The sequence below is a fragment of the Paraburkholderia podalyriae genome (genome assembly GCF_014397785.1).
GTDB classification, from domain to species: domain Bacteria; phylum Pseudomonadota; class Gammaproteobacteria; order Burkholderiales; family Burkholderiaceae; genus Paraburkholderia; species Paraburkholderia podalyriae.
On record NZ_VZQQ01000020.1, the window covers coordinates 57672 to 113113 of the forward strand.

Sequence of the window (55442 nt, forward strand, 5' to 3'; positions counted from 1 at the left end):
AAAGGCTCGGCCGAAGAGCAGCGCAAGCATGAAGACTTCGTCAATCGCATGGTGGCGAAGGGCTATACGCCGAAGCAGGTGCGCTTGCTGTGCGACTGGTATCTGCGCGTGCGCAAGTCGTCATGATGCGCGCATGATACTCATGGTGTGCCGCCCGCACGGTTCGACCGTGCGGGCAACCAGCGAGGCGCAGGCCGCAGGGACATAGCATTGCACTGCGCGGCGGGTGTCTCGCGCACCCGAAATATTAGTGCGGCCGCAGTGGATCGCGGTTGCATGGACGGGAGACCGGGCGTGCTTCATCAAATCATCGACCGCAGGTTGGCAGGCAAGAACAAGAGTATTGCGAATCGCGAGCGCTTTTTGCGCCGCGTCAAAAACTATATTCGTCGTGCCGTGTCGGAGGCGGTGCGCGATCGCAGCATCAAGGACATCCAGAACACCCAGAGCATCACGATTCCGCGCAAGGACATCGCGGAGCCGTCGTTCCGTCATGGACCGGGCGGCCGGCGCGAGATGGTGCATCCCGGCAACTCGGACTACATCCGCGGCGACAAGATCCAACGCCCGCAAGGCGGCGGTGGCGGCGGCGGCGGGAGTCAGGCCAGCAACGAGGGCGAGGGTCAGGACGACTTCGTGTTCGAGCTGAGCCGCGAGGAGTTCATGCAGTATTTCTTCGACGACCTCGAACTGCCGCGTCTCGTCAAAACCCACCTGATGGCCGTGCCGACGTGGAAAAGCGTCCGCGCGGGCTGGGCCGCGGAGGGCACGCCAAACAATATCGACGTGGTGCGCTCGTTGCGCAGCGCGCTCGGCCGGCGCATCGCGCTCGGCGCGCCGCTCGTGAACCAGCTGCACGAAATGGAGCGGCAGGTCGAAGAGTTGAGGGCCGATCCCGCCGATCGCCGCGACGAGATCAAGCTGCTCGAGGACGACATTCACCATCTGAAAGGACGCATCTGGCGGATCCCGTTCATCGATCCGTTCGATCTTCGCTACGTGAATCGCGTGAAGCAGCCCACGCCGTCGAGCCAGGCGGTGATGTTCTGTCTGATGGACGTGTCCGGCTCGATGGACGAGCAGCGCAAGGATCTCGCGAAGCGCTTCTTCATCCTGCTCTACCTGTTCCTGAAGCGTAACTACGAGCGCATCGAAGTCGTGTTCATCCGCCACCACACGCGCGCCGAGGAAGTCGACGAAGACACGTTTTTCCACTCGACCGAAAGCGGCGGCACCGTGGTGTCGAGCGCGCTCGAACTGATGCGCAAGGTGATGGACGAGCGCTACTCACCGACTGAATGGAACATTTACGGCGCCCAGGCGTCCGACGGCGACAACTGGACCGACGACTCGCCGAAATGTCGCAAGATGCTGTCGGATGACATCCTGGAGAAGGTGCGGTATTTTGCGTATATTCAGGTGACGCCCGAAGAGCAGAATCTGTGGCTCGAATACGCGCAACTTGCGCTATCGCAGCCGCATATGGCAATGAAGAAGGTCGAAACCGCGGCCGATATTTATCCGGTGTTTCGCGAGCTGTTCGAGAAGCAGGCGGCGACTTCGTGATGGAACGTGCCGCAGCGACAGTCGGGCATGCCGAGGCAGGAGCGGCCAGCACGGGAGCCGCTCGCGCCGGAGCAGTCCGCGATGCTGCAGCACGGGACACACCGGAACGCCCGACGAGGGCAAAGGGAAGTCCGTATGAACGTAGCCGATAGACGGCCTCTGCCGTGCCCGTCCGACTGGACCTTCGAATTGATCGAAGAGTACGACTCGCATATTGCCCGTGTTGCGGAGCAATACGAGCTCGACGTATATCCGATCCAGCTCGAACTCATCAGCGCCGAACAGATGATGGATGCCTATGCGTCCGTCGGCATGCCGGTGAACTACCGTCACTGGTCGTTCGGCAAACATTTCCTTTCTACCGAAAAAAGCTATCGTCGCGGCCAGATGGGGCTCGCGTACGAAATCGTCATCAATTCGAACCCCTGCATCGCCTATCTGATGGAAGAGAACACGATGACGATGCAGGCGCTCGTCATCGCGCATGCGGCCTACGGTCACAACTCGTTCTTCAAGGGCAACTATCTGTTCCGCTTGTGGACGGACGCGCACGCGATCATCGACTACCTCGTGTACGCGAAAAACTACATCGCGGAATGCGAGGAGCGCTATGGGCTCGATCGCGTCGAGGAATTGCTCGATTCCTGCCACGCGCTGATGAATTACGGCGTGGACCGCTACAAGCGGCCGCAGAAGCTGTCGTTGCAGAAAGAGTTCGCCGCGCGTCGCGAGCGTGAGGCGTATCTGCAGTCGCAGGTCAACGAGTTGTGGCGCACGTTGCCCACGCGCAATACGCCGCTGCCCGAAGAGGTCGAGGGGCGCTATCCGCCCGAGCCGCAGGAAAACCTGCTGTATTTCGCGGAGAAAAACGCGCCGCTGCTCGAAGCGTGGGAGCGCGAGGTGATCCGGATCGTGCGCAAGATCGGGCAGTACTTCTATCCGCAGCGGCAGACCCAGGTGATGAACGAAGGCTGGGCGACGTTCTGGCACTACACGCTGCTCAATACGATGTACAACCAGGGCAAGCTCGAAGACGGCTTCATGATGGAGTTTCTCCATTCACACAGCAACGTCGTCTATCAGCCGCCGGTCACGAAGCCGTATTACAGCGGCATCAACCCGTATGCGCTCGGCTTTTCGATGATGAGCGACATTCGCCGCATCTGCGAATCGCCGACCGACGAAGATCGCAGGTGGTTTCCGGATCTGGCCGGCAGTCCGTGGCTGCCCGCGATGCACTACGCGATGCGCAACTTTAAGGACGAGAGCTTCATCGCGCAGTATCTGTCGCCGCATCTGATCCGCGAAATGCGCCTGTTCTCGGTGCTCGACGACGACATGCGCGACGCGCTCGAAGTATCGGCGATTCACGACGATAGCGGCTACCAGTACGTGCGCCAGGCGCTCTCGCGGCAGTACGACATGCATCACCGCGAGCCGAATATTCAGGTGTGGGCCGTCAATACACGCGGCGACCGCAGTCTCACGTTGCGGCATTTCATGAGCGACAACCGGCACCTGTCGTCGGATAGCGAGGAGGTGCTCAAACATATGGCGCGCTTGTGGCAGTTCGACGTGTACGTCGAAAGCGTCGACGAAAACGGTACCGTCAGAAAACGCTACGAGTGCCGGTACATGCCGCCGTCCGTGCGAATATGAGCGCCGCCTGACTGCCGCCTGAGCGGTCCGTGTCGCCCGTCAAGCCCTGCCAGTCCCCAACTGGCAGGGGCTTCGTTTCTGTTGGGCGCAAATCCGGCCGACCCAGGGCTTTCATCAGGTCACGCTGACAAAAAACCTTCCTGTGCTTTCACTTATGTAAAATTCGCGCACCCGCGACGGCCGCTCGGGCTGGGCGCGCGACATCAAGGCGGCACCACGACCGTTCTCCTCGTTTAAATAAGGAAAGACACCAGCATGAATGACCAAACCGAACAATACGCGGTGGCCTCGGCGCACGATACACGGCGCCGCATTTTTGCAATCGTCGGCGCTTCATCGGGCAATCTCGTCGAGTGGTTCGACTTCTATGTGTATTCGTTCACGGCGCTCTACTTCGCGCCGTCGTTCTTCCCGAGCGGCAACACGACCACGCAGTTGCTGAACACGGCGGGCGTATTCGCCGCGGGCTTTCTGATGCGGCCGATTGGCGGCTGGTTCTTCGGGCGGCTCGCCGACAAACGCGGTCGCCGCACCGCGATGATGGTGTCGGTATTCATGATGTGCGGCGGCTCGCTGGTGATCGCGCTGCTGCCCACCTACGCGCAGATCGGCGCGCTCGCGCCGGCGTTGCTGCTGCTCGCGCGGCTGTTGCAGGGGCTGTCGGTGGGTGGCGAATACGGCACCAGCGCAACCTATATGAGCGAGGTCGCGCTGAAGGGCCGGCGTGGCTTTTTCGCGTCGTTCCAGTATGTGACGTTGATCGGCGGCCAACTGTGCGCGCTGCTCGTGCTCGTGACCCTGCAACAGACGCTGACGACCGAAGAGTTGAAGGCGTGGGGCTGGCGCGTGCCGTTCGTGATCGGCGCCATCGCCGCGTTGATCGCGCTGTATCTGCGTAAATCCCTTGATGAAACCACCACCGCGGCGATGCGCCAGCGCAAGGAAGCGGGCACGCTGCGCGGACTGTGGGAGCACAAGACCGCGTTCATGACGGTGCTCGGCTTCACGGCCGGCGGCTCGCTGATCTTCTACACGTTCACCACCTACATGCAAAAGTACCTGGTCAACACGGCCGGCATGCATGCGAAGACCGCGAGCTCGGTGATGACCGCCGCGTTGTTCGTCTACATGTTGATGCAGCCGGCGTTCGGCGCGTTGTCGGACCGCATCGGGCGGCGCCGCTCGATGCTGTGTTTCGGCCTGTTCGCGACCCTCGGCACGGTGCCGCTGCTGCATGCGCTGAAAGACGTGACGAGCCCGTATGCGGCCTTCGCGTTGGTCGTGGTGGCGCTCGCGATCGTCAGCTTCTATACGTCGATCAGCGGCCTGATCAAGGCGGAAATGTTCCCGCCACAAGTGCGCGCGCTCGGAGTGGGCTTGTCGTATGCGGTCGCGAACGCGATCTTCGGCGGCTCGGCGGAATACGTCGCGCTGTGGTTGAAGCAGGCCAACGTCGAGTCGATGTTTTTCTGGTACGTGACGGCGATGTGCGCGATCGCGGGCCTCGTGTCGTTGCGCATGCGCGATCCGTCGACGCAAGGGTATTTGCGGCACGAGCCTTGAGCGGGCAGGGGGCGCGAATCGTCGTGCGTGGCACGTTTCATCTCACGACGTTCCGGGTTCCCCAAGTATGCAACTGATCGCGCAGGCTCTCCGCCTGCTCACAGACGCTCGCGCAATTTCACCCGCTCGTGCCGTTCGCTGACCAGTTCGTTGACGAACTCCTTGACCGCCGCGGCCTGATCCGCGGCGACTACTGGCGCGGCCGCGACGACCGCGACCGCGGCGGCTGCCGCATCGGTCGCGACGCTGGCGACCGAGCGCCGTGCCCGCAGCGCCGCGCGCGCGAGCATCGCCAGATGGTAGTAGAGCCGCGCGCTCAATCCATAGCGGTAGGCGAACAGATGCGCGAGCGCGACTTGCAGGCCCGCGCGCGGCTGGCCGTTGCGCGCGTGAATCGACACGACGATCGGTGCAAGCCGCCGCAGCGCGAGCCGCCGTGACGGCTCCAGTCGCGCCGGCAGCTCGAGCGATGTCAAGAACGCATAGGCGCTCAGCGATGCGGCCATCCTGGTGCCGCGCGTGCCGTGCGAGATCGACGTCGCGGTCTTCCGATAGACCGACACATAGTCGTGCAGATAAAACACCTCGCGCGCGGCAAGGCATAGCTGAGTGCCGAACACGTAGTCGCAGCACACGCCGTACCGCTCGTCGTAACCGATCCGCTTGACCAGCCGCGCATCGGCCATCCAGCCATTGTTCGGAAACATCTGGAGCAGGCCGGTGCGGCCCGCGAGCGGCTGCAGACCCTCGCTGGCCTTGGTGCGCCGGAATGCCGCGTTCAGGCGCACGCTCGCGTCGAGGTCGATCTCCCCGTCGTCATCCGCTTCGTACTGAGCGCCGAATGCCGCATCGAGGCGCGGATAGCGCTGCCATAGCGACACGAGTTTGTCGACGGCATCGCTCGTCAATAGATCGTCGTCGTGGATCAGCAGGATCTTGTCGCCGCGCGCCCACGCGAACAGGCTCGACACATTGCGCGCCTGCCCAAGCGGCGGTTCGTGCTTCTCGTAGCGAACGCGCGGCTCGTCGCGGTAACGCTGCGCGATCAATTGCCGTGAGCGCGCGTCCGTCGAATCGTCGCCAATCAGGATTTCCAGATGCCGATAGTTTTGCGCGAGGCACGAGTCGATGCATTCGACGAGCAGCTCGGGACGATTGCACGTGGGCACGCAGATGGAGACATGGGCGACGGGCGCATGGACGAGCGGAGAACTTGATGCAATGGACATGGATGACGCCTTTTATCGATCGGAAGCGGCATAAAGCGGCAGAAAGCGGGCAGCCAGTCGCACGGCGCATAGCTTGCTGTTAGCAGCAAAATAGTCCAAGGCGCGGAAAAAATATTCGGTAAAAATGAGGAAGAAATGTTTGCTTACAGAAAGGTACTGGAAGGCGAAATGTGATGCGGCCTGGGTGCAGCGCGCAGCCAGGCCGTTTCGGGACGGGGTTTATCCGCTCAACTGACCGACGGTTCGCCCTCACCGGGCTTTTTGCCGGGACGGTCGGCGGGGGATTGCTTGCGGCCTTCGTCGCCGCGCTCGGGCATCTTGCTCTTGGGGTTGTCGCTATGCACTGCATGGTGCGGGTGTGCGAGGTCCTCGGTTTGGGTGCCGGCCTGGTTTTTTGATTCGTTTTTGGTCGCGTTTTCCGCTTCGCCCCCGGATTTTTCCGTCGTTTTGCTCATCGCTGCTCTCCTGCAGAAGAAGAAGACACACGTCAGCAGCAAGTCGCGGACCCGGACGGGTGGCAAACAAACGTTTCGCGCTCAGGCAGTCGCGTGGCGCGGCCTGCCGCCCGCGATGGAATCACCCGCGTCTCAACGCCCTGTGCCCGGCGCAGCCTGGCCGCGAATCACGCGCGTGCCCGACGCGCAGTCGAGATGGCGGAAGATCCAGGCGGACACCAGCGTGATCACGCCGACGCACACGAACGCGAGCCGGAAGCCGAGTTCCGCCGAGCCCCACTGCGCCGCGAACAGATTGACGAGCCCGCCGCCGATCGACACGCCGAGTCCGATCGCCAGCATCTGCACCATCGAAAAGAGGCTGTTGCCGCTGCCCGCGTCTTCGTGCGACAGATCCTTCAGCGTGACACTGTTCATCGCCGCGAACTGCATCGAGTTGGCCGCGCCGAATGCCGCGAGGATCGCGATTTCGATCACGAGCGGTGTGCCGCGCGAGATCAGCGATAACGCGACGATCGCCGAGCCGACGATGATCGTGTTGACGAGCAGGAACGTGTCATAGCCGAAGCGGCGCACGAGCGGCGCGATCCAGCGTTTGGCGAGCGTGCCGGCGAGCGCCGCGGGCAGCATCATCAGACCGGAGTGCAGCGGCGAGTAGCCGAGCTGCAGTTGCAGCAACAGCGGCACGAGGAACGGCACCGCGCTCGAACCGACCCGGCATACGAGGTTGCCGATCAGGCCAACGCTGAAGTTCGGCTCGCCGAACAGCGACAGCTTGAACAGCGGATCGCGGCGGTTTCTCGCGTACGGAACGTAGGCGAGCGCGCTGGCGACGGCCAAAGCGAATAGCCCGGCCGACCATGCCGTGCGATGCGACGGGACCGGCGCGTCGATGGCGAGCGAAAAAGCGATCATGCACAGCGACAGCAGCGCGCAGCCGATCACATCGAATGGGGGCGCCTGCGCTTCGTCATGCGACGGCAGAAAGCGGTGCACCGCGTACAGACCGAGTGCGCCGATCGGCACGTTGATCAGAAAGATCCAGTGCCAGCTGATCGCCTGCACGAACCAGCCGCCGAGCGTCGGCCCGGCGATCGGCCCGAGCTGGCCCGCGATCGAAATGAACGCGAGCGCCGACACGTATTGCTCGCCCGACACGCTGCGCAACACCGCGAGCCGTCCGATCGGCAGCAGCATCGAGCCGCCGAGGCCTTGCAGCACGCGCGCCATCACGAGCTGGCCGAGCGTGTGCGCGCTCGAGCAGCAGATCGAGCCGAGCACGAACACCAGAATGGCGGCGAAATAGACGCGGCGGGTGCCGAAGCGGTCGGCAAGCCAGCCGGAGGCGGGCGTCAGCATCGCCATTGTCAGTGTGTAGGCGACGACGACCGGTTGCATCGCGAGCGGCGCGACCTGCAGGCTGTTGGCGATCGACGGCAGCGCGGTGTTGACGATCGTCGTGTCGAGCGACTGCATGAAGAAGCCGGCGGCGACGATCCACAGCAGGGCGGTCTGAGAGGAATCCTTGGTCATGTTTTCGACAGCGGGCGCGGCGGCAAAGCGCCGCCAGAGCAGGGGCAAGCGCGGGGGCAAGCGGAATTCCGTTATCTTATGGACATCGTCGTCAATCGGGAACCCCACTAGGCTTGCTGACTGTCATCGACAACGCCGATAAGCAGCGCGACAATCACGCATGCTCAATCCAATCTGGCTCAAGACCTTCTCGACCGTCGCGGCCTGTCATAGCTTCACCGAAGCGGGGCGGCGACTCGACCTGACGCAGTCGAGCGTCAGCGAACATATCCGGCGCCTCGAACAGAGCGTGGGCCGGCGCCTGTTCGTGCGCGATACCCATTCGCTCGCAATGACGCCCGACGGCGAAGCGATGCTCGCGCATGCGAGCGTGATTCTGCAGGCGCTGGCGCGCGCGGAATCGCAGTTTCGCGCGCCGCGTCTGAAAGGGCGCGTGCGGCTCGGTTCATCGGACGACATCGCGCTCGGCCCGCTGCCGACCGTGCTGGCGGCGTTTCGCAACGCGCATCCCGACGTCGAGCTCGAAATCACGATCGGCATGACCGGCAGGCTCTACGAACGGCTCGACGCCGGCGCGATCGATCTGCTGGTCGGCAAGCGCCGGCTCGGCGACCGGCGCGGCGTGCCGCTCTTCACCGGGCGGCTCGAATGGCTCGCGCGGACCGGCACGCTCGTCGATCTGAGCCAGCCGCTGCCGCTGATTCTGGTCGCCGAGCCGAGCGTGACGCGCGCGGTCGTGCTCGATGCGCTCGCCGAAGCCGGCGCGAGCTGGCAGATCGTCTGCACGAGCAGCAGTCATTCCGGCTGTATCGCGGCCGCGCGCGGCGGACTCGGCATCACCGTGCGGCCGCAGTATCTGGCCGCGCGCGGGCTTGCACCGCCGTTGAATGCGGCCGGACTGCCGACGTTGCCGTCGGTGGAATTCATCGCGCTCGCGGCGAAGCGCTTGAGCCGCCCGGCGGGCACGCTGCTGCAGTTGCTGCATGACAGCGATCTGCGCGGGTCGTGGGTGGGTGAGTGAGGCGGGCAAAGCGCGCCGCTCAATGCTGCCGCTAAATGCCGCCGCTTATGCCGCCGCTTATGCCGGCATTTTCCGGAACGAGATCGCAAAGCGGTTCCATGCATTGATCGCCGCTACGAGCAGCGTCAGGTCGACCAGCTCCTCGTCGCTGAAATGAGGCCGCACCGCTTGCCATACCGCATCGGGCACGTGATCGTGCGACACCAGCGTGAGCGCTTCAGTCCACTCGAGCGCCGCGCGTTCGCGGTCCGTGAAGAACGGTGTTTCGCGCCACACGACGACGGTCGCCAGACGCCGCTCGGTTTCGCCGCCTTTGCGGGCGTCGCTCGTGTGCATGTCGACGCAATACGCGCAGCCGTTGATCTGCGACGCGCGCAGCCTAACCAGTTCGGTCAGCGGTTTTTCGAGCGCCGACTTGCCGATGCGCTCTTCGACGCCGAGCAGCGATTTGATCGCAGCGGGGTTGGCTTTGTAGAAGTCGAGACGTTGTTCCATGATGGGCTCCTGAACGGGTGAGACGATGCGGTGCATCGGGTAGTTGTCAGCTTAGTCCGCGGTTTGGATGATAAAAATGGCCGATTTCAGATTTTTTCAGGTAGCCACTTTCGGATGCCGGGCGCGCGTGCCGAGCATCCTTACCGTCGACAATGACATCGTTGCCGCGTGTGGGCCGATTCGGTATGGTGGGTCATCAATTCTTGCTTTGCGCCTCCCACCGTGATCCGGAGACCTGCGCCATGACCGTTGCCGCCAATCCTTCTGCTCCGCCCACCTCGCCGATCCGCACCGATGTGCTGATCGTCGGCGCCGGTCCCGTGGGTCTGTTCGCGGCATTCGAGGCCGGCGTGATCGGCGTCACCTGTCAGATCGTCGACATACTCGGCCGCGTCGGTGGACAGTGCATCGAGCTGTATCCCGACAAGCCGATCTACGACATCCCCGCCATTACGTCTTGCACCGCGCGCGAACTGGTCGAACGGCTGCTCGCGCAGTGCAAGCCGTTCGATGTGCCGATTCATCTGGAACAGCGCGTCGAAACAGTCGAGCAGCGCGACGACGGACGCTGGACAGTGCGCACGCAGCGCGGCCTCGTGTTCGACGTCGCGGCGATCCTGCTCGGCGCCGGCAATGGCGCGTTCGTTCCGCAAAAGCTCACGCTCCCCGAGGCCGGGCCGCTCGAAACGCGTCACGTGCACTACAGTGTGCCGCGCCTCGCGGACTTTGCCGACAAAAACGTGGTCGTCGCGGGCGGCGGCGATTCGGCGCTCGACTGGGCGCTGGCATTACGCAAGGTCGCGCGGCGCGTGACCCTCGTGCATCGGCGCGCGGGCTTCAGCGCGGCCGATTCGAGCGTCGAACTGATGCGGCGCGCGGTCGACGCGGGCGAGATGGACTTCATCGTCGGCGGAATCGCGGCGCTCGACGTGACAGACGGCGCGCTGCGTTCGCTGACGCTGCGGCAGATCGGCGGTGAGACGCAACTCGAAGCCGAGCATCTGATCGCGCTGTATGGACTCGTTGCCGATCTCGGTCCGATCGCGCAATGGGGACTGACGATTCACGGCGGCCGGGTCGACGTCGATACATCGAACTATGAAAGCTCGCGGCCGGGCATCTTTGCGGTCGGCGACATCGCGAACTATCCGAACAAGCAGAAGCTGATCCTGTCGGGCTTTCACGAGGCGTCGCTCGCACTGCGCAAGGCGTACGAGTACGCGTATCCCGACAAAAAGCGTGTGCACGTCCATTCGAGCTACGACGCGAAGCTCGCGGAAAAGATCGGCGCGGCGGGTTGACTCGCGGCGGCCGCGGCGCTCGCGGCCTTGTCTTTCTTCGTGGCCTGATGGTGCCTGATCGCCGCCCGCCATCGCACCTTCGCGAGGCGAAAGTCGTGAATATCTTTTTCAATCGACAGGCCTGTTTTTCCTGACCAACGGCAAATCGGAGAGCCGAAACCGCAACGCGGCGACGCTATCCGTCATTGGCATTTAGCCATGGCGAGGCCCGCCGTTATGAGCTTTGCGCCTTATGGGCCGGGGCGCGCGCGCCGCTGGCGACGCATCCCGGCCCAGCCGTGGACCGCGCGACCGTTTGCGCGCCGGCTGTAGCGCCGGCCAGGCGCGAGGGTTGCTTCACACGAAAATTCCAATTGCGTGCCCGCCATGACCCAGCTCCCTGTTTCTTCTTCCCGCGATTACTGCGAGCCCGCTCGAGTGCGGGCCGACGCTGTGCCGCCAGCGCCCGTCAGCGTCGATTATTTGTCGCTCGTACAGGCGATTTCGGACTATGCGATCTTTCTGCTCGATGCGAAAGGCAACATCGTCAGCTGGAATGCCGGCGCGCAGAAGCTGAAGGGCTACACGGAGAACGAGATCGTCGGCCAGCATTTCTCGCGCTTCTACGTCGAGGAGGCCGTCGCGCGCGGCTGGCCGACCTACGAGCTGGAACAGGCGGCGCTGACCGGCCGCTTCGAGGATGAAGGCTGGCGCGTGCGCAAAGACAGCACGACGTTCTGGGCGAACGTCGTGATCACCGCGATACGCAACCAGGCGGGCGAGGTCACGGGCTTCGCGAAGATCACGCGCGACCTGACCGCGCAGCGCGAATACCTCGAAGCGTTGCGGCAGAGCGAGGAGCGCTTCCGTCTGCTGGTCGATAGCGTGAAGGATTACGCGATCTTCATGCTCGATCCGCAAGGCTTCGTCGTGAGCTGGAATTCGGGCGCCGCGCGCATCAAGGGCTATACGCACGATGAAATCGTCGGCCGGCACTTCTCGTTGTTCTATGTGCCCGAGGAGGCGGCGGCCGGCAAGCCCGCGCGCGAGCTCGCGATCGCGCGGCAGATCGGCACCGTGGAAGACGAGGGCTGGCGGGTGCGCAAGGACGGCTCGACGTTCTGGGCCAACGTGATCATCACCGCCGTCTATGACGAATCGCGACACCTGCGCGGCTTCGCCAAGGTCACGCGCGATCTGACCGAGCGGCGCCGGCGCGAGGAACTCGAGCGCTCCGGTGAGCGCATGCGCGAATTTCTCGCGACGCTCGCGCACGAACTGCGCAATCCGCTCGCGCCGGTGCGCAACGCGATCGGCACGATGCAGATGGAAACCAATCTGAGCCCGATGCTCGCGCGGGCGCGCGATCTGATCGATCGCCAGGTCGCGCACCTGACGCGGCTCGTCGACGATCTGCTCGATATCGGCCGCATCATGTCCGACAAGGTCGAGCTGCGTATTTCACGCGTCGATCTCGCCGAACTCGTCGCGCGCGCGGTCGAAGCGGCGCGGCCGTTCACCGACTCGCGCGGGCAGCGCGTGGTCGCGCATGTGCCCGACGCCCCCGTGATCATTCGCGGCGACATGACGCGGCTCGTGCAGGTGCTGCAAAACCTGCTGCACAACGCGTCGAAGTTTTCGCCGAACGGCAGCGTGATCGAAATGCAGGGCCGCGTCGACTTTCGCATGGCGGTGCTCGAAGTGCGCGACCCCGGCTGCGGCATTCCGGTGCGCTCGCTCGACAGGATCTTCGAGCTGTTCGCGCAGGAGAAAGACGGGCAAAACATCGGCGAGGGCGGACTGGGGATCGGCCTGACGCTGTGCAAGTCGCTCGTCGAGATGCATGGCGGCAGCATTGTCGCGAGCAGTGAAGGACTCGGGCTCGGCAGCACCTTCACGCTGAGTCTGCCGCTCGCATCCACGCTGTCCGACACCGCGGACAGCGACACGAGCGGTACCGCGCCGGACGTGCAGCCGTTGCGGATTCTCCTCGTCGACGACAATCGCGATTCGGCCGACAGCCTCGCGATGCTGCTCGAACTGAAGGGCCACGAGGTGCGTATCGCCTACGAGGGCGAGCAGGCGCTGCAGATTGCGCCGCGCTTTTCGCCGCATCTCGCGCTGATCGACATTGCGATGCCGAAGATGGATGGCTATGCGACGCTCGCGGCGATGCGCGCGCTGCCCGAAATGATCCGCACGATGTACGCGGCGATGACGGGCTTCGGTCATGCGAGCGATCTCGATCGCACCCGCAAGGCGGGTTTTCATGCGCACCTCGTGAAGCCAGTCGAGATGGCGGTCCTCGATGCGTTGCTCACGAAGGCGGATGGGCGCCTGAGCGGAAGCGCGGGGACGTAGCCGCTTTTTGCTGCCGTGGGCTCCCCGGGGCGGGGCACGGTGCTTGCTCCGACTCAGCATACGTTGCGGTCCACCGCCACCCGGCGGGCCGAGGATCGAACCGGTGCGGGGAGGCACGATGCTCGACACGCGCGACCACGCGGCCAGCTTCAAGGCCCAGTCACGGCAAGTCTCGAATGAACAAGGTGACCGCGCGCCGCAGCCCGGCAAACCCGCTGTATCGCTCGACGATTTCTTGCGCGACGCGCGCTTCGATGCGAACGATCCCGTCGCCCTCGGTGAACTGCTCGCGCAGTTGATCGAGCGCGGCTACGATCGCGCGCCGACCGTGCCGTTGCCAGGGCATGGCCAGACGCTGGTGCGCTGGCGTGCGCTCGCCGCCGTTGCCGCGTGCGACCTCGGTCTCGTCAAACTGTTCGAAGGTCATACCGACGCGCTCGCGATTCTCGCCGAGCTGAATGGTCCAATGCCGCCCGCGGCAAGCCGCTGGGGCGTGTGGGCCGCCGAGGCGCCCGACGCGAGGGTGCGCGCAGTCAACGAAGGCATCCAGAACGTCTGCGGCGACGGCGTTCAGGTACGCCTGTGCGGCACCAAAGCCTGGTGCTCCGGCGCGCGGGCGCTCACCCATGCGCTCGTGACGGCATGGCGCGACGACGAGCCCGTGCTCGCGGCGCTCGCGCTGGACCAGAGCTCGATCTCGATCGATACATCGAAGTGGCAGGCCGTCGGTATGCAGGCGACCGCGAGCGCGGATGTCACGTTCAACGACACGGCGGCGACGCTCGTCGGCGGGCCGCATGCGTACCTCCGTCGCGCGGGCTTCTGGCATGGCGGCGCCGGTATCGCCGCGTGCTGGTACGGCGCGGCCGCGCAGATCGGCCGCACGCTGCGCGACGCGTGCGCCCGGCGCGCGGATGCGCATCGTCTGGCTCATCTCGGTGCGACCGATGTCGCGTTGCAGTCGGCCGCCGCGGTACTGCGCGAAACCGCCGCGTGGATCGACGCGCAGCCGTCGGCTGATGCGCAGATGCGGGTGTTGCGCGCGCGTCTTGTGGTTGAACAGGCTGCGAGCGCCGTGATCGATCACGCGACGCGTGCGCTCGGCGCGGGCCCGTTGTGCCGCAACGCGCGCTTCGCGCGGGCGCTCGCCGACCTGCCGGTATTTCTGCGGCAAAGCCACGCGGAACGCGATCTCGCCGCGCTCGGCGAACGGCTCGTCGCGTCCGTTGACACGACCGCCGCTCCGGCATCGCCTCATGCGTGTTCGCAAACACTCATGCCGTGGACGCTATGACCTGTTTTCCCCAGGCTTCGGAGGATCGCTGAGATGAGCTCGACGATGCTGGACTTCGATGAACTTTACCGGCACAGCGACGATCCGTGGCGCTTGCGCGAAGGCTGGTACGAACTCCGCAAGCGTGCGCTGACCCTCGCGCTACTGCCGCGGCCGCGCTATCGCAACGCGTTCGAACCGGGCTGCGCGAACGGCGAGTTGACGGCGGAACTCGCGGCGCGCTGCGACGCACTACTCGCCGTCGATCTGCACGCGCGCGCCGTCGAGCTTGCGCGAGAACGCGTGGCGCGCGCATCGAACGTGCGGCTCGAACAGCGCAAGGTGCCGCGTGAATGGCCGACGGAGCACGGACCGTTCGATCTGATCGTGATCAGCGAGTTCGCGTATTACCTCGAGGCGGCCGAGCTCGAAGCACTGGCCGCGCGCATCGCCGGGTCGCTGACGATGGACGGCACGCTGCTCGCCTGTCATTGGCGCCGGCCGTTTGCCGAAGCGCGCGTATCCGCCGACCGCGCGCACGCGCTATTCGACGCGCGCTGCGCTGTCGCGCGTGTCGCGCATCACGACGAAGCCGATCTGCTGATCGACGTGTGGTCGCGCGACGCACGCTCGGTCGCGCAACGCGAGGGGCTTCTATGATCGGCGTGATCGTTCCGGCGCATAACGAAGAGGCGTTGATCGCGCGCTGCCTCGCGGCCTTGCTCGAAGCCTCGCGGCACGAAGCGCTCGCCGGCGAGGAGGTGCGGATCGTCGTCGCGCTCGACGCTTGCAGCGATTTGAGCGGGGCGATCGCGCGCGCTTACGGCGTGCAGACGCTCGCGCTGAAGGCGCGCAACGTCGGGATCGCGCGGGCGCTCGGCGCGTCGCTGGTGCTCGCGCAGGGCGCGCGCTGGCTCGCGTTTACCGACGCCGACAGTCGCGTGTCGCCCGGCTGGCTAGCCGCACAACTGGCGCTCGATGCCGATGCAGTGTGCGGCTCGATCGCCGTCGACGACTGGGGCGCGCATCCGCACAGCGTGCGCGAATATTTTCGCAAGACCTATGTCGACGCCGACGGACATCGTCACGTGCATGGCGCGAATCTCGGCGTTTCCGCGGACGCCTATCGGCGCTCGGGCGGCTTTCCGCCGCTCAGGTGCAGCGAGGACGTCGCGCTCGTCGATCGCCTGATCGCGACTGGCGCGCGCATCGCGTGGAGCGCGGCGCCGCGCGTGAGCACGAGCGCGCGCACCGCGGTCCGCGCGCGCGGCGGCTTCGGCGATACGCTCATCTCATGGGCGACGGATAGCGCGCTGGCCTGATCGACGGCGATGCGTCGCGGGGAGGGACGAACATGATGGACGCGTTTTTCGTTCTATTCGGCCAGGGCCGGGAGCTCGACCCGTTGCAGATGGGTCTGCGCTCGATCGCCGTGTTCGTGATCGCGCTCGTGCTGATCCGCGTATCGGGGCGACGTTCGTTCGGACAGCGCTCGCCGTTCGATTCGGTCGTCGTGATTCTGCTCGGCGCGACGCTGAGCCGCGCGATCGTCGGTGCGTCGCCGTTTATCGCGACCGTGGTCGCGTCGTTCGTGATCGTGTTATGTCACAGGGTGCTGGCGTGGGCGTTCATACGCTCGCGCCGCTTCGAATTGCTGGTGGGCGGCACCGAGCGCGAGGTGTTCAGCGACGGCAAGTTTCACGCGGACGAAATGCACGCGGCGCTCGTCACGCGCACCGACATCGAGGAAAGCGTGCGACAGAAGACCGGCTCGCGCTCGATGGACAACGTGGCCGCCGCGATTCTCGAACGCAATGGCGAGGTGAGCGTGATTCGCAAGCGCGCATGAACGCCCGAACCCGTGAAGGGCGGGGCGCTGGCATACGGCTCAGCCGCGCCCGCCTCGCGAAATCTCCGCGCCCGCGCCGCGCGGCAAGCGCAGCGTGACCGGAATCGACGCGAACGAGCACAGCCCGACGACGAGAAACGCGGGCCAGAAATCCGACCACGTGATGCTCGGATGCCCATGCAGCGCGCGCGAAATCTGCAGCACGATCCCGCCGACGGTCACGCCGAGACCGAGCGACATCTGCTGCACGACGCTGCCGAGGCTCGTCGCGCGGCCGATGTCACGGCTCGCGATCTCCGCGTAGGTCAGCGAATTGAGGCTCGTGAATTGCAACGCTGGGAAGAAGCCACCGAGCAGCACGACGAACCAGATGATCCACGTCGGCGTGTGCGGGAAAAAGAGCCCGCATGCCGCGATCGAAAGGCCCGATAGCGCGGCGTTGATGACGAGCACCTGGCGAAAGCCGAAGCGGCGCAGCACGGTGGAGGCGACCGTGCGCATGAACATGCCGCCGAACGCGGACGCGCAGGTGATCAGCCCCGATTGGAACGCGCTCATGCCGTGCCCTTCCTGCAACAGCAGCGGCAGCAGGAACGGCAACGCACCGAGGCCGATGCGGAACAGCGAGCCGCCGAGCACGCTCGCCTGGAAAGTCGGCACCTTGAAAAAGCGCAGATCGAGCAGCGGCAGCGCGACACGCTGCGCGTACGCGACGTAGATCGCCAGCAGCATGGCGCCGAGCGCGCACATGCCGAATGCGTCCACACTGGAAATCAGTTCGCCGCCGACCAGCGACAAGCCGAGCAGCAGCAGCACCGCGCCCGCCGCCGACAGCAGGAAGCCGACCCAGTCGAGCGGGCCGGGGTCGGGCTCGCGCGTATTGGCGATATAACGGTTGGTCAGATAGATGCCGAGAATGCCGATCGGCACGTTGATGAAGAAGATCAGCCGCCAGTGCAGATACGTCGTGATGAAGCCACCGAGCAGCGGACCAGCGGCGGGGCCGAGCATCGCCGGCACGCTCAGGTAGTTCATCGCGCGGATGAAGTCGGCTTTCTCCACGACGCGAAAGATGATGATCCGCCCGACCGGCACCATCATCGCGCCACCGACCCCCTGAATGAAACGCGCAACCGTGAAGGTGGCAAGCGAGTTCGACGCGGCACACAACAACGAGCCCGTCACGAAGATGCCGATCGCCGTGCGAAACACCGTGCGCGCGCCGAACTTGTCGGCGAGCCAGCCGCACACGGGGATGAACACGCCGAGCCCTAGCACGTAGCTCGTCACCGCGATCTTCAGCGTGACCGGATCGCGCGCGAAATCGCGCGCCATCGCCGGCAGCGCGGTGACGATGACGTTGGCGTCGACGCTTTCCATGAACATCGCGCACGCGACGATAAGAGGCGCAATCAGAGCTTTCTGAGTCTGGGCGATGGTCATGACGGCGAGACTGCGGCGAAGCGTCGCAGGCAAAGGGGGCATTATTGCACCTGTACGGTGCAGGTTGTTAATACCTGCGTTATCGATGTCGCCCTTTTACAAACTTTTATCGCCGCCAAGCGACGGTGGCGCCGCTACGTTGCATAAGAAGTATTTTGATTTTTGTTGCGCTGCGCCATGACACGGCTATAATCGGGTTATTGCCTAGGTATAAACCCTATAAGGAGCCGCCATGAACACCGCATCGAATGTCGTCCGTTCCACCCCCGCCGCCAATACGTTCTTCGGCAAGCTGCGCGCGCTGGCGCTGCATGCGCTGAACCTGCATCTGCAGAACTGCGCCTTGATCGCCGAAGCGCACCGTCGCCCGAACTAAGCGCAACAACAAGTGTTGCTGCCGGCCGCGCAAGCGCCGGCTGTCGTGTCAATGCCCGCTCGAGTAGCGGGCATTGTGCTTTCTGGGCCGGTTAAACGGACCGTCAGGCACCCGTTAGCTGCGTATTTTCTGACGTCAAGCCCGATCTGCGATCCCCATTTCCCTCCAGCTCCGGCACCTGACACGGCCAGTGCGCCAGTGGCGCCGCTAGCCGCGCGGCGTCCCGCGCCGCGGTTCCGCTCCTGATTACGGCGCGCCCAGGCGGCTTCTTGATGCCGCGCTTGCTCTATCATCGATGCCTTGCATCGCGCGAACAAGCATTACAATCGCGCCCTTTTTGACGCGACGCGTGACGGGATCGACAGCGAAATAGCTAATGCTGTCAACCTTTTGCACGTTTTGCCGTTATCTCTTTGTAATCGCCGCCACAGGCGATACCGCGCGCGACGGCCCGTCGCGGCGACCGCTCCTCGCAAGGCCCGCATTGACCATGTTTCCCCGACTTCAACCCAGCCTCGAGCGCCTGCGCGCGCTGCTCGGCCGTGCAGCGAAAGCGCCTGGCAACCGGGGACTTCTGTCGCCCGTGCTCGCGCTCGTCATTTGCGGGCTGCTGCTGGTCGTGCTGCAGCATCTGTCGGAGGCAGTGGATTATCGTTCGGTGATCCGCCATCTGCGCGAGCTGTCGGCGCGCGAGTGGATCGGCGCGCTCGGCGCGACTGCGCTCAGCTACGTCGCGCTGGTTGGGCGCGACGCGGTGGGCCTGCGCTATCTCGGCGCAAGCGTGCCACGCGCGGCGCTGTGGGTCGGCGCGACGGCCGGTTCGGCGCTCGGCAATGCGACCGGTTTCGGCGCGCTGACGGGAGGCGCCGTGCGCGCGCGCGTGTACGGCGTCGCGAACATCACCCCCGCGCAGATCGGCCGCATGACGGTGTTCACGAGCGTGTCGCTCGCGCTCGCGCTGGTGTTGATGACCGCGCTCGGCATGGTCTGCATGGCCGGCCAGCTCGCGCCGATGCTGCATCTGTCGCCGGTCGCGCTGCGTTGGAGCGGCGCTACGCTGCTGATCGCGCTGACGCTCGCGGCCGCCGCGTGCCGCCGCGAAACCAGGCCGGTCCGCACGCGCTGGCAATGGCTGTCGTTCGATATTCCCGCGCGCCGCGATCTGCTCGCGCAAGTCGCGCTGGCGGTGCTGGACGTCATCGCCGCGGGCCTCGCGCTGTGGGCATTGCTGCCGCATGCGAACGTGAGCTTCATCGGCTTCATCACCGTCTACGCGGCCGCGATGCTGCTCGGCATGATTGGCCATACGCCTGGCGGCGTCGGCGTGTTCGAGGCGGCGATGGTGTTCACGCTGAGCGGCAGCGTGCAGATGCATCAGATGGTCGCTGCGCTGCTCGCTTATCGCGCGATCTATTTCGGCGTGCCGCTGGTCGTCTCCGCGGCGCTGCTCGCGGGCTTCGAGGGGCGCGCGCTGAAGAACCGTCTGTCGTTGTTGCAGGCGGAGCGCGTGTCGGAACTCGCGCCGCTGTTTCTGAGCCTCGTCACGTTCGTGGTCGGCGGCATGCTGGTGATTTCGAGTGCGACGCCCGCGTTCTGGCAGCGCATTCATGTGCTGCGCGACCTGGTGCCTCTGTGGGTGCTCGAAAGCTCGCAGATGCTGTGCAGCGTGCTCGGCGTGCTGCTGCTATTCGTCGCGCGCGGGCTGCTGCGGCGGCTCGACGCCGCGTGGTGGATGACGCTCGCGCTCGCGGTGCTGAGCCTCGCGCTGTCGCTGACCAAGGGTCTCGCGTTCGTCGAGGCCGGTGTGCTCGGCATGCTGATCGTCCTGCTGCTCGCGACGCGCAAGCGCTTCAATCGTCATTCATCGCTGTTCGCCGAGCGTTTTACGGCTGGCTGGCTCGTGTCGATCGTGATGGTGCTGATGCTCGCGACGTGGGTCATGCTGTTCGCTTTCCGTGACGTGCCGTACACGCGCGACCTGTGGTGGCAATTCGCGTTCGACGAGCGCGCGCCGCGCGCGCTGCGCGCGACGCTCGCCGCGAGCCTGTTCGCCGCGACCTTCTCGTTCTGGCAATTGCTGCGTCTCGCGCCGGGCCGCTTCGTGAAGCCGGCGCCAGAAGATCTGCACGACGCCGCGCGCATCGTGCGAGCCCAGGAGCGCAGCGATGCCGGTCTCGCGTTGATGGGCGACAAGAGCTTCCTGTTTTCGGAGTCGCGCGAGGCTTTCCTGATGTACGCGAAATACGGCCGCACGTGGGCCGCGTTGCACGATCCGGTGGGTCCGCGCGAAGAGTGGGCGGGCCTCATCAGCAAGTTCGTCGCGCTCGCGCATGCGCACGGCGGTCGGGCCGCGTTCTACCAGGTGCGCGCGAATGCGCTGCCGCTGTATCTCGATGCCGGCCTCACGCTGATGAAGCTCGGCGAGGAAGCGCACGTCGTGCTCGACGACTTCGATCTGAAGGGCTCGCATCGCGCGCATCTGCGCTATGCGCTAAAACGCGGCGAGCGTGACGGCTTTTGCGTCGAAGTGATCGATCAGGCGCAGGTGCCGGCGTCGCTCGAAACGCTGCGCGGCATTTCCGACGGCTGGCTCGACAGCCGCGACGCGCGCGAGAAAAGCTTCTCGGTCGCGGCTTTCCATGACGAATACCTCGCCGCGCAATCCGTGATGCTGGTGCGCCAGAACGGCGAGCCCCTTGCGTTCGTGACCTTCATGACGACCGATATGAATACCGAGGCGACCGTCGGCGTGATGCGACACGTCGAAAGCGCGTCGCCGTACGCGATGGAATATCTGTTCACGCAGCTCGCGCTGCATCTGAAACAGGCGGGCTTCCGCTCGCTCAGTCTCGGCATTGCGCCGCTCTCCGGCGTGCAGCCGACGCCGCTCGCGTCGCGCTGGCATCGGCTGGCCGGCATCGTGTGGCGCTTCGGCGGCCGCTTCTATAATTTCCGCGGACTGCGTGCTTTCAAGAGCAAGTTCCAGCCGCATTGGGAGCCGCGTTATCTCGCGGCATCCGGTTCCGGCGTGTTCTTCACGCTCGCGGACCTGTCGCTGTTGGCAGGAGGCCGGCGTTCATGACATTGCATCCGTTGTTTCGACTCGCCGTCGCGGTGAGCGCTCTGAGCTGCGGCGCGCTCGCGCACGCGGCCACCACCACGGTGCCCGGCGGCCGCTATGGCGACGTGCGCGTGACGCAGCCTGAGGGGCCGCTGCGCGGCTTCGTCGTGCTGTATTCGCAGGCAAGCGGCTGGAGTGGGGCCGATCAGCAGAGCGCCGATGCGCTCGCGAAAGCGGGCGCGTTGACGGTCGGCGTCGATACCGCGCGCTACGCGGCCAACCTCGCCGCGAAAAAGGAAACCTGTCATCAACTGGTGGGCGATGCCGAGGCGCTCAGCCATCAGCTCGAACGGCAATCGCAATCGAGCCACTATTTCGCGCCGATCGTCGCGGGTACGGGGCAGGGCGCAACGCTCGCGATGCACGTGCTCGAGCAGGCGCCGTCCAATACGATTGCGGGCGCGGTGTCGGTCGATGCCGACCACGCGCTCGACGCACGTTTCAAGCCGTGTGCGCCCGACCCGACGGTGATCCGCGACAAGGTGCCGGGCTTCGTCGAGAAGGCGAGTACGGGCAATGCCGATCGCGCGCGTGTCGTCGCGCTGCTGACGCCGCATCTGCAGCCGGTCGCGACAAGTGCCGACGACGTATCCGACCTGCCGCTGATCGAGTTGCCGGCTGCGCATCCGAATGGCCTGATGGCGATCGTGATCTCCGGCGATGGCGGCTGGCGCGATCTCGACAAGACGATCGCGCAGGCGCTGCAGAAAGATGGTGTGTCGGTGATCGGCTGGGATAGCCTGCGTTATTTCTGGAGCGAGCAGTCCCCCGCGCAAACGAGCCGCGATCTCGCGCGCGTGATGCAAACCTATGGCGCGCGCTGGCACGCGCAGCACATCGCGCTGATCGGCTATTCGTTCGGCGCCGATGTCATGCCGTTCGCGTACAACCGTCTGCCGCAGGCGCAGCGCGATCAGGTGTCGCTGATGTCGCTGCTCGGCTTCGCGCCCGACGCCGATTTCCAGATCCGCGTTGGCGGTTGGCTCGGCATGCCCGCGAGCGACAAGGCGCTGAACGTGCGGCCCGAGTTGACGCATGTGCCGCCGTCGATCGTCCAATGCTTCTATGGTGAGAGCGAAGAAGACACGCTGTGTCCGGCGCTCGGGAAGACTGGTGTCGAAGTCATTCGCACCTCCGGCGATCATCACTTCGGCCGCGATTACAACGTGCTGGAGCAGCGCATTCTCGCGGCATTCAAGAAGCAGAGCGGCGTGCACGATTGATCGCGGCGTTGCTCAAAGGCGCTTGGGAAGGCTGTTCAATGGCAGTCCGAAAGGGCTCGACAAGATCTTGACCGTGCCTGTTCCACTACCGCAACCAGGGCGCGGACTACAGCTCGATTCTGGTCGGCATTCAGGTGCCCGAAAGCGACCACCACGCGTTCGAGCGCTTCATCGAAACGCTCGGCTATCCGTGCTGGGAAGAGACGAAAAATCCTGTCTACCGGCTGTTTCTTGGCTAGTTGAACTGCGTTTAGCAGATCGGGGTTTACCTGAGTGACGCCATGCGGGCAGAACCAGCCGTGTGTCGTCCAGATCGCCCGTAAGCCCCGCCAGTTTTACGTTTGCGGCCGGCACAACCGCGCCGCACCGGCTCGCGCCCCACACCTTTTATCGCGCAGCGCAATACGGCCTATCCGGCATATCGCGTTGCGCGATAGGTGCCGCGATCGTCACACTGAGCGCAAATTTTCATCACCGCATTCAGGAGACATACATGCGCACCCAAGTCGGCATCATCGGTGCAGGGCCCGCTGGCCTGCTTCTTTCCCATCTGCTTCATCTGCGCGGTATCGACTCGGTCGTGCTCGAAACACGCACGCGCGATCAGATCGAATCGACGATTCGCGCCGGCGTGCTCGAGCAGGGCACGATGGACCTGCTGACGCAAACCGGTCTCGGCGAACGCATGAAAGCGGAAGGCGCGCTGCATCACGGTTTCGAACTCGCGTTCGAAGGCAAGCGCCGCCGCATCGACCTGACCGGTCTCACCGGTCATGCAATCACGGTTTATGCCCAGCACGAAGTGATCACGGATCTCGTCGGGGCCCGCGTGGCCGCGGGCGCTGAACTGCGTTTCGGCGTGTCGGATACGTCGGTGCACGGCATCGATACCGACAAGCCGTCGATCCGCTATCGGCACGAAGGTGCGGAGCACGAGCTGCAATGCGACTTCGTGATCGGCTGCGACGGCTCGCAAGGCGTGTCGCGTCAGGCGATTCCGCAGGCGCTGCGCAAGGACTTCGAGCGCGTCTATCCATTTGGCTGGTTCGGCATCCTGTGCGAGGGGCCGCCGTCGTCGGACGAACTGATCTACGCGCGCCACGAGCGCGGCTTCGCGCTGATCAGCACGCGCTCGCCGAACGTGCAACGCATGTATTTCCAGTGCGATCCGAAGGACTCGGTCGGGAATTGGTCCGACGATCGCATCTGGGCCGAGTTGCATGCACGCGCCGATTCGGACGAAGGTCACAAGATCATCGACGGCAAGATCTTCCAGAAGAACATTGTCGGTATGCGCAGCTTCGTGTCGACGACGATGCAGTACGGCCGCCTGTTCCTGGCTGGCGACGCCGCCCATATCGTGCCGCCGACCGGCGCGAAGGGCATGAACCTCGCGGTCGCCGACGTCAACGTGCTCAGCAAGGCGCTCGACGCGTTCTACAAGGAAAACCGCACCGATCTGCTCGAGCGCTACAGCGAAACCGCGCTCAAGCGCATCTGGCGCGCCGAACACTTCTCGTACTGGATGACCAGCATGCTGCATCGTATCGAAGGCGCTTCGGCGTTCGAGCAGCAGTTGCAGGTTGCCGAACTCGAGTACGTGACGACGTCGCGCACGGCTGCGACGGTGCTGGCGGAAAACTACGTCGGCGTCGCCGGCGCGCAGATGCAGGCGCAGTTGTAATTGCACTGCAAGCCCTGCGCGATGGATCGGGACCGCTAGTTGATCGACAGGTCCCGATGCGCGGCCGACTAGAACTCTTTGGGCGTGACGCCCGTCTGCTTGCGGAAATAGCGGCTGAAACAGGCAGCATCCTCGAAACCGAGCGCATGCGCGATCTGCTTGATGCTCGAACCCGAGTACACCAGATCGCGCTGCGCCTCGCGTATCAACTGATCGTTGACGAGCGACAGCGGCGAATGCCCGATCTCTTCACGACAGATACGGCCCAGTTGCGCCGCGGTCACCCTCAACTTTTCCGCGTAAAAATCGATTGGCTGATGCTCGCGCACGTGCGCGGCATCGGTCAGACGCGCGACCTGCCAAAAGTGCAATCATCGGCGACATGCCCGCGGCGATATGGCCGCGCGCGCTGCCGCGAAAATCCTGCTCCAGCAAACCGTGCGCTCGCCGATGGCAGGCCGCACGGGAATCAGCGCGGGCCGTTGCAGCACCGGCACTAGGCCTGGCAATCTTCCTCCCGTCCCTCTGTAACGCTCTCTCCAGTATGAAAAGCTCGCGCTTGTCGCCTTTAATCTTTGCGATCGGCCAATGCCGCCTTTTTGATTCTCAATATCGGAAAGATGCACTGAAGGAGATACCCGGAATCATCAGAATCGTAAATATTTGTCAAAACGGTTTTATCTCAATTTAAAGTCCTTGACCGTGTCGCGTTTTAGATGGTTAATTCGTCGGGCGTTTTCTGGAAAATCAGTAGAGGTCAAATGGGACAACAGAAACAGGATGAAACCGCAGGCAAGGAAGAATGCCTGCTTTGCCGTATCACCTATTCCATCTACTCAAACTTCCCGCCAATGCCTTCCGCAATGGCACTGAATGCCGAAACCGGCGAATGGTTTCCGTTCGATAGGCTGAAGTCGTATCCAACCGGTTACGAGATGGCCGAAGCCCTGGGTTACGCATGGGCGTGCGATTGTCGCGGACGCTCCCCTGATACCGTGCAGAAAAAAGGCCCGTTATCGCGCTACCGCGCAACGCCAGGCTCGGTGCTTCCGCAGCCGTCTATCTGTCTCGAATGCATGATCCATGCTGCCGGGCAAGGCGCGATGACTTTGGAGCGCTGATGATTCCCGCCTCTGTCAATGAACAGCTTCGACAGTACGGGGAACGGCACTACAGTGGCCATGTGCTGGCGCTAGTGGACGGTCTCCAGTACCAGCAGCATACCGGCCAGCAACTCACGCCCGAAGACGATATGACGGTTTCGCTGTTCGCGGGCACGAAAGACATGGCACTAGCACACGCGGGGCCGTGGCTGGTTGATCCGAAGACGGCGCGCGAGCATCTTGCGGACCTGGGCGAACTCGAACAGGCCCGCCCTGGCGTGATCTGGCTGATTACCTCAGAGAGCCTGGAGAGGCAGGCCGCAAAGCTGCGCCCGCACCTGGATACCGGAATCCCGAAAGGACGATCCGCCCTGCTGCGCTTCTGGGACCCCAGGGTGTTGCATGCGCTCAATGCGGTATGCCACGGCAAGAGCGAGCGCGAGCTTTTCAGGGCTGCCGACGCGTGGCAATACCTCAACGAAAGACAACGATTCATCATCAACGACAATGGAATTTACTGAAGGGCAATGGGCGCTTCTGAAAGCCTATGAAGACCGCAACTATGTAGACTTTATCCGTGGTCATATCGTGCGCGATTATCCCGCACTGGCCAATGATCCGACCTTGCGCGACCGGCTTAATGCGGCCTTCGCGCGAACCAAGGTACTCCGCTTTACGCATGACGCGCCGATAGTCGATTTCCTGTATGTGGAAGCAACTACGCCCGGCTTTTACAGGATTCCGGCGGTCGCAGCATGGCTGCACAAATCAGGCGTTCCGGGTGACCAGCGATTCGAAATGTTGCTGCAGGCAACGGGTAAAAGACAACAGGAAATGAAGGAGAAACGCTGATGGGTATTCCATTCCCGGCGACGCTTGGAACTGCCGCTGCTCAGTTGGCACAGGTTAGACCGATCCCTGTTCCCAGACCTGCACCCGGCCCTGCGGCTGGTCACTTCGGCGATAGTGGTGCGGGCGCAGACCGCGGATTGGACTCACTACCGCGGGACCGGAGCCGCGAGCGCGAAAGGCCGTGCAAGTGCCCGCCTGAGAAGAGCGGTGAAAAAGTGCAGCGAAACCACAATATGAATCCCGAGCCGCGACGTTACCAGGCCCGCATAACAGAGTTTGAGTATGGGATAGTCACGGGTGGAAATGGCAACGAAACCAGCCAGGGCTGGAATATGGAGTGGGAATGGCTTGGCACAGACTTCGATGGGTTTCAGCCCGCCCAATGTCTTTTGCAGGAAGCCAAGGGGAATTACGATCAATTTATCGGGGTAGACGATAAACCAAAGCCATTTTTCGCCGGCTTCAAAAAAATGACAGACCAAATAATAGACCAGGGGACTAAAGTGCGCGCCAATCCTCCGGCAAGGCTAATGTGGTATTTCCAGACCCCCAAGACGAGGCAATACATGCTTTCCACGCTTCGGGTCGCCGGCGTGCCTTCCGTCAATCAACCTTGATTTAACCATGAATCTATTCGCACAACATCGAGACAGCAGCGTTGTTCCCTCTTCGGCCTTTGAATTCCACATTCGCCGGCTGCGACTTCTTGTTGACTTGATGTCGAAAAAAGACAGCACATTAGCTAATTGGTATTTTCAGGGTGATACGATCGCGGAGGCGTTACGGTACAAATTTTACGATAATAATGAGTCGTCTGCGGCCGCCATTCTCGTATTGTCCGATGAGTATACAGGCAAAAACTCAAGCGCGACGAAATCGATCGGCATTTGGAATGGCGTTCAATCAGGGGGACAAGGAGCCACTGCTTACGTTTCGTTCGATGGTGGCGGAGTAATTTCCCAAATGATTGATCTGGAAATGAGTGAGAAAAATTCTAACTCCTCCAGATTGGGCGAATATAAATCCGTTGCTGAAGTTATAGCGAAGACGGTTGAAATTTATGGGTCGTTTTATGTAACTTTTGGGCCGCGTAAGTACGCCACTGAAGCTGTTTTCGAGGACCGCCTCTGCGTAAGCTGGATGCTCTACTTGCCGCACGCTCTTACACCGGCTCTGGTGCCAGAAGCGCGCGACCTTATTCCTGTCATGCGGGATGGCAAGCGACAAGGCACGATCATTGTCAGCGTGACGGATGCCGTGTTCGACGCGAGCAACCGCGAGCACGTCAAGGCGGCAAATGATATCGAAATCCGCCTTGCCGATCAGGACCTGTTGCCGCGTTTCGTCGATCTCTGAGTTCGGCTCGCTACCCCCGCTTCAGCGTGGCTTTTCCCTGAGAGGACCCAACGAGCGGGTCTTTTTGCGGTTACGCCTGATTCCTGAGAGCGGGCCTCAGAGGCGATCCACCATGATGCCGTTTGCGATTGAATCAGCGGCGCGGCCGCGCGTGCCGCTACGCCCGGCTCTCGCGCGACCACTCAGGTCGCGCGCAGCAAGGCCATTTCGTTGTGCAGCAGCGCGAGCAATTCGTCGTCAGTTGGCCGCGTGCCCCAATGGCGCGCGCCGGCCACCGACGCGATCGCCATCCACGAATGCGGTGGAAACCATTCGCGCACCAGCGTGCCGTCCTGGCGCAGGCACAACTGGCCGGTCAGTTCGCTGTATTCGGCGCAGATGTCGGCGCCGTCGACCTGCGCCGTTACTCGTCTCGGATCATTGCGTAGCACGTCGTCGCTCCTGTCGAAGGGGTGGCGCGAATGCCGGCGCGACACGGTGGCGTGATGGACGCCACCTGCCGCCCGTCAATGGTCATGTCCATGTTCGTGCCAGCCATTGTCGTGCCAGTCGCCGCGCGAGCCGTGCCGGTCGCGCTCGTCGCGCCAGTCGTGTCCCTCGTGCGCCTCGCGCCAGTCGCCGTGACGACGTTCCCACTCGCGACGCTCCCAATAACGATGACCATCGTAGTAGCGATCGTCGTACCAGCCCGGCGCGAGCACGACCGCGGGCGGCGGGGGCGGCGCATACACAGGCGCGGGCTGCACATAGACGGGCGGGGGCGGAGCTTCGACCGCGAAGCCCGGCACGCCGATGTTCACGCCCACATCGACGTGCGCGAAAGCGGCCGTTGATGCGCCGATCGCGAGACCCGCGACGAGCGTCAACGATATCAAGCGGTTGCGTGAATGACTCATGATTGTTCTCTGTGTGGATGTCCGTGATGGAATGGCGAGCCGGACGCGCACCTACTGCGCGTGATGGCCCGTTCAATAGCGTTCGTAGTGGTCGTAGTGGTCGTGGTGCGGATGATCCTCGGGGACGACGATGCAGCCGCTCAACACGCCGCCGAGCGTGGCGGCAAGAATGACCAAGGCGAGGATTTTTTTCATGACGTTGCTCCCTGAAATCTGTGATGCGAGTGGCTGTCGTGCGAAGCGTTTCATCTGAACCGCTTTCGTTTGAACCGAACTCTACTGAGCGACGCGATTACCGGTGTGTTTGTGTGTAACAGGACGTGTCGATTCGGACTCGCGTCGATCGCGCGATGCGAGTGCAACGAATGAAGAGGGGATACGTCGACAGATGCGCGTCGACATGCCGGGCGACTGTCAGGCGCGCGGGCAAACCCTTGAACGCGCTATGAAAACAACCGCATTCAAACGCACGCGATGCGTCGGTGCGAAGCGCCGATTCCGCGCATCGATTGCCGAGAAAATAAGCGAAGCGATTTTGGCCTTGTCTATGCGGTCCAGATACATTCGGTTGCAGACTGGGTACGAGGCTCGCCAATGCGCTCGCGCGAGCATGATGGAAAGACGCTACACCTGTAGCGCCATCAACTTGTCTTTAAGCTTCCATGGGGTCGATAACAAACGCATCTCGCACGCGGCCCGTCGGAAACGATATCGACAGACCCGCGCTCCCGCGATGCTATATTGCGCCGCACAGGGAGAGCCCGGCGCAGAACGGGACACCAACACGGGTCATCCGCCCGTCAACGGGACGTCACCGTCCATGGAGGAGACATGAAGATCAAGAAGGCCATCGACCGCATTCCTGGCGGTCTGATGCTGGTGCCGCTGCTGCTCGGCGCCTGCGTGCATACGTTCGCGCCGGGCGCGGGCAAATACTTCGGCTCGTTCACCAACGGCCTCATTACCGGCACCGTGCCGATCCTCGCGGTGTGGTTCTTCTGCATGGGCGCGACGATCGACCTGCGCGCGACCGGCACCGTGCTGCGCAAGTCGGGCGCGCTGCTCGCCACCAAGATGCTGGTCGCGTGGATCGTCACGCCGATCGCGGCGCGCTTCATCCCGATCGACGGCATCAAGACCGGGCTGTTCGCGGGGCTGTCGTTGCTCGCGATCACCACGTCGATGGACATGACCAACGGCGGTCTCTACGCGGCCGTGATGCAACAGTACGGTACGAAGGAAGAGGCGGGCGCGTTCGTGCTGATGTCGGTCGAATCGGGGCCGCTGATCAGCATGATCATTCTCGGCGCGACGGGTGTCGCGTTCTTCGAGCCGCGCCTGTTCGCCGGCGCGGTGCTGCCGTTCCTGATCGGGTTTGCGCTCGGCAACGGCATCGATCTGAACGTGATTGTCACGAGCGGCCTGCCGGGTATCGCGCTGGGGCTTGGCGTGATCGTCGTGACCGGCGTGCCGCTGATTCTCGCCGATCGCTGGATCGCTGGCGGCAATGGCGCGGCGGGGCTCGCGGCGTCGTCGACGGCGGGCGCCGCGGTCGCGAATCCGGCGATCATCGCGGACATGATTCCGAGCTTCAAACCGCTGGTGCCGGCCGCGACCGCGATGGTCGCCACCGCTTGCCTGGTGACTGCGATTCTGGTGCCGATGCTCACCGCGCTGTGGGTGCGCCGGCATCCCGCGCGCGACGCGCTGCGCGAGGAGTTCGCGGCGGCGACCCAGGCGGCGCCGCTCAATGAGCAGCGCGATGCGCCCGTTTGAATGAGTCGGTAGCCGGAAACTGGCGCGCCGCTTAGCGCGCCAGTTTCGCTTCGAGCATTGCCTTCACGGCCGGCCATTCGTCGTCGATGATGCTAAAGCGCACCGAGTTGCGCTTGCGACCATCGCGCATGATCCGCTCGTGCCGCACGATGCCTTCCTGTTTGGCGCCGATACGCAGGATCGCCGCGCGCGATGTGTCGTTGAGCTCGTCGGTCGTGAACTGCACGCGCACGCAGCGCATCACGTCGAACGCGTGGCACAGCAGCAGGTACTTCGCTTCGGTGTTCACGGCCGAGCGCTGCGCCGACGCGGCGAGCCACGTATGGCCGATTTCGAGCTTGCGGTTCGCGCGATCGATCTTCCAGAAGCGCGTGCTGCCGACGATCCGGCCAGCGCCCCCATTCTTTTCGTCTTTGTCGCGCCGCACGATCGCGAACGGCATCACTTTGCCGGCCGCGCGGCCGGCGAGCGCCGTGGCGATATAGGCGTCGATCGTCGCCGGGCCCGGCACGCTGGTCAGCTTCATGTCCCACAGTTGCCCGTCGGCGGCGGCGTCGACGAGGGCCTGCGCGTGCTCCTCGCGCAGCGGCCGCAGTTCGACGAACGAGCCGCTCAGCGTGGGTTGCATCGATCCGGCGGAAATATCGTTCATGGCAATAAAAAAGGTCCGCGAGCGGAAGACTCGTGGACCTGGCAGATCGGTTGAGCCGCGCTCGGCAACGATGCGAACGGCAAACCCGCGGCGCCGTTCCCGAAGCGCGTGATTGGCGTGATCCGCGTGATTAAGCCGACATCACCGTGACCGCCTTGGTCACGAGGTAGGCTTCCATCGCCTCCGGGCCGCCTTCCGAGCCGTAGCCGGAATCCTTGACGCCGCCGAACGGCATTTCCGGCGTCGGCGTGGCAGGCTGGTTGATCCACAGCATGCCGACTTCCATGCGCTGCGACAGCAGATGCACGTTGGCGAACGACTTCGTATACGCGTAGCCGGCGAGGCCGAACGGCAGACGGTTCGCTTCGGTGATCGCTTCTTCCAGCTTGTCGAAGCCGCGGATCGCGGCGACCGGGCCGAACGGCTCGTTGTTGAACACGTCGGCGTCGAGCGGCACGTCGGTCAGCACGGTCGCCGCGAAGAAGTTGCCTTCGGTACCGACACGCTCGCCGCCCGTCGCGACCTTCGCACCGGTCTTGCGGGCGTCGTCGACGACCCTGGCCATCGCGCCCAGACGGCGCGCGTTGGCGAGCGGCCCGAGCGTCGTGCCTTCGGCCAGACCGTCGCCGAGCTTCAGGCTTTCGGCGTGTTTGACGAGCGCCGCGGCGAACTCTTCGCGGATGCTGTTGTGCACGAGGAAACGCGTCGGCGAGATGCAGACCTGGCCCGCGTTGCGGAACTTCGCGGCGCCGGCCGCCTTGACCGCGAGCGCGACGTCGGCGTCTTCCGCGACGATCACCGGGGCGTGGCCGCCGAGCTCCATCGTCGCGCGCTTCATGTGCGAGCCGGCCAGCGCCGCGAGCTGCTTGCCGACCGGCGTCGAGCCGGTGAACGTGACCTTGCGGATCACCGGATGCGGAATCAGGTAGCTCGAGATTTCAGCCGGATCGCCGAACACGAGGCCGACCGTGCCGGCCGGCACGCCGGCTTCGACGAATGCCTGCAGCAGGGCCGCCGGCGAGGCCGGGGTTTCTTCCGGCGCCTTCACGAGGAACGAGCAGCCGCAGGCGAGCGACGCCGACAGCTTGCGCACGACCTGGTTGACCGGGAAGTTCCACGGCGTGAATGCCGCGACCGGGCCGATCGGCTCCTTGAGCACCTGCGACTGCGCGGCGAGGTTGCGCGACGGCACGATCCGGCCGTACACGCGGCGGCCTTCGTCCGCGAACCATTCGATGATGTCCGCGGCCGCCAGCACTTCGCCGCGCGCTTCGGCGAAAGGCTTGCCCTGTTCCTGCGTCATCAGGCGGCCGATGTCGGCGGCGCGCTCGCGCACGAGGGCGGCGGCACGGCGCATGATCGTCGCGCGCTCGTTAGCCGGCACCTTGCGCCACGCTTCAAAGCCGCGCTGCGCCGCTTCGAGCGCGCGGTCCAGATCAGCGATGCCGGCATGCGCGACCTTGCCGATGGGCTGGCCGGTCGCGGGGTTGATCACGTCGAGGGTCTTGCCGCTGGCGGCGTCGCACCATTCGCCGTTAATCAGAAGACGGGTATCGGTATAGCTCGAGATGGCCATGCTGGGTTCCTGTGAGTGGTAAAACAACTGGCCGCGCGGTCGTGCGGCACGAGGCGACACACCTGCGCGGCCATGAATGAATTGCCGATACCATTTATATTATCTGATTGCGGGTAATCGCACCGGGCGCGGACGGCAAGCGCCCGGTGCGGCATGCGGCTTGCTGCGGGCTTGGCACCGAACCGACTTTGCGGGTCGGGGCGGGGCGCCGCGACCGCGCTGCACGAACAGCCTGCACGACATAGCGCTTCATCCATTCAACCGCTACTCAAGCGCATCACGAGGACATCGACATGCCAACCGGAACAGTGAAGTGGTTCAACGACGCGAAGGGCTTCGGCTTCATCACCCCCGATGACGGCGGCGAAGATCTGTTCGCCCATTTTTCGGAGATTCGCACCGAAGGTTTCAAGTCGTTGCAGGAAAACCAGAAGGTCAGCTTCGAGATCAAGCAGGGACCGAAGGGCAAACAGGCAGCCGACATCAGACCCGCGTGACGTCGGCAGGGCGGCTCTCCCGCATGCGAGGTAACGATGGATAAGGACGCCGCCTACGCGGAGATCGAGCGGAATGGCGGCGCCGCCTATGCGAAACAGTTCGCCGCGCGCAATCCCGACGAACCGCTGACGCCGTTCTGTCATCGCTATCTGTTCGAACAGTCGCAGCGCGCCGACGCGGAGCATGACGCGGCCGCGGCCACGCACGACGATGAGCGCGGTTTCGCGCTGAGATCGCTCGCGCGCATGGAGGCGTCGTCGCATATCGCGCAAGCGGCGGCGAGCGCGTCGCGTGACGCGGCAGCCGGCGCCCACACGTCGGCACGTGCGGCGCGCCGCTCGGCCTTCTGGACCATGATCGCGGCGCTCGCGTCGGCTCTCGGCTTAGTGGTAAACGCGGCCCTCAATCTCGGTTGGCTGGAGTGGGCGAGGCATGTCGCTCGGTAAGCTTTGCGTAAGACCGGGCATTTGCGCGCGTGAATGTGGCGTGAATCGAGGGCTCGCAAACACGCTACCCGACGTTCCATTCAATACCACACCGATACGACATCGATGAGACACGGCTATGCAAGCGGGACGATCGCAACAAATCTACGCATATGGACATCGCGCGCGCGGCCTGAACGCAGTATTATTCTTCAGTTTTCCTTCAGCTTTGCTCCGTACTATTTGCGCCACTGCCCATGGCCTTTCCGGACCGCGGCCGCCGCTACGTGCATGTCGTGCGCAGGCTTTCGCGGCCTGCGCTTTGGGCAATGGATCAAATAGATTCCTACTGAAAACCGAAAGCGCCGATTAAGGCTTGCTGGAGCATCCATGAAAACCCTGTTCTTGCAGGCGCCGTCGTACGACGGCTTCGATGGTGGCGCGGGTTCGCGCTATCAGGCCAAGCGTGAAGTCCGCTCGTTCTGGTATCCGACGTGGCTCGCGCAACCTGCCTCACTCGTTCCCGATAGCCGCGTGCTCGACGCCACGGCAGATGGCCTGTCCGTCGACGCCGCGCTCGACATCGCCACGCAATACGAGCTGGTGGTGATTCACACCAGCACGCCGTCCTTCCCGACCGACGCCCTGTTCGCCGAGGACCTCAAGAAGCGCAAGCCGTCGCTGCTGATCGGCATGGTCGGCGCGAAGGTCGCGGTCGATCCGCATAACTCGCTGACCGCGACCCAAGCCATCGACTTCGTGTGTCGCGAGGAATTCGACTTCACCTGCAAGGAGATCGCCGAGGGCAAGCCGTTCGCGCAGATCCTGGGCTTGAGCTATCGCGCCCCCGACGGCTCGATCGAGCACAACGAAGCGCGCCCGATCCTCGAGAACATGGACGAACTGCCGTTCGTCGCGCCGATCTACAAGCGCGATCTGACGATCAAGAACTACTTCAACGGCTACCTGAAGCATCCATACGTGTCGCTCTACACCGGCCGCGGCTGCCGCTCGAAGTGCACGTTCTGCCTGTGGCCGCAAACGGTCGGCGGCCATCGCTATCGGGTGCGTTCGGTCGAGAACGTGCTCGAGGAAGTCAAGTGGATTCGCGACAACATGCCCGAAGTCAAGGAGATCATGTTCGACGACGACACGTTCACCGACTTCAAGCCGCGCGCGGAAGAAATTGCGCGAGGCATGGGCAAGCTGGGCGTCACATGGTCGTGCAACGCGAAGGCGAACGTGCCTTACTCGACGCTGAAGATCATGAGGGAAAACGGCTTGCGCCTGCTGCTGGTCGGCTACGAATCCGGCGACGACCAGATCCTGCTGAACGTCAAGAAGGGCTTGCGTACCGACATCGCGCGGCGCTTCGCACAGGACTGCCGCACGCTGGGCATCAAGGTGCACGGCACCTTCATTCTCGGCTTGCCGGGCGAGACGCCGGAAACGATCCAGAAGACCATCGAGTACGCGAAAGAGATCAATCCGCTGACGATCCAGGTGTCGCTCGCCGCGCCGTACCCAGGCACTACGCTCTATAACCAGGCGGTCGAGAACGGCTGGCTCGCGGAGAACAAGGTCATCAATCTCGTCAGCAAGGAAGGCGTGCAGCTGGCGGCGATCGGCTATCCGCATCTGTCGCGCGACGAGATGTATCACCAGCTGGAAAACTTCTATAAGCGCTTTTATTTCCGGCCGTCGAAGATCTGGGAGATCCTGCGCGAAATGCTGACGAGCTGGGACATGATGAAACGGCGCCTGCGCGAAGGCGTCGAGTTTTTCCGCTTCCTGCGCGCGCACGAGGCGTGAGCGCCGCGCACTTCGTCGCCGTCACGCTCGCGTATGCGTGCGCGGCGGCGACTGTTGTCGGCATCGGCTACACCGTGCTCGCGAGCGCGCTGATCGGGCGCTTCTTCGCGAGGGCGGTAGCCGAACCCTCCAGCTTTCCACCCATTACGGTTATCAAACCATTGCATGGCAACGAGTGGGCGTTGCTCGACAATCTGTCGAGCTTCGCTGCACAAGATTATCCGGGGCCCGTGCAATTCCTGTTCGGCGTGCACGACTCAGCCGATCCCGCGCTGCAAACCGTCGACGAGTTGCGGCGCCTGCATCCGCACGCGGACATTACCGTGGTCGCCGATGCCCGCCTGTACGGCCCGAACCGCAAGATCAGCAATATCCTCAACATGGTGCCGCAGGCGCGCCACGACGTACTTGTGTTCGCCGACAGCGACGTGGGCGTCGGTCCCGACTATCTGCGCAATGTGATCGGCGAATTGCAGAAGCCGGGCGTCGGACTCGTCACCTGCGCGTACCGCGGCCAGCCCGATCCGGGTCTCTGGCCGCGGCTGTCGGCGCTCGCGACCAACTATCAGTTTCTGCCGGGCGTCGTCACCGGACTCGCGCTCGGGCTCGCACGGCCGTGCTTCGGCCAGACCATCGCGATGCGGCGGGACACCTACGAGCGGATCGGCGGCTTCAAGCCGTTTGTGCATCATCTGGCCGAGGATTACGAAATCGGCGCGGCGGTGCGCGCGGCGGGCGAGCAGGTCGCCATTCCGCCGTTCGCGATCGCGCACGCGTGTGTCGAGGCGAGCGCGGCGGCGCTCGTCACGCACGAGCTGCGCTGGAGCCGCACGATTCGCCGCATCGATCCGCTCGCGCACTTCGGCACGGCACTTGTGCATCCGTTGCCGTTCGCGCTGCTTACGCTCGCGTGCTCGGGCGGCGCGCTGTGGGCGTGGCTGCTCGCGGCGGCGGCGATGGTCGCGCGTCTCGCGTTGAAGTGGCGCGCGGATCGGGCGCTGCGTCAGCGGTGCCGCGATCTGTGGCTTCTGCCGTTATGGGATATCGTAGCGTTTGCGATTTTCGTCGCGAGCTTCCGCTCGTCGCGGGTGATGTGGCGGGGCTTCAGCTTCAAGGTCGACGGCGATGGGTTGCTGTCGGCGGCGCAGGACGAATGACGAACGAACGGCAGATTGGACGGAAATGATCGAAGAGGTTTTGAGCGGGCGAAATGGGAGCGCCCTGGAGGCGAACGGGCGCGCCCCGGCGGCACGGACATCAGCGCCGGCGGTGATGCAGACCGTGGCACGCAGCATGCGGCGCATCACGTTGATTGAGGTCGTGTGCGAGGTGCCCGCATGATGAAGCATCTGGGCCGCGCGGCTGCGCTCGCGGGTTTGCTCGTTTCCCTGTGGCTCGTCTGGCGCGAGGATCCGCGCGCCGTGTTCGCCGTGTTGCGCGTGGCCGGTGGAGGCCTCGTGCTGGCCGCGCTTGCGCACGTGTTGCCTATCATCGCCAACGCCTGCGACTGGCGCTCGCTGATTCGCGGCGCGAACCGCCCCAGCCTCGGCAAGATGCTGCATCTGGTATGGGTGCGCGAATCGGTCAACTGCATGCTGCCGGTCGCGCGGATCGGCGGCGAACTCGTGTCGTTCCGCATGTTCAGGCGCTGGGGCGTCAGGCCGTCGACAGCGGTGGCCAGCACCATCGTCGACATGCAGCTGACCGTCATCAGCCAGTTGATGTTCACGATGGTCGGCATCGGTTTTCTATTTGCCAATGCGCAATCGGGCGCGCTTCGGCTCGCCGGGCAGCTCGCGTGGGGCGTGGTGGCGTTGGCGCCGGTGCTATTGCTGTTCGGGCTCTTGCAGCACGTGAATCCGTTCGAGCGCATCACGCGCGTGCTCAATCGTCTCACCAGCGGCAAGCTCACCACGCTGGTCGGCCAGTCCGCGCAGATCGATCAGTCGATCAAGCTGATCTGGCGCCGCCGCGCGGTCGTGCTGCGCTATCTGTTCTTCTGGCAGCCGCTGCAATGCGTGCTGACGTCGCTCGAAATCTGGCTCGCGCTGTATTTCCTCGGCGCGCGCGTGACGCTCGTCGAAGCGATCGTGATCGAGTCGCTGATCCAGGCGATCAGCAGCGCCGCGTTTTTCGTACCGGGTGGTCTGGGCGTGCAGGAGGGCGCTTTCGTGCTGATCGGCGGGGCGCTGGGGCTCGACCCCGCCACGTCTCTCGCGCTCGCGGCCGCGCGGCGAATTCGCGATCTGCTGATCTTCGTGCCGGGTCTGATCGCGTGGCAGCTCTTCGAGGCGTCCGGCGGCAGCGCGCGGCCGCATACCGCGCCGCACGGCGTGCGCCCCGAGCTGGCCAAGCAGCGTTCGGGCGTCGCAGACGCGAACCGGCGCGGCGAGCGGCGCTGAGCGCTCGGCGCGCGCGGTTTCTCGCTTGCCGCCCGCCTGGCCCACGGAAAATCCACCAGGCGCGCCGCGTCTTCGACACGCTCGCCGCGCGCCTTCAGCGCTCCGCGCGATAGGCCGGAAACGACACCTGCACCGCAAGCCCGCGCCCGCCGATCCCGGCGCCCAGCTGCAGACTCGCACCGAAATGGCCGGCGATCCGCGCAACGATCGACAAACCCAGCCCGCTACCGGTCGCCTGATTGCCGGTCGCGCGGAAAAAGCGGTTCGTGAGTCGCGCGAGATCGGCCGGCGCGACGCCGGGGCCGTCGTCGCGCACGCTCACCTGCACGCGCTCGTCGGCACGCTGCACCGCGACTTCCACGTTTCCGCCCGTGCATCCATACTTGATCGCGTTATCGAGCAGATTGTCGAGCAGGATGCCGATCAGCACGGGCTCGGCGTCGATCTCGGCGAGCATGTCGCCGACCAGCATCACGTTGATGTGCTTGTGCTGCGCATTGCGCCTGTTCGCGAGCAGCGTATCCTTCGCGATCGCCGCCGGCTTCAGCGGCTCGGTCGGCAGCCTCTCCTGCACGTCCAGGCGCGCGAGCAACAGCAGCTGCTCGGCGAGCCGCGCGCTGCGATCGACGCCTTGCACGACGCGCTCCATCGCGACCTTCTGCAACGCGATGTCCGGCTCGGCGAGCGCGACCTGCGCCTGCACCTTGATCGCGGCGAGCGGCGTCTTCAGTTCGTGCGCGGCGTCGGCGGTGAAGGCGCGCTCGAGTTCGAGCGCATGGTGCAGACGCGCGAGCATCTGGTTGATCGCATCGACCAGCGGGCGCACTTCGAGCGGCGTGCGGCCGATGCCGACCGGCTCCATCCGGTTGATGTCGCGCGCGCGGATCGCGGCCGACAGCACCTTCAGCGGCGCGAGACTCCAGCCGATGCTGAACCAGACGAGCAGCGCGAGCACCGGCAGCGCGATCAGCGTGGGCCGCGCGATGCGGCTCACGACACCGCTCACCAGGTCGCTGCGGGTGTTGGCCGGCTCGAACACGCGCACGATGTGACCGGGTGTGGTTTCGCGTAACGTGAACGAGTGATAGAGCTGATCGCCGAGCGTGACGTCCTGCGCGCCGCTTGCTGGCGGCAGCGGCAAATCCCATGCGGCGAGCGCGCGCAGTTGCGGGCTGCCCGCGAGAACGGCGCCGTTGGCCGCGCGCACCTGGAAAAGGGCGTCGCGCGGCAACGCGTCGTCGTCGTCGAGCTCGTTCGCGCCGGGCTCACCGCCTTTTTCTTCTTCGCGCACGTCGATACGCGCGTTTGCCAGTGTGGCCAGACTGGCCGGGTCGAGCAACGCGAGAATCTGCGCGAGTTCGGCGAGGCGCGCTTCTTCCCATTGGGCGACTTCGCGGGTCGCCAGCCGATAGCTCGACACGAGCGCGCCGCCCCAGACGATCGCGATGCTCGCGAGCACCAGCAGCACGAGGCGCCGACGAATCGACGGCCCGATCATTCTTTCTCCATCACATAGCCGATGTTGCGCACGGTCTTGATCAGGCTGGCGCCGAGCTTCTTGCGCAGGTTCGACACGTGCACCTCGATCGCATTGCTTTCGATTTCTTCCTGCCAGCCGTACAGGCTTTCTTCGAGCCGCGAGCGCGACTGCGGAATCCCGAGATTGGTCAGCAATTGCAGCAGGATCGCCCATTCGCGCGCCGTGAGCGGCACGCGCGCCGCGTCGAGCTGCACCGTTTGCGCGGCCGGATTCACTGTCAGATTCTGGTAACGAATCAGATCGATACTGCGACCTTGTGCGCGGCGCAACAGCGCGCGGCACCGCGCGATCAGCTCGGTGAGATCGAACGGCTTGCCGAGATAGTCGTCGGCGCCCGCTTCGAGACCGCCGACGCGATCGACGACCGTGCCTTTCGCGGTCAACACCAGCACCGGCACGTCATTGCCGGCGTCGCGCACCCGTTTGAGCAGCTCCGTGCCGCTCACGCGCGGCAGGCCGAGGTCGAGTATCACCAATGCATATTGAGTCGTGTCGAGCGCGAGGCCGGCCTTGTGGCCGTCGCGTGCCCAGTCGACTGTGAAGCCGGCCTGACGAAGGCCCGCTTCGACACCGCAGCCGATGAGCTCGTCGTCTTCTACGAGGAGTAAGCGCATGAGGCAAATATTCCATTGTGGGGTTTTATTGCATATCGTCCAGCGTTTTTACGCAAGCCGGCATCGATGATCGTGCACGCATCGTCCGCCGCGCTCCGAAGTGTAACCACGCCGTTCATTAGCCGCTTCATGCCATGCGCGTGCTTAAGGTCGCCTTCAGCTTGAATCGATACCATCGACACGCTATAAATGGGTCGTCGCGGATCCGTGATGCATGCGCGAGACCATGTCGCCGTCAGGCCATCGCAACCTGATCGTAAGGACTTCGATGGAGTGACCCGCGAGGCATTCTTTTTGCTGGTCTATTGCGTCAATCGAGGGTCTCGACGAGTCCCGCCCATCCCCAGGCATCCGGTCAGGCCGCAAGGCCACGCACGAGGCACGTTATGAAGCCAGTCACCACCGACATGCTGCGAGCCCATTTGCCAGTCGCGTCTGTGACGGCCGCGGTCGCGTCGAACTGTCCGCTTCGCTGGCGCGTCGTGCTGCATCTGCGCCTGACGGGGCAACCGTTCGTGCTGGCCGGACACTGACGGAAACGGACGACACACAATGGCGGCGCACGCGTTGATTGCATGTCAATGGCTCCTGTTAGCCGGCTGCGTTAGCGCTTCGATTTACACGGTTGCCGCCGCGCTCGCCATGCCGTTTTTTACCGCACGGCATAAATCGAACCATCACGGCGGCAGGTCCGTCAGTCGCGCGCCCAGTCATCCGCCGATGCATGCGCTCGAGCGCCCGGCCGATCCGTTCGCGCAGGTCGGTGTCAGCGTGCTGAAGCCGCTGTGCGGCGCCGAGCCGCGTCTCTACGAAAATCTGCGAACCTTCTGCGAGCAGCGGCATCAGCATTTTCAACTGGTGCTGGGCGTCTCGTCGCCGCACGATCCCGCCATCGCGGTGGTGCGCCGTTTGCAGGCCGCCTATCCGAACTGCGACATCGAGCTCGCAATCGACACACGCGTGCACGGCAGCAATCTGAAAGTCAGCAACCTGATCAACATGGCCGCGCGCGCGCGTCACGACGTGATCGTGATCGCCGACAGCGACATCGCCGTCGACCCGGACTATCTCGACAGCGTCGCCGCGCCGCTCGCGGACCCCAACGTCGGCGTGGTGACGTGCCTGTACGTCGCGCGCGGCGTCGGCGGCTTCTGGCCGCGCGTCGGTGCGCTGTTCATCAACGAGTGGTTCGCGCCCTCGGTGCGGGTCGCCCATGCGATGGGCTCGCGCCGCTTCGGTTTCGGCGCGACGCTCGCATTGCGGCGCGCGACGCTCGAGCGCATCGGCGGCTTCGAAGCGCTGAAAAACTACCTCGCCGACGACTACTGGCTCGCCGAGCACGTGCGCGCGCTCGGTCTGCAAACGGTGCTGTCGCGCGTGATGGTCGCCACCGACGTGATCGAGCCGACCTTCGCCGCGCTGTGGCAACGCGAAACCCGCTGGCTGCGCACGATCCGCTCGGTCAATCCGCCGGGTTTCCTGTCGCTGCTGATCACATTCCCCACACCGTGGCTGTTGACGAGCGCGTGGCTGACCGCGTCGCTCGCGACCAGCAACTGTGCTCATGCGCCGTTCGCGGCGGTGATCGCGAGCGCGTCGGCCAGCGCGGTCTGCATTGGCGCGCGGCTGCTGCTGCATCTGCGCGCGGCGCGCCGCGCGCGCACGTTCTGGCGCGATCTGCCGCTCGTGCCGTTGCGCGATACGCTGCTCGCAGCCCAGTGGCTCGTCAGCGCATTCGGTTCGCACGTCGTGTGGCGCGGAGAGCGCATGCAGGTCGGCACGCCGTCCACCGAGCGCAGCGGCCGGCTGGACAGTCTCACCTGATGGACAGCGTGAAGCCGGCCCAGCCGCGCGGATTGATCACCACCGCCGACGATTTCGGCCTGCATCAGCGCGTCAATATCGCGGTCGAGCGCGCGCATCGCGACGGTGTGCTGCGCGCCGCGAGTCTGATGGTCGGCGCACCAGCCGCGACAGACGCGGTCGCGCGCGCGCGTGCGCTGCCGGAACTGCGGGTGGGCCTGCACCTCGTGCTGGCCGACGGCGCCGCGCTGGCGCCGCGCGAGCAGGTCGCCGCGCTGCTCGACGAAAGTGGCCGCTTCGGCAGCAACATGGTGCGCGACGGCGTGCGCTTCTTCTTTCTGCCGCATGTGCGCCGGCAGCTCGCGCACGAAATTCGCGCGCAGTTCGAAGCCTTCGCCGCGACGGGCCTTACGCTCGACCACGTGAACACGCACAAGCATTTTCATCTGCATCCGACCGTGCTCGGCCTGATCCTCGACATCGGCCGCGACTACGGCATGAAGGCGATGCGTCTGCCGTTCGAAGCTAACGCGCCGCTGTGGCTGCGGCCGTGGATCGAGCACGTGAAGACGCGGCTCGAACACGCGGGGATCGCGCACAACGACTACGTGGTCGGCATCGCGGCGAGCGGACGCATGGATGAGGCGGCCTGGCTCGCCGCGCTCGCGAATCTGCCGCACGGCGTCGGCGAAATCTACTGTCATCCGGCGCTGGCCGGCGACGCGCTGAGCGACGGCATGCACGACTACCGGCATGCCGACGAGTTGCAGGCGCTGCTGTCGCCAAGGGTCGCCGCCGCGATCCGCGCGCTCGGCGCGCGGGTCGGCGGGTTCGCGGATGTGCTTGCGTAGCGGTGCGTTTCGCGAAACGCGCAAAACCCGGCCCGCGCTCACACCGTCCGCTGTTTCATCAACAGCTTCAGCAACGCGGGCAGCAGCAACAGCACGAGCGGTAACTGCACAATCAGCCCCGAAATGATCGCGATCGCGAGCGGTTGCTGCATCGCCGAGCCTTGCCCCAGTGCGAATGCGAGCGGCAACAGCGCGAGGATCGCCGCGATCGTCGTCATTGCGATCGGTCGCAGACGGTTGCGGCCGGCGGCCTGCAACGCGTCGTCGAATGGCATCTCGTCGTCGCGCACCAGCGCCTGCAACTCCGACACATAGAAGATCGCGACCTCGGTCACGATGCCGATGATCATCGTCATGCCCATCATCGCGGAGATGTTCAATTCGATGCCGGTGATCCACAGGCCGATGAACACCGCGCCGGTCGCGAGCAGCGGCATCGCCAGCACAGCGAGCGCGACGCGCAGGCGTTCGTACAGGAACAGCAGCAGGCCGAACACCAGCGCGATCGCGGCGCCGAACACGGTTAGCAGGCCCTTGAAGGCGATCTGCTGTTGCTGGTACAGCCCGCCGAGTTCGTAGTAGACGCCCGAGGGCAGCAGGTTCGCGTCGCCGAGCGCCTTCTGCACATCGGCGATCGTCGAGCCAAGATCGCGTCCGTCGATGCGGGCGGTGACCGCGACCATCCGCTTGAGGTTCGAGCGGCTGATCTCGGGTTGACCGGTGACGCTCACGCGATCGGCGACGCGCTCGAGCGCGAACAGATGTCCGTCCGGCGCGCGTATCTGTAACTGACCCAGTTGCGTATCGGTCAGCTGACGCGCGCCGTTCACGCGCACGCGCACGCCGATCGTTTTCGGGCCGCTCTGGAACTGCGTCGCGACATTGCCTTCGAGCATGTCGGTGACGGCCTGCGCGATCGCTTGCGGGTCCATGCCTTCGGCTGCGGCAGCGGCGGGCAGGATGTGCAGTTCGATGGCATCGCCGGCGGGGTTGATGCCGTCGTTCACGTCGACGATGCCCTGAATCTGGCCGATCCGCGCGGCGACCTTGCGCGCGGTCGTGTCGAGCGTGTGGGAGTCGTCGGAGAAGATCTTGATTTGCACCGGCTGCGGCACCGCCGTCAGATCGCCGATCAGGTCTTCCATCAGCTGGGCGAGTTCGATGCTGACGCCCGGCACCTGCGTATCGATCTGCGAGCGGATTTCTTCCATCACGGCGTCGATCGGCTCGCGCTTGCCGGACTTCAGCCGCACGAAGAAGTCGCCCTTGTTCGGCTCGTTCAGATCGCCGCCGAGGCCCGCGCCGGTACGGCGTGAATAGGTCGCGACGTTCGGATTCGCGCGCACGATGCGCTCGATCTGCTTCATCAGCCGGTCCGTTTCGGTGATCGACGTGCCCGGCGGCGTGTGATAGTCGAGCACGAAGCCGCCTTCGTCCATGCTCGGCATGAAGCCGCTGCCGACGCGCGTGAACGCGAACGCGGCGACGACGATCAACGGCATGAGGCCGAGCAGCACCAGCGGCGGTCGAGCGATCACACGCTGGACCGTCACCGCATAGCGCCGGTTCAGCGACGCGGCGAAACGCGTGTCCTCGTGCTCTTCGGCGTCTTTGGGCTTCAGCCAGCGGTCGCACAGGATCGGCACCGCGAGCCACGTCACGAGGAACGAAATGAACAGCGCGCTCGCCATCGTCAGCGACAGCGCCTGGAAAAAGGCCCCCGTCACGCCCGACAGAAATGCGAGCGGCACGAAGATGATCAGCGTCGCGGCCGACGAACCGGCGAGCGGCCGCGTGAATTCGAGTGCCGCGGCCATCACGCGGCCGTGGAAAGCGTGTGCGCCGGCTTCGCGCATGCGCCGCACGATATGCTCGATCATCACGATCGCGTCGTCGATGACGAGGCCGACCGCGGCCGCCATGCCGCCCAGCGTCATGATGTTGAAGCCCATGCCGAACACGTCGAGCAGCAGGATCGTCGCGGCCATCACGACCGGCACCAGCGCGACCGCGATCGCGGTGATCTTCCAGTTGCGCAGGAAGAAGAACAGAGTCGCTGCCGCGAGCACGATGCCGATCATGATCGCGTCGCGCACGCTGGTGGCCGATGCGATCACGAGTTCGCTCTGGTCGTACCAGTTCGACAGATGCACGCCCGCGGGCATCTGCGGCTCGAACGCGGCGAGCTTCGCGCGGATCGCCCGCGCCATCGCAACGCTGTTGGCGCCGGGTTGCTGATACACGTTCAGTAGCACGGCATCCTGACCATCGGCGGTGACGCGCATCCATTGCGGCACGACGCCCTGGCTCACCGTCGCGACGTCGCCGAGCCGGATCTGCGCGCCGTTTGCGTTGCCGTTGGCGGCCACGACGACGTTGCGCAGTTCGTCGAGCCGCGTGATCGTCGAGTTCGTGACGACGAGGTACAGCTTGTCGTGATCCTCGATGCGGCCGTTTGCCATCAGCACATTGCTCGCGCCGATCGCCTTCGATACATCGGCGAGCGACAGCTTGTACGCGGCGAGGCGGGCGGGATCGACAGCGACTTCGAACTCGTCCTGCGCGCCGCCGGTCACCTCGACGCGCGCGACGCCTTCCACCGACGACAGCAGCGGCCGCATCTGGAACTGCGCGAGATCGCGCAGTGCGGACAGCGACTGCCGCGTCGACGTAAGGCTGTACGCGAGCACCGGAAACACGGTCGGGTCCATGCGCCGCACCTGCATCGTGGTGCCGGGCGGCAGCGCCGCGAGAATTTCGCTGATCGCCGATTGCGCTTGCAACGTCGCCTGGGCCATATCGGTGCCCCAGTCGAAGTTCAGCGAGATTTCCGCGGCGCCGCGGCTCGTCCTCGATGCGACGTCGCGCACGTTCGGTACGCGCCGCAGCGCTTCCTCGACCGGCATCGTGACGAGCGTGGCCATCTGCTCGGCGGGGCGGTCGCCCGCGTCGAGCGACACGACCGCGCGCGGAAACGCGACGTTCGGAAACAGCGAGATCGGTAGACGAAACGCGCTCAGCGCGCCGGCAATCGCGAGCAATGCGATGACGAACAGCAGCGAGCGGCGATGCGTCTGCATCCATTGGCCGAAGTTCATCGCGCGCCGTCCCCGCCGGCGCGTACCGCCATGCCGTCTTTCAGCTCGTAGTTGCCGCTGGTCACGACGCCGAGCGCGGGGTCGAGCGGACCGTCGACGCCGTAGCGCCCGCCGTTTTCGACCGCGATGCTCACCGCGACGCGGTGCGCCTTGTTTTGCGGGGTGATCTGGAACACGTATGCGTGCTGGCCATCCCGCAGCACGGCCGCGCGCGGCACGATCCAGTGCGTGCCGGTGCGCGTCGCGATGTCGCCGGCGACGCGTGTACCGGGGATGAACGGCGTCTGCGCGAGCGGCACCGTCGCGCCGATGTTGACCAGCTGGGATTGCGGATCGATCGCCGCGCCGACGAACACCACGCGGCCGTCAATCGACGTCTGCGCGAGTGCCGCGGACAGGCCGTGCAGCGTGACGGCATCGCCGGGGTGGATCGAGGCGGCGTCGGTGGGCTCGACACCGAGCGTCACGTTTGCGCGCGCGTCGCGGCTCGCGCCACTCGCGAGCTGCAGGATCGCCGCGCCGGCCTGTAACTGGTCGCCTTGCGCTGCGGACAACTGCAACACCACGCCGTCGAACGGCGCGGTCACGATCTTGTTGCCGCTCGCGATGCCGGTCTGATTCTGCGCGGCGAGCGCTTCGCGCGCATCGTCGACGGCCTTGCTCGCGCTGGCGAGCTGCGATTGCGTCGCGAGACCCTTGTCGTACAGCGACCGGCTACGGATGAGTTCGCCTTGCGCGAGCGCCAGCGCGCCTCTCGCCTGGGTTGCGGCAAGCACCGCGGCTGGATCGGCCTGTACGACGAAAAGTGGCGCACCGCGTTTGACGGTCTCGCCCGCCTGAACGCGCATCTGCACGATCCGCGAGACGTAGGGCAGATTGATCGTCGTGACGTTCGACGCCGTGGCCGCGACGCTCCCGAAGCCGCGCACCGGCTGCGCGATTGCGGCGCGCTGCACGCGCACGGTCTGCACAGCGACCGACGGTTGCGCTTGGCCGGCGGCGCTGTCGTCCGCATGAACCGGATGGACCGTTGCATACAACAGGACCGCGCAAACGAGCGGCGCGGCGGCGGCCGCAACACGCGGCCACGGATGCCGCGATGAAAACAGGCTATTTCGCATGAGTGTCGATGAAAGTCAGGTCGGATAGAAAGGCGTCGGGAATCGCGCTGCCGAGCAGCGCCTGCAAGCCGACGCGTTGTTCGTCGAGCGCTTCGCGCAGCGTCGCGACGTCGATGCGTTTCGTGAGCGCGGCGCTTTGTGCGTCGGTGTACGCCCCGAGCACGAGGTTGCGTTCGGCGTAGGCCGCCGCGGCGTCGCGCGCGGCGCGCTCGACGCCGGGCAGCGCGGCTTCGGTCTGCTGCAATTGGCGCGCGAGAATCGCGCTGTCTTCGCGCAGCCGGGCGACGTCCGCATACGCCTGGTTCAGGCGGGTCTGGTACTCGTCGCGAAGCCGCTGGCGGGTCGCTTTTTCGATCGCGACATTGCCCTGGTTGCGGTTGAAGATCGGCAGACTCAGGTTGATCTGAAAACCGCTCGTGTAGATGTTCGACGTGTCGCGCGCACGCACGAAGCCGACCGACAGACTCGGGAACTGGCTCAGAATCGCCGCGCGATATTTCTGCTCCTGCGCTTCGTACCCGGCTTGCAGCGCGATCAGATCGGGCCGGCGGCGGGCGAGGTTGGCGAGCGCCGCGTCGAGCGTCGCGTCGGGGAGCGGCGCGACCTCATTGTCGCTGCCCGTTTGCAATTGCAATTGCACGTCCGGCGCGAGGCCGAGCAGCGCATTCAGATCGTGACGCGTTTGCGCGGCCGCGCGCTCGGCGTCGGTGTATTGTTTGCGCGCGTCGCTATAGGCGAGGAGCGCGGCGCTCAAGGTATCGTCGGTCAGGTTGCCGTCGGCGCGCGCCGCGGCCATGCGCTCGTAACGCGTGCGCGCGAGATCGCGTTGCTGTTGCAACAGCGGCAGCGTGCGCTGCTGGAAACAGGTCTTCACGAACAGCTGCCGCGCTTGCGCGACAATCTGCCATTCCTGCCACAGCAGGCCGAGATCGGTCTTCGCGAGCGTCGCGTCGGCGGACTGTTTATTCGCGCTGCGCAGCACGATCGCCATCACGTCGATGCTGAGGCCATAATTGAACGCGCGTGTGGTGCCCACCGCGCCCGGATAATCGCTCGACACGCTCAGTTGCGGATCGGGCAGCAGACCCGCCGAATAAGCCTGCGCGCCGGCGATGCCGAGATCGTCGCGGGCGAGCTTTAGATCGGGGTTGTTGGCGACCGCGAGCATCGCGACTTCATCGATGTCGAGCCCGTCGGCGGGATCGAAACGATGCGCGGCCAGTTCGGGCAGCGGCATGCTCGCGGGATCGATACGGATCCGTTCGAGCGATCGCGCGGACGTCGAGGTGTCCTGCGGCGCGAGCGGTTCGCGGTGATAGGTCGCGCAGCCGCTCATCAGCAGCACGCACAACGGCACGAGCGCGCGCACACGCAGCGCCACGGCATGGAAAACAGGCAAAATCCGGCTCCTGCGAATCATCGGAAGGGGCGAGCGACGCGCGAGCGAGGCCTCGCAAAGAAAGCCGATTTTCCACAGCGCGCGCTTAAGATAGCCTTAACGTCGAATCGCGTGACACGCGCCGCGAAATCGACGCGTCGTCAGTACCGCGTAAGCGTTCGTTAAGCTGCCGCGGTCGATAATGCGGCGGCCAAAACCGCATCAAGGAGAGGAGAGGCCATGCGCCTGCTACTGGTCGAAGACGACGACATGATCGCGGAATCGGTGCTGGGCGCGATGCGCCGCGCCGGCTACGCGATCGATTGGGCCGAGGACGGCCGCGCGGCGGAACTGTCGCTCGATAACGGCGTGTACGACCTCGTGCTGCTCGACCTCGGCCTGCCGAAAAAAGACGGCATCGACGTGCTGAACGCGTATCGCCGCAACGGCGGCGCGGCGCCGGTGATGATCCTGACCGCGCGCGACGCGGTCGACGAACGCATCCGCGGTCTCGACGCCGGCGCCGACGACTACCTGATCAAGCCGTTCGATCTCGACGAACTGGCCGCGCGCATTCGCGCGCTGCTGCGTCGGCGCACCGGCCAGAAGCAGCCGGTCTACAGTCACGGCGAACTGACGCTCGACCCCGCCGCGCATGAAGTCACCCGGGACGGCGTGCCGCTGCCGCTGGTGCCGCGCGAATTCGCGCTGCTGCAGGCGCTGATCGAGGAGCCGACACGCGTGTTCACGAAGGCCGAACTCGAAGAAAAGCTGTACGGCTGGGGCGAGGAAGTCGGCAGCAACACGATCGAAGTGCATGTGCACAGTCTGCGGCGCAAGATCGGCGCGGACCAGATCGTGACCGTGCGCGGCGTCGGCTATCGCCTGAAGAGGTGCGGATGACGTCGATTCGCCGCTGGCTGCTCGGTTGGCTGATCTTCGGCATGGCGGCGGCGTCGATGGTCGCGGCTTTCGCGATCTTCCATACCGCGCGGCGCGAGGCGAGCGAGCTGTTCGACTACGAACTGCGCACCGTCGCGCTGTCGCTGCCGTCGGGGCTGCGAGGCGCAGGCAGCAGCGAGCGGCGTGACCCCGATCTCGGCGATCTCGCCGACGACCGCATCGTCATCGAGATCTGGGACAGCAACGAGACGCTCGTCTATCACTCCGCGCAGGCGCCGGTGTTCGGGCGTCTGCCGCCGGGCTTCAACACGGTGCCGCGCGGCGACTATCACTGGCGCACCTTCGGCGTCGCGCAGAAAGACCGCTACGTGCAGGTCGCCCAGCCGGTCTCGGTGCGCGAGGACCTCGCGCTGCACCTCGCGCTGCACACGCTGTGGCCGCTTGGCGTGCTGCTGCCGGTGACGATGGCGCTCGTGCTGCTGGTGGTCGCGCGCGGGCTCGCGCCGATCGGCGGGCTGTCGCGCGCGCTCGCGACGCGTTCGATCGATTCGCTCGAACCGCTGCGGCTCGATGGCAACCTGCCGGTCGAAATCCGGCCGCTCGTCGAAGCGCTGAACGATCTGCTGCAGCGCTTGCATACGGCATCGCAGGGGCAGCGCACGTTTATCGCCGATGCCGCGCACGAACTGCGCTCGCCGCTCGCGGCGCTGAAGCTGCAACTGCAGGCGGCGTCGCGCGACGGATCGCTCAGCGGCGAGGGGCAGACGCTTGAGCGCGTCGAGCATCGCGTGAATCGGATCATCCACCTCGTGCAGCAACTGCTGACGCTCGCGCGCGAAGACGCGCAGCCCGTGACCTCGACGGTGCCGGTCAGCCTGCGCCGCATCGGCGAGCAGGCGGTCAGCGATTGTTCCGTGCTGGCGGAGCTGCGCGAGATCGATCTCGGCCTCGAATGCGAACACGCGCGCGCGCCGAACGACGCTTATACGGTGCTCGCCGAGCCGCACAGTATCAGCGTGTTGTTAGGGAACCTGATCAATAACGCAATCCGTCACACGCCGCCGGGCGGCCGTGTCGACGTGGTGCTGCGGCGCGCGGGAGAGCGGGTCGGGTTCGAGATCGTCGATAGCGGCTCGGGAATTCCGGATGCGGAGCTTGAACGCGTGTTCGACCGCTTCTATCGCGGCGAGGAGTCGAAGGGCGAGGGCAGCGGACTCGGTCTCGCGATCGTCGCACGGATCGCCGAGCGGCATCACCTCGAACTGTCGCTGCGCAATAATGTCGGCGCGCCGGGTTTGCGAGTGTCGGTCACCGGGCTGCGCGCGCACGATGCCGCCGCGCCCGCCGCGGCCGCGAATTGACCATCGTCACTCGTGCTCGGACTTGTCATGAGCGCGCGGGCGCACGCTGCTACAATCTCGTCTTTACAGATCGACAGACTGATTGTGCACTATGGGTTTCGAACAACTCGCTGAACTGAAGAAGCAACTGGCCGCGGCGCGCGCCGCCGCCGAGTCGGCCGGCAAGCCCGATCGCAAATCGGCGGCGCGCCCCGCTTCGAAGTCCACCGGCAAGCCCGCCTCAAATGCCGGGGCGCATGCTGACTCACGTCCCGACCGTGGCGTCAATCCCGGCGCGAAGCCTGAAGGCCGGTCCGGTGCGAAGCCGGGCGCGAAGGCCGGCGGTCGCCCGGACGGCAAACCGGGCACGCGAGCCGGCCGCCCACAGCCGGCGCGCCACGGCGCGCCCGCGGTGGACGCCAAGCCGGTTGATCCGGTGGTGCGCTCGATCGGTCGTCTGCAAAAACGTTTCCCGGTCGCTTTCCCAAAGAATCCCGCCCCGAAGCTGCCGCTGAAGATCGGCGTTTTCGAAGACCTCGTCGTGCATGCGAAGGAACTGTCGCTGAGCGAAGCCGAGTTGCGCGACGCGATCAAGACGTGGTGCCGTGGCGGACGCTACTGGAAGAGCCTCGTCGAAGGCGCGGCGCGCGTCGATCTGGCGGGCGTCGAAGTCGGCAAGGTCACGGCGCAGGAAGCGGCCGGCGCGCAGCGCCTGCTCGCGCATCGCGCGGCGAAGGGCGCGCAGAAGGCCGCCGAAGCGACGGCCAACGCAAACGCGCCGGCCGCTGCAGCCGCGACGGGCGAGCACGCGGCCGCTGACAAGCCGCAAGCCGAAGCACCGGCAGTCGCCGAACAGGCGGTCCCGCAAGCGGATGCCGCCGCCGCGTCGGCGCAAACCGCGGCGGCGAATACCGCCGCAAACACGGCCACCGAAGCGCCAACGAGCGCGCAAGACGATCCGCAGGCCACCACTCCCGCTTCCACTCCGTCCCAGCTCTAACCCTGGCAGCGCCCGTCACGGTCTCGGTCACGAGGTCATGACGGGCCGCGCAGCCGTCAGCCGGCTGCGCACGAATCCCACATGCTCGCGCAGCACATAAAACGCATCCGCATGAGCGAGCGGCATGCGCAGATGGCTCAGCGCCGCCTCGATCTCGTCCAGTTGCCCCAGTAGCTGCCTGCGCTCCTCTTCGGTTGCGCCGGCGAGCGCGTGCCGCTCGATCGCAATCAGCGAACCGTAATAGCGATAGATGCGCGAGCGCACCCGCCAGCGGTACAACGCCGGAATCACCCGCATGGCGGGCAACAGCAGCACGGCGATCGGCAACAGCAGGACCAGCGTGCGATCGCCGATGCTCGCGAGCCAGAACGGCAGCGTCCGATACAGAAAGCCCTTGCCGGTCCGGTAATAGCGCTGCGCGTCCTCGCTGACCGGGTACTCGTGCGCGACCGGGTTCGGGAACTGCCCGGCATGCTGCAACAAGCCAGCGGTGCCGTGTACTTCCTGCGCCGCCTCGATCAATAGATCGGAAATCGCGGGATGCAGCGTGCTGCGCGCGACGAGCTCGACGGTCGGGCTGATCAGGTGAACGGTCTCGGGCGGAATGCGCCGCTTCAGATCGAGCACGCCGGGCGGCAGGTCGATCTGGTCGAGAAACGGAAAGACGCGCGTATAGGCGTTCGCTTCGTCGAAATTCATCACCGAGATGCCGGGGACGCGCAGCAGCCGCAGCATCAGGCCGCGCGTCGCGGAGTCGCCGCTCAGGATCGCCGCGTCGACTTCGCCGGCGACCAGCTGCGTGGCGGCCTGCAGGCCGTCGCTCGGCACCAGCGTCGTGTCGCCGCCGGGCTCGATGCCGTTCGCCGCGAGCAGTTGCAGCGCGAGCAGCCGCGTGCCGCTGCCTTCGCGGCCGACCGCGATCCGCTTGCCTTCGAGCTGCGCGAGCTGCGTGAGCGCCGCGCCGCGATAGAACACGACGATCGGCACATAGAACACGCTACCGAGCGACACCAGCGACGACGTGTCGAGCCCTTCGGCCACCCCGCCTTGCACGAAAGCGATATCGACGTGCTGCTTCGGGTCCAGCAGCCGTTGCAGGTTCTGCACCGAACCATCGGATTCGAGCACGTTCAGGCGGATGCCGTTGCGAGCGAGGATCTTGCGGTACTGGTTCGCCGTGGTGACGAACGAACTGTCGCGCGGGCCGGCGCTGATCGTGATCGTGCGCGGCGGCGCCGGATTGGCGATCCACACGATCAGCACGACCGCGAACGCGATCAGCAGCGCCGTGATGAAGTAGGGCAGCAGATGCTCGCGCCATTCGGTGCGCGTCAGTTCGCCGGGAAAGTGCCGAGGACGCGGACGCAGCGCTTTCATGAAGACTCCGTGCGTGAAGCCGGGATCAGGCATTGTCGCCTGCGCGGGGCGGCTCGATAGAGGCAGCAGCCGACGGCCTGAAAAAACGACCAACATGGCATAATTTGCCGCAAATCGCGGTCTGGCAGTAGTGGACGACAAAACTCACGGCGTGGCGCTGGGCGCATGTTGAATCGATGGCATCGGAAGATCGGCAGTTGGCTGGGATTGCTCGCGATCCTGATGACGACGCTCGCGCCGACGGTCTCGCAGACGCTCGCCGCCCATTATCACGCCGGCGCGATGATGGACGAGCATTGCCGGACGGCGTCGATGCCGGGCATGCAGATGCAGGACGACGCGCCCGAGCCCACCCAGGTCGTCGCCACGCCCGACGGCCCGGACGACGCCGGCACCGGGGCCAGTCATGCCGGCGAAAAGCACGCCCAGATGTCCGGCGACGCTTGCGGCTATTGCAGCCTGCTCGCGCATCTGCCGGTGATGCCGAGCGTCGGCATGCTGTTCGTCGCCGCGATCCGGGCGCGGCAGCACGCGGCCGCGACGCGCTTCGACAGCGTGCACCGTGTCGAACCGCTTAGCTTCGCGCAGCCACGCGCCCCGCCTTTCACCTCCTGATTCGAATCACGTACGACGTGATGCGCCAACCCGCGTCGCGCCTGCTCGCGCGCGTCCGTTCGACGGCGCGCGCCAGCATCGTAATAACCGATCCGACAGGATGCACTCATGCACACACCAGCAACACGCGGCGGCCGTGCGCCGCGCGCGGCGCCGCTCGTCGCGGCCGCCACCTATGTCGCCTGCACCGCCTACGCCGCGTGCGGCGTCGCCGGCCTCATCGCCGTGCCGTCCGTTGCGCAGGCGCACGCGATCGCGGGGGACCGCGTATTTCCGGCGACGCTCGCCATCGACGACCCCGGCGTCGGCGACGAAGCCAACTTCGAGTACGGCCATCAGCGCGTGCCAGGCGACGCTGGCGACCAGAGCATCAATACCTTCAGCTTCGAATACGACAAGCTGATCACGCCGCGTCTCGCGGTGTCGATCGACGGCGCGTACGCGATGCAGAACAACCCGCGCGCGGCCGGCTTCAACAACTTCGGCGTCGGCCTCAAGTACCTGCTGTACGTGAACGAGCCGCACGAGCTGATGACGTCGATCGGCCTCAGCGCGGAACTCGGCGGCACCGGCAGCCGTGCGATCGCCGACAACTTCTCGACGATCTCGCCGACCGTCTACATCGGCAAGGGCATGGGCGATCTGCCCGATTCGCTCGCGTATCTGCGGCCGGTCGCGATCACGGCCGAGGCGGCCCCCGCGTTGAACACCGGCGCGGGTCAGCCCAACGCGTTCAACTACGGCTTCACCGTGCAGTACAGCCTGCCGTATCTGCAGCAGCACGTGCACGACGCGGGCCTGCCGCAGCCGTTCGCGAACCTGATTCCGCTCGTCGAGATTCCGCTGTCGCGCAGCCAGGGGCAGACGACCGGCACCGTCAATCCGGGCTTCATCTGGATGAATCGCTACGGACAGTTCGGCGTTGAGGCGCAGATTCCGATCAACCGCGCGAGCGGCTCGCACGTCGGCATTCTGGTGCAGGCGCACCTGTTCTTCGACGACATTGCGCCGACCACGCTCGGCAAACCGCTGTTCCAGTGATCCGGAGACAAACGATGAACAACACCTTCAAACATCACGCGATGCGCGCCGCGGCACTGATCGCTGGCGTGACGCTCGCGAGCGCGGCCCTCGCGCATGTGTTTCCGCAGAAGCAGGAGCCGGGCGCGGGCGCATCGGTGGTAGCGCCCACGCAGGTCAAGCTGACCTTCGACGGGCCGCTCGAACCGGCGTTCAGCTCGCTCACCGTCAGCAATGCGAGCGGCAAGCCGGTCAGCACGCAGAAGTCCTCGGTCGACCCGCAGCAGCGCGCGGTGATGACGCTGCCGCTGCCGACGCTCGCTGCCGGGCACTACACCGTGCATTGGGTCGCGGTGGCGTCGGACGGCCATCGAACGCATGGGGATTATGGGTTCGATGTGAAGTAGCGCGGAACGACGCGGCGTGTCGCCGTGCTCGCGCCGCAGTTGTTCAAGCGGCGCTCAAACCCGCTTGAACAACTGCCGCGCGAGCGAGCACATCAGCATCGTCGCCGGCGATTCGTCCTGCAGGCGCCGGCTCATGATGATCGGTGACGCCGCGCTTGCCGACGGAATCGGTCGATATGCGACGCCATGCGCGCGCAAGCCCTCGACGCTCTCCGGCACGAGACAGACGCCGACCTGCGCGGCGACCAGCCCGAGCGCGGTCTGCAACTCGCGCACTTCATGGATCGCTTTAGGCTCCAGCGCCTGATCGTGCATCGCCGAGATCTGCTGGTCCGCGTAGCTCGGCCGCGGCGTGCTCGGATAGACGATCAGCGTTTCCTCGGCGAGCGCCGCGAGCGTCAGCGGCTTCTTCTGCCGGGCGAGCGGATGGTCCTGCGGCAACGCGGCGATCATCCGCTCCTCGACGAGCACTTCGCGCGCGAGCTGAGCATCGTCGAAGCGCAGGCGGCCGAAGCCGACATCGATGCGGCCGCCTTTCAGCGCGGCCAACTGCTCGATCGTGAACATCTCGATCAGCGACAGCTCGATATGCGGCGCGGCCTCCCGAAACGCGCGGATCACCGCGGGCAGCGCGCCATACAGCGTCGACGGCACGAAGCCGATCACGATGCGCTCCGCGAGTTGCGCGAGCCGGCGCGTGAGCGGCGCGAGCTCGTCGGCTTCATCGATCAGACGTTTCGCCTGGGTGTAGAAAATGCGGCCGGCCTCGGTGAGCCGCAACGGCCGCGAGCCGCGCTCGAACAGCGGCAGGCCGACACTTTCCTCGATCTGCTGGATCTGTCGCGACAGCGGCGGCTGTGTCATATGCAGACGGTTGGCCGCCCGCGTGATGTTCA

The 55442-nt window shown here is 65.1% G+C and carries 52 protein-coding genes and 2 pseudogenes (2 of these 54 cut by a window edge); 36 read left to right on the forward strand and 18 right to left on the reverse strand.

What is annotated here, in order from left to right; translation table 11 throughout:
• The 4 genes from F6X42_RS23100 to F6X42_RS23115 all read left to right on the forward strand — a co-directional run.
• On the forward strand, positions 1 to 126 hold the 3' end of the coding sequence (locus F6X42_RS23100) for a PrkA family serine protein kinase (RefSeq protein WP_187636421.1). It extends 1797 nt beyond the left edge of the window; the window shows 126 of its 1923 coding nt (coding positions 1798-1923); its start codon lies beyond the left edge, outside the window; it ends in the stop codon at positions 124 to 126.
• Between the two features lie 168 nt (positions 127 to 294).
• Positions 295 to 1566 (forward strand): YeaH/YhbH family protein, encoded by a 1272-nt coding sequence (locus F6X42_RS23105; protein ID WP_187636422.1) that lies wholly within the window; start codon positions 295 to 297, stop codon positions 1564 to 1566.
• Positions 1567 to 1701: 135 nt separating this feature from the next.
• Positions 1702 to 3225 carry a SpoVR family protein gene (locus F6X42_RS23110; RefSeq protein ID WP_187636423.1) on the forward strand — a complete coding sequence of 508 codons (1524 nt, stop codon included), beginning with the start codon at positions 1702 to 1704 and terminating at the stop codon, positions 3223 to 3225.
• Between the two features lie 255 nt (positions 3226 to 3480).
• The gene (locus tag F6X42_RS23115) at positions 3481 to 4788 is read left to right on the forward strand and encodes an MFS family transporter (RefSeq protein ID WP_187636424.1); all 1308 of its coding nucleotides are present in this window, start codon (positions 3481 to 3483) and stop codon (positions 4786 to 4788) included.
• A gap of 98 nt (positions 4789 to 4886) precedes the next feature.
• Here the strand turns inward: F6X42_RS23115 and F6X42_RS23120 are convergent, their stop codons facing one another.
• The 3 genes from F6X42_RS23120 to F6X42_RS23130 all read right to left on the reverse strand — a co-directional run bounded on the left by F6X42_RS23120 (position 4887) and on the right by F6X42_RS23130 (position 8005).
• Positions 4887 to 6017, reverse strand: coding sequence for a glycosyltransferase family 2 protein (locus F6X42_RS23120; RefSeq protein WP_187636425.1), 1131 nt, complete (start codon positions 6015 to 6017; stop codon positions 4887 to 4889).
• Between the two features lie 227 nt (positions 6018 to 6244).
• Positions 6245 to 6472 (reverse strand): hypothetical protein, encoded by a 228-nt coding sequence (locus F6X42_RS23125; protein WP_187636426.1) that lies wholly within the window; start codon positions 6470 to 6472, stop codon positions 6245 to 6247.
• Between the two features lie 132 nt (positions 6473 to 6604).
• Positions 6605 to 8005 (reverse strand): DHA2 family efflux MFS transporter permease subunit, encoded by a 1401-nt coding sequence (locus F6X42_RS23130; protein ID WP_246530188.1) that lies wholly within the window; start codon positions 8003 to 8005, stop codon positions 6605 to 6607.
• A 160-nt stretch (positions 8006 to 8165) separates the two neighbouring features.
• Between F6X42_RS23130 and F6X42_RS23135 the strand changes: the two genes are divergently transcribed.
• Positions 8166 to 9026 (forward strand): LysR family transcriptional regulator, encoded by an 861-nt coding sequence (locus F6X42_RS23135; RefSeq protein ID WP_187636427.1) that lies wholly within the window; start codon positions 8166 to 8168, stop codon positions 9024 to 9026.
• 57 nt (positions 9027 to 9083) lie between these two features.
• Here F6X42_RS23135 and F6X42_RS23140 read toward each other — a convergent pair whose 3' ends face one another.
• A complete protein-coding gene (locus F6X42_RS23140; protein WP_187636428.1) occupies positions 9084 to 9521 on the reverse strand; it encodes a carboxymuconolactone decarboxylase family protein in 438 nt (145 codons plus the stop codon).
• Between the two features lie 242 nt (positions 9522 to 9763).
• Here F6X42_RS23140 and F6X42_RS23145 point away from each other — a divergent pair, with 242 nt between their 5' ends.
• The 6 genes from F6X42_RS23145 to F6X42_RS23170 all read left to right on the forward strand — a co-directional run bounded on the left by F6X42_RS23145 (position 9764) and on the right by F6X42_RS23170 (position 16284).
• Complete coding sequence (locus F6X42_RS23145) at positions 9764 to 10822, forward strand: NAD(P)/FAD-dependent oxidoreductase (protein WP_187636429.1); 1059 nt, start codon at positions 9764 to 9766, stop codon at positions 10820 to 10822.
• A gap of 366 nt (positions 10823 to 11188) precedes the next feature.
• A complete protein-coding gene (locus tag F6X42_RS23150; RefSeq protein WP_187636430.1) occupies positions 11189 to 13162 on the forward strand; it encodes a PAS domain-containing hybrid sensor histidine kinase/response regulator in 1974 nt (657 codons plus the stop codon).
• A 118-nt stretch (positions 13163 to 13280) separates the two neighbouring features.
• Positions 13281 to 14456, forward strand: coding sequence for an acyl-CoA dehydrogenase family protein (locus F6X42_RS23155; RefSeq protein WP_187636431.1), 1176 nt, complete (start codon positions 13281 to 13283; stop codon positions 14454 to 14456).
• A gap of 33 nt (positions 14457 to 14489) precedes the next feature.
• Complete coding sequence (locus F6X42_RS23160; RefSeq protein WP_187636432.1) at positions 14490 to 15095, forward strand: SAM-dependent methyltransferase; 606 nt, start codon at positions 14490 to 14492, stop codon at positions 15093 to 15095.
• Complete coding sequence (locus F6X42_RS23165; protein ID WP_187636433.1) at positions 15092 to 15757, forward strand: glycosyltransferase family 2 protein; 666 nt, start codon at positions 15092 to 15094, stop codon at positions 15755 to 15757. The genes F6X42_RS23160 and F6X42_RS23165 overlap by 4 nt, the downstream gene beginning before the upstream one ends.
• Before the next feature lie 32 nt (positions 15758 to 15789).
• Positions 15790 to 16284: a DUF421 domain-containing protein gene (locus F6X42_RS23170; protein WP_187636434.1), complete on the forward strand. Its 495-nt coding sequence runs from the start codon at positions 15790 to 15792 to the stop codon at positions 16282 to 16284.
• A 39-nt stretch (positions 16285 to 16323) separates the two neighbouring features.
• Here the strand turns inward: F6X42_RS23170 and F6X42_RS23175 are convergent, their stop codons facing one another.
• Positions 16324 to 17727 (reverse strand): MFS transporter, encoded by a 1404-nt coding sequence (locus F6X42_RS23175; protein WP_187636435.1) that lies wholly within the window; start codon positions 17725 to 17727, stop codon positions 16324 to 16326.
• Between the two features lie 232 nt (positions 17728 to 17959).
• On the opposite strand from F6X42_RS23175, the gene F6X42_RS23180 reads away from it, so the two are divergent.
• The 5 genes and pseudogenes from F6X42_RS23180 (at position 17960) to F6X42_RS23200 (ending at position 24131) form a co-directional block, all read left to right on the forward strand.
• Positions 17960 to 18103, forward strand: a complete 144-nt coding sequence (locus F6X42_RS23180) for a hypothetical protein (protein WP_187636436.1) — start codon at positions 17960 to 17962, stop codon at positions 18101 to 18103.
• A 490-nt stretch (positions 18104 to 18593) separates the two neighbouring features.
• Positions 18594 to 21185, forward strand: a complete 2592-nt coding sequence (gene mprF / locus F6X42_RS23185) for a bifunctional lysylphosphatidylglycerol flippase/synthetase MprF (RefSeq protein ID WP_187636437.1) — start codon at positions 18594 to 18596, stop codon at positions 21183 to 21185.
• Positions 21182 to 22447 (forward strand): virulence factor family protein, encoded by a 1266-nt coding sequence (locus F6X42_RS23190; protein ID WP_187636438.1) that lies wholly within the window; start codon positions 21182 to 21184, stop codon positions 22445 to 22447. The genes mprF and F6X42_RS23190 overlap by 4 nt, the downstream gene beginning before the upstream one ends.
• 77 nt (positions 22448 to 22524) lie before the next feature.
• A pseudogene (locus tag F6X42_RS23195) lies at positions 22525 to 22686 on the forward strand (threonine ammonia-lyase, biosynthetic); the annotation flags it as partial.
• A gap of 254 nt (positions 22687 to 22940) precedes the next feature.
• Positions 22941 to 24131, forward strand: coding sequence for a 4-hydroxybenzoate 3-monooxygenase (locus tag F6X42_RS23200; protein WP_187636439.1), 1191 nt, complete (start codon positions 22941 to 22943; stop codon positions 24129 to 24131).
• A gap of 68 nt (positions 24132 to 24199) precedes the next feature.
• Here the strand turns inward: F6X42_RS23200 and F6X42_RS23205 are convergent.
• Positions 24200 to 24637: pseudogene (locus F6X42_RS23205) on the reverse strand (helix-turn-helix transcriptional regulator); the annotation flags it as partial.
• 255 nt (positions 24638 to 24892) lie between these two features.
• On the opposite strand from F6X42_RS23205, the gene F6X42_RS44160 reads away from it, so the two are divergent.
• From F6X42_RS44160 to F6X42_RS23230, 5 genes are read left to right on the forward strand one after another with little or no spacing between them, the layout of a single operon-like run.
• Positions 24893 to 25252 (forward strand): hypothetical protein, encoded by a 360-nt coding sequence (locus F6X42_RS44160; RefSeq protein ID WP_246530189.1) that lies wholly within the window; start codon positions 24893 to 24895, stop codon positions 25250 to 25252.
• Complete coding sequence (locus F6X42_RS23215; RefSeq protein WP_187636440.1) at positions 25252 to 25755, forward strand: DUF4123 domain-containing protein; 504 nt, start codon at positions 25252 to 25254, stop codon at positions 25753 to 25755. The genes F6X42_RS44160 and F6X42_RS23215 overlap by 1 nt, the downstream gene beginning before the upstream one ends.
• Positions 25742 to 26086 (forward strand): hypothetical protein, encoded by a 345-nt coding sequence (locus F6X42_RS23220; protein WP_187636441.1) that lies wholly within the window; start codon positions 25742 to 25744, stop codon positions 26084 to 26086. Before F6X42_RS23215 ends, F6X42_RS23220 begins: the two co-directional genes overlap by 14 nt.
• Positions 26086 to 26703 (forward strand): restriction endonuclease fold toxin 5 domain-containing protein, encoded by a 618-nt coding sequence (locus tag F6X42_RS23225; RefSeq protein WP_187636442.1) that lies wholly within the window; start codon positions 26086 to 26088, stop codon positions 26701 to 26703. The genes F6X42_RS23220 and F6X42_RS23225 overlap by 1 nt, the downstream gene beginning before the upstream one ends.
• A gap of 7 nt (positions 26704 to 26710) precedes the next feature.
• Positions 26711 to 27442 (forward strand): immunity 52 family protein, encoded by a 732-nt coding sequence (locus F6X42_RS23230; RefSeq protein ID WP_187636443.1) that lies wholly within the window; start codon positions 26711 to 26713, stop codon positions 27440 to 27442.
• Between the two features lie 182 nt (positions 27443 to 27624).
• Here F6X42_RS23230 and F6X42_RS23235 read toward each other — a convergent pair whose 3' ends face one another.
• The 3 genes from F6X42_RS23235 to F6X42_RS45320 form a co-directional block, all read right to left on the reverse strand.
• A complete protein-coding gene (locus tag F6X42_RS23235) occupies positions 27625 to 27873 on the reverse strand; it encodes a hypothetical protein (protein WP_187636444.1) in 249 nt (82 codons plus the stop codon).
• Positions 27874 to 27948: 75 nt separating this feature from the next.
• A complete protein-coding gene (locus F6X42_RS23240; RefSeq protein ID WP_187636445.1) occupies positions 27949 to 28338 on the reverse strand; it encodes a hypothetical protein in 390 nt (129 codons plus the stop codon).
• Between the two features lie 72 nt (positions 28339 to 28410).
• Positions 28411 to 28533: a hypothetical protein gene (locus F6X42_RS45320; protein WP_281394019.1), complete on the reverse strand. Its 123-nt coding sequence runs from the start codon at positions 28531 to 28533 to the stop codon at positions 28411 to 28413.
• A gap of 636 nt (positions 28534 to 29169) precedes the next feature.
• On the opposite strand from F6X42_RS45320, the gene F6X42_RS23245 reads away from it, so the two are divergent.
• Positions 29170 to 30114, forward strand: coding sequence for a 2-keto-3-deoxygluconate permease (locus F6X42_RS23245; protein ID WP_187636446.1), 945 nt, complete (start codon positions 29170 to 29172; stop codon positions 30112 to 30114).
• 31 nt (positions 30115 to 30145) lie between these two features.
• On the opposite strand, the gene F6X42_RS23250 is transcribed toward F6X42_RS23245, so the two are convergent.
• On the reverse strand, positions 30146 to 30766 hold the full coding sequence (locus F6X42_RS23250; RefSeq protein WP_187636447.1) for a GNAT family N-acetyltransferase: 621 nt from the start codon (positions 30764 to 30766) through the stop codon (positions 30146 to 30148).
• Between the two features lie 130 nt (positions 30767 to 30896).
• Positions 30897 to 32342, reverse strand: coding sequence for an NAD-dependent succinate-semialdehyde dehydrogenase (locus tag F6X42_RS23255; protein WP_187636448.1), 1446 nt, complete (start codon positions 32340 to 32342; stop codon positions 30897 to 30899).
• 293 nt (positions 32343 to 32635) lie between these two features.
• Here F6X42_RS23255 and F6X42_RS23260 point away from each other — a divergent pair, with 293 nt between their 5' ends.
• From F6X42_RS23260 to F6X42_RS23280, 5 genes are all read left to right on the forward strand, one after another.
• Complete coding sequence (locus tag F6X42_RS23260; protein ID WP_187636449.1) at positions 32636 to 32839, forward strand: cold-shock protein; 204 nt, start codon at positions 32636 to 32638, stop codon at positions 32837 to 32839.
• Between the two features lie 36 nt (positions 32840 to 32875).
• Positions 32876 to 33286, forward strand: a complete 411-nt coding sequence (locus tag F6X42_RS23265; protein ID WP_187636450.1) for a hypothetical protein — start codon at positions 32876 to 32878, stop codon at positions 33284 to 33286.
• Positions 33287 to 33655: 369 nt separating this feature from the next.
• Positions 33656 to 35077 (forward strand): hopanoid biosynthesis associated radical SAM protein HpnJ, encoded by a 1422-nt coding sequence (gene hpnJ, locus F6X42_RS23270; protein WP_187636451.1) that lies wholly within the window; start codon positions 33656 to 33658, stop codon positions 35075 to 35077.
• The gene (gene hpnI / locus F6X42_RS23275; protein WP_187636452.1) at positions 35074 to 36234 is read left to right on the forward strand and encodes a bacteriohopanetetrol glucosamine biosynthesis glycosyltransferase HpnI; all 1161 of its coding nucleotides are present in this window, start codon (positions 35074 to 35076) and stop codon (positions 36232 to 36234) included. The genes hpnJ and hpnI (F6X42_RS23275) overlap by 4 nt, the downstream gene beginning before the upstream one ends.
• A 180-nt stretch (positions 36235 to 36414) precedes the next feature.
• Positions 36415 to 37479, forward strand: coding sequence for a lysylphosphatidylglycerol synthase domain-containing protein (locus F6X42_RS23280; RefSeq protein ID WP_187636453.1), 1065 nt, complete (start codon positions 36415 to 36417; stop codon positions 37477 to 37479).
• Between the two features lie 94 nt (positions 37480 to 37573).
• Here F6X42_RS23280 and F6X42_RS23285 read toward each other — a convergent pair whose 3' ends face one another.
• Both F6X42_RS23285 and F6X42_RS23290 read right to left on the reverse strand, forming a co-directional pair.
• The gene (locus F6X42_RS23285) at positions 37574 to 38977 is read right to left on the reverse strand and encodes an ATP-binding protein (RefSeq protein ID WP_187636454.1); all 1404 of its coding nucleotides are present in this window, start codon (positions 38975 to 38977) and stop codon (positions 37574 to 37576) included.
• A complete protein-coding gene (locus F6X42_RS23290) occupies positions 38974 to 39633 on the reverse strand; it encodes a response regulator (RefSeq protein ID WP_187636455.1) in 660 nt (219 codons plus the stop codon). The genes F6X42_RS23285 and F6X42_RS23290 overlap by 4 nt, the downstream gene beginning before the upstream one ends.
• A 386-nt stretch (positions 39634 to 40019) precedes the next feature.
• Here F6X42_RS23290 and F6X42_RS23295 point away from each other — a divergent pair, with 386 nt between their 5' ends.
• The 3 genes from F6X42_RS23295 to hpnK are packed head-to-tail and all read left to right on the forward strand — an operon-like array spanning position 40020 to position 42287.
• Positions 40020 to 40166 (forward strand): hypothetical protein, encoded by a 147-nt coding sequence (locus F6X42_RS23295; RefSeq protein WP_187636456.1) that lies wholly within the window; start codon positions 40020 to 40022, stop codon positions 40164 to 40166.
• A 19-nt stretch (positions 40167 to 40185) separates the two neighbouring features.
• Complete coding sequence (gene hpnI, locus F6X42_RS23300; RefSeq protein ID WP_187636457.1) at positions 40186 to 41457, forward strand: bacteriohopanetetrol glucosamine biosynthesis glycosyltransferase HpnI; 1272 nt, start codon at positions 40186 to 40188, stop codon at positions 41455 to 41457.
• Entirely contained in the window at positions 41457 to 42287 is an 831-nt protein-coding gene (hpnK, locus tag F6X42_RS23305; RefSeq protein ID WP_187636458.1) for a hopanoid biosynthesis-associated protein HpnK, read from the forward strand. The genes hpnI (F6X42_RS23300) and hpnK overlap by 1 nt, the downstream gene beginning before the upstream one ends.
• Before the next feature lie 38 nt (positions 42288 to 42325).
• Here the strand turns inward: hpnK and F6X42_RS23310 are convergent, their stop codons facing one another.
• From F6X42_RS23310 to F6X42_RS23320, 3 genes are read right to left on the reverse strand one after another with little or no spacing between them, the layout of a single operon-like run.
• Positions 42326 to 45385 (reverse strand): efflux RND transporter permease subunit, encoded by a 3060-nt coding sequence (locus F6X42_RS23310; RefSeq protein WP_187636459.1) that lies wholly within the window; start codon positions 45383 to 45385, stop codon positions 42326 to 42328.
• Positions 45382 to 46506, reverse strand: a complete 1125-nt coding sequence (locus F6X42_RS23315; RefSeq protein WP_187636460.1) for an efflux RND transporter periplasmic adaptor subunit — start codon at positions 46504 to 46506, stop codon at positions 45382 to 45384. The genes F6X42_RS23310 and F6X42_RS23315 overlap by 4 nt, the downstream gene beginning before the upstream one ends.
• Positions 46496 to 47905, reverse strand: a complete 1410-nt coding sequence (locus F6X42_RS23320; RefSeq protein ID WP_187636461.1) for a TolC family protein — start codon at positions 47903 to 47905, stop codon at positions 46496 to 46498. The genes F6X42_RS23315 and F6X42_RS23320 overlap by 11 nt, the downstream gene beginning before the upstream one ends.
• A 219-nt stretch (positions 47906 to 48124) precedes the next feature.
• On the opposite strand from F6X42_RS23320, the gene F6X42_RS23325 reads away from it, so the two are divergent.
• The 3 genes from F6X42_RS23325 to F6X42_RS23335 all read left to right on the forward strand — a co-directional run bounded on the left by F6X42_RS23325 (position 48125) and on the right by F6X42_RS23335 (position 51127).
• Positions 48125 to 48787, forward strand: a complete 663-nt coding sequence (locus tag F6X42_RS23325) for a response regulator (protein WP_187636462.1) — start codon at positions 48125 to 48127, stop codon at positions 48785 to 48787.
• Positions 48784 to 50148 carry an ATP-binding protein gene (locus F6X42_RS23330; RefSeq protein WP_187636463.1) on the forward strand — a complete coding sequence of 455 codons (1365 nt, stop codon included), beginning with the start codon at positions 48784 to 48786 and terminating at the stop codon, positions 50146 to 50148. The genes F6X42_RS23325 and F6X42_RS23330 overlap by 4 nt, the downstream gene beginning before the upstream one ends.
• A 91-nt stretch (positions 50149 to 50239) precedes the next feature.
• Positions 50240 to 51127: a ProQ/FinO family protein gene (locus tag F6X42_RS23335; RefSeq protein WP_187636464.1), complete on the forward strand. Its 888-nt coding sequence runs from the start codon at positions 50240 to 50242 to the stop codon at positions 51125 to 51127.
• A gap of 27 nt (positions 51128 to 51154) precedes the next feature.
• Here the strand turns inward: F6X42_RS23335 and F6X42_RS23340 are convergent, their stop codons facing one another.
• A complete protein-coding gene (locus F6X42_RS23340) occupies positions 51155 to 52504 on the reverse strand; it encodes a TAXI family TRAP transporter solute-binding subunit (protein ID WP_187636465.1) in 1350 nt (449 codons plus the stop codon).
• Positions 52505 to 52669: 165 nt separating this feature from the next.
• Here F6X42_RS23340 and F6X42_RS23345 point away from each other — a divergent pair, with 165 nt between their 5' ends.
• The 3 genes from F6X42_RS23345 (at position 52670) to F6X42_RS23355 (ending at position 54546) form a co-directional block, all read left to right on the forward strand.
• On the forward strand, positions 52670 to 53119 hold the full coding sequence (locus F6X42_RS23345) for a DUF2946 domain-containing protein (RefSeq protein WP_187636466.1): 450 nt from the start codon (positions 52670 to 52672) through the stop codon (positions 53117 to 53119).
• A 108-nt stretch (positions 53120 to 53227) separates the two neighbouring features.
• The gene (locus F6X42_RS23350; protein WP_187636467.1) at positions 53228 to 54160 is read left to right on the forward strand and encodes a hypothetical protein; all 933 of its coding nucleotides are present in this window, start codon (positions 53228 to 53230) and stop codon (positions 54158 to 54160) included.
• 14 nt (positions 54161 to 54174) lie between these two features.
• A complete protein-coding gene (locus F6X42_RS23355) occupies positions 54175 to 54546 on the forward strand; it encodes a copper resistance CopC family protein (protein WP_187636468.1) in 372 nt (123 codons plus the stop codon).
• Positions 54547 to 54600: 54 nt separating this feature from the next.
• On the opposite strand, the gene F6X42_RS23360 is transcribed toward F6X42_RS23355, so the two are convergent.
• On the reverse strand, positions 54601 to 55442 hold the 3' portion of the coding sequence (locus F6X42_RS23360; protein ID WP_187636469.1) for a LysR family transcriptional regulator. It continues 46 nt past the right edge of the window; only the last 842 of its 888 coding nucleotides appear in the window; its start codon lies off the right edge, out of view — the gene reads right to left on this strand; its stop codon occupies positions 54601 to 54603.

What these genes read in the sequence shown, in the direction of transcription:
- F6X42_RS23110 (WP_187636423.1), top strand. Translation starts at nt 1,702, where the DNA reads ATGAACGTAGCCGATAGACGGCCTCTGCCGTGCCCGTCCGACTGGACC.
- F6X42_RS23115 (WP_187636424.1), top strand. Translation starts at nt 3,481, where the DNA reads ATGAATGACCAAACCGAACAATACGCGGTGGCCTCGGCGCACGATACA.
- F6X42_RS23120 (WP_187636425.1), bottom strand. Translation starts at nt 6,017, where the DNA reads ATGTCCATTGCATCAAGTTCTCCGCTCGTCCATGCGCCCGTCGCCCAT.
- F6X42_RS23125 (WP_187636426.1), bottom strand. Translation starts at nt 6,472, where the DNA reads ATGAGCAAAACGACGGAAAAATCCGGGGGCGAAGCGGAAAACGCGACC.
- F6X42_RS23130 (WP_246530188.1), bottom strand. Translation starts at nt 8,005, where the DNA reads ATGACCAAGGATTCCTCTCAGACCGCCCTGCTGTGGATCGTCGCCGCC.
- F6X42_RS23135 (WP_187636427.1), top strand. Translation starts at nt 8,166, where the DNA reads ATGCTCAATCCAATCTGGCTCAAGACCTTCTCGACCGTCGCGGCCTGT.
- F6X42_RS23140 (WP_187636428.1), bottom strand. Translation starts at nt 9,521, where the DNA reads ATGGAACAACGTCTCGACTTCTACAAAGCCAACCCCGCTGCGATCAAA.
- F6X42_RS23145 (WP_187636429.1), top strand. Translation starts at nt 9,764, where the DNA reads ATGACCGTTGCCGCCAATCCTTCTGCTCCGCCCACCTCGCCGATCCGC.
- F6X42_RS23150 (WP_187636430.1), top strand. Translation starts at nt 11,189, where the DNA reads ATGACCCAGCTCCCTGTTTCTTCTTCCCGCGATTACTGCGAGCCCGCT.
- F6X42_RS23155 (WP_187636431.1), top strand. Translation starts at nt 13,281, where the DNA reads ATGCTCGACACGCGCGACCACGCGGCCAGCTTCAAGGCCCAGTCACGG.
- F6X42_RS23160 (WP_187636432.1), top strand. Translation starts at nt 14,490, where the DNA reads ATGAGCTCGACGATGCTGGACTTCGATGAACTTTACCGGCACAGCGAC.
- F6X42_RS23165 (WP_187636433.1), top strand. Translation starts at nt 15,092, where the DNA reads ATGATCGGCGTGATCGTTCCGGCGCATAACGAAGAGGCGTTGATCGCG.
- F6X42_RS23170 (WP_187636434.1), top strand. Translation starts at nt 15,790, where the DNA reads ATGATGGACGCGTTTTTCGTTCTATTCGGCCAGGGCCGGGAGCTCGAC.
- F6X42_RS23175 (WP_187636435.1), bottom strand. Translation starts at nt 17,727, where the DNA reads ATGACCATCGCCCAGACTCAGAAAGCTCTGATTGCGCCTCTTATCGTC.
- F6X42_RS23180 (WP_187636436.1), top strand. Translation starts at nt 17,960, where the DNA reads ATGAACACCGCATCGAATGTCGTCCGTTCCACCCCCGCCGCCAATACG.
- mprF (WP_187636437.1), top strand. Translation starts at nt 18,594, where the DNA reads ATGTTTCCCCGACTTCAACCCAGCCTCGAGCGCCTGCGCGCGCTGCTC.
- F6X42_RS23190 (WP_187636438.1), top strand. Translation starts at nt 21,182, where the DNA reads ATGACATTGCATCCGTTGTTTCGACTCGCCGTCGCGGTGAGCGCTCTG.
- F6X42_RS23200 (WP_187636439.1), top strand. Translation starts at nt 22,941, where the DNA reads ATGCGCACCCAAGTCGGCATCATCGGTGCAGGGCCCGCTGGCCTGCTT.
- F6X42_RS44160 (WP_246530189.1), top strand. Translation starts at nt 24,893, where the DNA reads ATGGGACAACAGAAACAGGATGAAACCGCAGGCAAGGAAGAATGCCTG.
- F6X42_RS23215 (WP_187636440.1), top strand. Translation starts at nt 25,252, where the DNA reads ATGATTCCCGCCTCTGTCAATGAACAGCTTCGACAGTACGGGGAACGG.
- F6X42_RS23220 (WP_187636441.1), top strand. Translation starts at nt 25,742, where the DNA reads ATGGAATTTACTGAAGGGCAATGGGCGCTTCTGAAAGCCTATGAAGAC.
- F6X42_RS23225 (WP_187636442.1), top strand. Translation starts at nt 26,086, where the DNA reads ATGGGTATTCCATTCCCGGCGACGCTTGGAACTGCCGCTGCTCAGTTG.
- F6X42_RS23230 (WP_187636443.1), top strand. Translation starts at nt 26,711, where the DNA reads ATGAATCTATTCGCACAACATCGAGACAGCAGCGTTGTTCCCTCTTCG.
- F6X42_RS23240 (WP_187636445.1), bottom strand. Translation starts at nt 28,338, where the DNA reads ATGAGTCATTCACGCAACCGCTTGATATCGTTGACGCTCGTCGCGGGT.
- F6X42_RS45320 (WP_281394019.1), bottom strand. Translation starts at nt 28,533, where the DNA reads ATGAAAAAAATCCTCGCCTTGGTCATTCTTGCCGCCACGCTCGGCGGC.
- F6X42_RS23245 (WP_187636446.1), top strand. Translation starts at nt 29,170, where the DNA reads ATGAAGATCAAGAAGGCCATCGACCGCATTCCTGGCGGTCTGATGCTG.
- F6X42_RS23250 (WP_187636447.1), bottom strand. Translation starts at nt 30,766, where the DNA reads ATGAACGATATTTCCGCCGGATCGATGCAACCCACGCTGAGCGGCTCG.
- F6X42_RS23255 (WP_187636448.1), bottom strand. Translation starts at nt 32,342, where the DNA reads ATGGCCATCTCGAGCTATACCGATACCCGTCTTCTGATTAACGGCGAA.
- F6X42_RS23260 (WP_187636449.1), top strand. Translation starts at nt 32,636, where the DNA reads ATGCCAACCGGAACAGTGAAGTGGTTCAACGACGCGAAGGGCTTCGGC.
- F6X42_RS23265 (WP_187636450.1), top strand. Translation starts at nt 32,876, where the DNA reads ATGGATAAGGACGCCGCCTACGCGGAGATCGAGCGGAATGGCGGCGCC.
- hpnJ (WP_187636451.1), top strand. Translation starts at nt 33,656, where the DNA reads ATGAAAACCCTGTTCTTGCAGGCGCCGTCGTACGACGGCTTCGATGGT.
- F6X42_RS23280 (WP_187636453.1), top strand. Translation starts at nt 36,415, where the DNA reads ATGATGAAGCATCTGGGCCGCGCGGCTGCGCTCGCGGGTTTGCTCGTT.
- F6X42_RS23285 (WP_187636454.1), bottom strand. Translation starts at nt 38,977, where the DNA reads ATGATCGGGCCGTCGATTCGTCGGCGCCTCGTGCTGCTGGTGCTCGCG.
- F6X42_RS23290 (WP_187636455.1), bottom strand. Translation starts at nt 39,633, where the DNA reads ATGCGCTTACTCCTCGTAGAAGACGACGAGCTCATCGGCTGCGGTGTC.
- F6X42_RS23295 (WP_187636456.1), top strand. Translation starts at nt 40,020, where the DNA reads ATGAAGCCAGTCACCACCGACATGCTGCGAGCCCATTTGCCAGTCGCG.
- hpnI (WP_187636457.1), top strand. Translation starts at nt 40,186, where the DNA reads ATGGCGGCGCACGCGTTGATTGCATGTCAATGGCTCCTGTTAGCCGGC.
- hpnK (WP_187636458.1), top strand. Translation starts at nt 41,457, where the DNA reads ATGGACAGCGTGAAGCCGGCCCAGCCGCGCGGATTGATCACCACCGCC.
- F6X42_RS23310 (WP_187636459.1), bottom strand. Translation starts at nt 45,385, where the DNA reads ATGAACTTCGGCCAATGGATGCAGACGCATCGCCGCTCGCTGCTGTTC.
- F6X42_RS23315 (WP_187636460.1), bottom strand. Translation starts at nt 46,506, where the DNA reads ATGCGAAATAGCCTGTTTTCATCGCGGCATCCGTGGCCGCGTGTTGCG.
- F6X42_RS23325 (WP_187636462.1), top strand. Translation starts at nt 48,125, where the DNA reads ATGCGCCTGCTACTGGTCGAAGACGACGACATGATCGCGGAATCGGTG.
- F6X42_RS23330 (WP_187636463.1), top strand. Translation starts at nt 48,784, where the DNA reads ATGACGTCGATTCGCCGCTGGCTGCTCGGTTGGCTGATCTTCGGCATG.
- F6X42_RS23335 (WP_187636464.1), top strand. Translation starts at nt 50,240, where the DNA reads ATGGGTTTCGAACAACTCGCTGAACTGAAGAAGCAACTGGCCGCGGCG.
- F6X42_RS23340 (WP_187636465.1), bottom strand. Translation starts at nt 52,504, where the DNA reads ATGAAAGCGCTGCGTCCGCGTCCTCGGCACTTTCCCGGCGAACTGACG.
- F6X42_RS23345 (WP_187636466.1), top strand. Translation starts at nt 52,670, where the DNA reads ATGTTGAATCGATGGCATCGGAAGATCGGCAGTTGGCTGGGATTGCTC.
- F6X42_RS23350 (WP_187636467.1), top strand. Translation starts at nt 53,228, where the DNA reads ATGCACACACCAGCAACACGCGGCGGCCGTGCGCCGCGCGCGGCGCCG.
- F6X42_RS23355 (WP_187636468.1), top strand. Translation starts at nt 54,175, where the DNA reads ATGAACAACACCTTCAAACATCACGCGATGCGCGCCGCGGCACTGATC.